The sequence below is a fragment of the Pseudomonas sp. ABFPK genome (genome assembly GCF_001586765.1).
In the GTDB taxonomy this organism is placed as follows: domain Bacteria; phylum Pseudomonadota; class Gammaproteobacteria; order Pseudomonadales; family Pseudomonadaceae; genus Aquipseudomonas; species Aquipseudomonas asiatica.
The window spans coordinates 1-57,215 of sequence record NZ_LQXW01000014.1; the positions used below are offsets into that span (position 1 = coordinate 1).

The 57,215-nt window shown below is 61.3% G+C and carries 52 protein-coding genes, 5 tRNA genes and 2 pseudogenes (1 of these 59 running past the window's edge); 16 read left to right on the top strand and 43 right to left on the bottom strand.

What is annotated here, in order from left to right; all coding sequences use genetic code 11:
- Positions 1-116 precede the first annotated feature (116 nt).
- Positions 117-470: pseudogene (locus WM94_RS11490) on the top strand (hypothetical protein); the annotation flags it as partial.
- The gene (locus tag WM94_RS11495; RefSeq protein ID WP_061305655.1) at positions 467-1,189 is read left to right on the top strand and encodes a TylF/MycF/NovP-related O-methyltransferase; all 723 of its coding nucleotides are present in this window, start codon (positions 467-469) and stop codon (positions 1,187-1,189) included. The pseudogene WM94_RS11490 and the gene WM94_RS11495, both read left to right, overlap by 4 nt.
- Before the next feature lie 57 nt (positions 1,190-1,246).
- Here WM94_RS11495 and WM94_RS11500 read toward each other — a convergent pair whose 3' ends face one another.
- From WM94_RS11500 to WM94_RS11610, 23 genes are all read right to left on the bottom strand, one after another.
- A complete protein-coding gene (locus WM94_RS11500; RefSeq protein ID WP_054573102.1) occupies positions 1,247-2,185 on the bottom strand; it encodes a ketoacyl-ACP synthase III in 939 nt (312 codons plus the stop codon).
- A gap of 264 nt (positions 2,186-2,449) precedes the next feature.
- A complete protein-coding gene (locus WM94_RS11505) occupies positions 2,450-5,380 on the bottom strand; it encodes a TIGR00180 family glycosyltransferase (protein WP_061551253.1) in 2,931 nt (976 codons plus the stop codon).
- 24 nt (positions 5,381-5,404) lie between these two features.
- The gene (locus WM94_RS11510) at positions 5,405-6,142 is read right to left on the bottom strand and encodes a cephalosporin hydroxylase family protein (RefSeq protein ID WP_054573100.1); all 738 of its coding nucleotides are present in this window, start codon (positions 6,140-6,142) and stop codon (positions 5,405-5,407) included.
- Positions 6,143-6,176: 34 nt separating this feature from the next.
- Entirely contained in the window at positions 6,177-7,055 is an 879-nt protein-coding gene (locus tag WM94_RS11515) for an NAD(P)-dependent oxidoreductase (protein WP_061551254.1), read from the bottom strand.
- Positions 7,052-8,278 (bottom strand): class I SAM-dependent methyltransferase, encoded by a 1,227-nt coding sequence (locus WM94_RS11520; protein WP_061551255.1) that lies wholly within the window; start codon positions 8,276-8,278, stop codon positions 7,052-7,054. Before WM94_RS11520 ends, WM94_RS11515 begins: the two co-directional genes overlap by 4 nt.
- A complete protein-coding gene (locus WM94_RS11525; protein ID WP_061551256.1) occupies positions 8,275-8,835 on the bottom strand; it encodes a dTDP-4-dehydrorhamnose 3,5-epimerase family protein in 561 nt (186 codons plus the stop codon). Before WM94_RS11525 ends, WM94_RS11520 begins: the two co-directional genes overlap by 4 nt.
- A complete protein-coding gene (gene rfbG, locus WM94_RS11530; RefSeq protein WP_061551257.1) occupies positions 8,832-9,914 on the bottom strand; it encodes a CDP-glucose 4,6-dehydratase in 1,083 nt (360 codons plus the stop codon). Before rfbG ends, WM94_RS11525 begins: the two co-directional genes overlap by 4 nt.
- A complete protein-coding gene (gene rfbF, locus WM94_RS11535) occupies positions 9,896-10,669 on the bottom strand; it encodes a glucose-1-phosphate cytidylyltransferase (protein WP_054573095.1) in 774 nt (257 codons plus the stop codon). The genes rfbG and rfbF overlap by 19 nt, the downstream gene beginning before the upstream one ends.
- Positions 10,670-10,948: 279 nt before the next feature.
- Positions 10,949-14,515: a glycosyltransferase gene (locus WM94_RS11540; protein WP_061551258.1), complete on the bottom strand. Its 3,567-nt coding sequence runs from the start codon at positions 14,513-14,515 to the stop codon at positions 10,949-10,951.
- A gap of 76 nt (positions 14,516-14,591) precedes the next feature.
- Positions 14,592-16,175, bottom strand: coding sequence for a flagellar hook-associated protein 3 (locus tag WM94_RS11545; RefSeq protein ID WP_061551259.1), 1,584 nt, complete (start codon positions 16,173-16,175; stop codon positions 14,592-14,594).
- Between the two features lie 13 nt (positions 16,176-16,188).
- Positions 16,189-18,222, bottom strand: a complete 2,034-nt coding sequence (gene flgK, locus WM94_RS11550) for a flagellar hook-associated protein FlgK (protein ID WP_015271235.1) — start codon at positions 18,220-18,222, stop codon at positions 16,189-16,191.
- A 12-nt stretch (positions 18,223-18,234) separates the two neighbouring features.
- Entirely contained in the window at positions 18,235-19,389 is a 1,155-nt protein-coding gene (gene flgJ / locus WM94_RS11555; protein ID WP_039612680.1) for a flagellar assembly peptidoglycan hydrolase FlgJ, read from the bottom strand.
- An 11-nt stretch (positions 19,390-19,400) separates the two neighbouring features.
- A complete protein-coding gene (locus tag WM94_RS11560; RefSeq protein WP_015271237.1) occupies positions 19,401-20,510 on the bottom strand; it encodes a flagellar basal body P-ring protein FlgI in 1,110 nt (369 codons plus the stop codon).
- Positions 20,511-20,522: 12 nt separating this feature from the next.
- A complete protein-coding gene (flgH, locus tag WM94_RS11565; RefSeq protein ID WP_015271238.1) occupies positions 20,523-21,218 on the bottom strand; it encodes a flagellar basal body L-ring protein FlgH in 696 nt (231 codons plus the stop codon).
- Positions 21,219-21,268: 50 nt separating this feature from the next.
- A complete protein-coding gene (flgG, locus tag WM94_RS11570; RefSeq protein WP_061551260.1) occupies positions 21,269-22,054 on the bottom strand; it encodes a flagellar basal-body rod protein FlgG in 786 nt (261 codons plus the stop codon).
- 47 nt (positions 22,055-22,101) lie between these two features.
- A complete protein-coding gene (locus WM94_RS11575; protein WP_015271240.1) occupies positions 22,102-22,842 on the bottom strand; it encodes a flagellar basal body rod protein FlgF in 741 nt (246 codons plus the stop codon).
- Between the two features lie 272 nt (positions 22,843-23,114).
- Positions 23,115-23,300, bottom strand: a complete 186-nt coding sequence (locus tag WM94_RS11580) for a hypothetical protein (protein ID WP_039612679.1) — start codon at positions 23,298-23,300, stop codon at positions 23,115-23,117.
- 72 nt (positions 23,301-23,372) lie between these two features.
- On the bottom strand, positions 23,373-24,728 hold the full coding sequence (flgE, locus tag WM94_RS11585) for a flagellar hook protein FlgE (RefSeq protein ID WP_061551261.1): 1,356 nt from the start codon (positions 24,726-24,728) through the stop codon (positions 23,373-23,375).
- A 31-nt stretch (positions 24,729-24,759) separates the two neighbouring features.
- Positions 24,760-25,464: a flagellar hook assembly protein FlgD gene (gene flgD / locus WM94_RS11590; RefSeq protein ID WP_003257261.1), complete on the bottom strand. Its 705-nt coding sequence runs from the start codon at positions 25,462-25,464 to the stop codon at positions 24,760-24,762.
- A 15-nt stretch (positions 25,465-25,479) separates the two neighbouring features.
- Positions 25,480-25,923, bottom strand: coding sequence for a flagellar basal body rod protein FlgC (gene flgC, locus WM94_RS11595; RefSeq protein ID WP_003257260.1), 444 nt, complete (start codon positions 25,921-25,923; stop codon positions 25,480-25,482).
- Between the two features lie 2 nt (positions 25,924-25,925).
- On the bottom strand, positions 25,926-26,336 hold the full coding sequence (flgB, locus tag WM94_RS11600) for a flagellar basal body rod protein FlgB (protein ID WP_061551262.1): 411 nt from the start codon (positions 26,334-26,336) through the stop codon (positions 25,926-25,928).
- 368 nt (positions 26,337-26,704) lie between these two features.
- Positions 26,705-27,532, bottom strand: coding sequence for a protein-glutamate O-methyltransferase CheR (gene cheR, locus WM94_RS11605; RefSeq protein ID WP_015271244.1), 828 nt, complete (start codon positions 27,530-27,532; stop codon positions 26,705-26,707).
- A gap of 52 nt (positions 27,533-27,584) precedes the next feature.
- Complete coding sequence (locus WM94_RS11610; protein WP_061551263.1) at positions 27,585-28,514, bottom strand: chemotaxis protein CheV; 930 nt, start codon at positions 28,512-28,514, stop codon at positions 27,585-27,587.
- Between the two features lie 77 nt (positions 28,515-28,591).
- On the opposite strand from WM94_RS11610, the gene flgA reads away from it, so the two are divergent.
- The 5 genes from flgA (at position 28,592) to WM94_RS11635 (ending at position 31,862) form a co-directional block, all read left to right on the top strand.
- Complete coding sequence (flgA, locus tag WM94_RS11615) at positions 28,592-29,344, top strand: flagellar basal body P-ring formation chaperone FlgA (protein WP_015271246.1); 753 nt, start codon at positions 28,592-28,594, stop codon at positions 29,342-29,344.
- A 164-nt stretch (positions 29,345-29,508) separates the two neighbouring features.
- On the top strand, positions 29,509-29,823 hold the full coding sequence (gene flgM / locus WM94_RS11620) for a flagellar biosynthesis anti-sigma factor FlgM (protein WP_025340104.1): 315 nt from the start codon (positions 29,509-29,511) through the stop codon (positions 29,821-29,823).
- 49 nt (positions 29,824-29,872) lie between these two features.
- Positions 29,873-30,340, top strand: coding sequence for a flagella synthesis protein FlgN (locus tag WM94_RS11625; RefSeq protein ID WP_061551264.1), 468 nt, complete (start codon positions 29,873-29,875; stop codon positions 30,338-30,340).
- Positions 30,341-30,420: 80 nt separating this feature from the next.
- Positions 30,421-31,164 carry a flagellar brake protein gene (locus WM94_RS11630; protein WP_003257255.1) on the top strand — a complete coding sequence of 248 codons (744 nt, stop codon included), beginning with the start codon at positions 30,421-30,423 and terminating at the stop codon, positions 31,162-31,164.
- A gap of 119 nt (positions 31,165-31,283) precedes the next feature.
- Entirely contained in the window at positions 31,284-31,862 is a 579-nt protein-coding gene (locus tag WM94_RS11635; protein ID WP_015271250.1) for a hypothetical protein, read from the top strand.
- Positions 31,863-31,918: 56 nt separating this feature from the next.
- Here WM94_RS11635 and WM94_RS11640 read toward each other — a convergent pair whose 3' ends face one another.
- Together WM94_RS11640 and bkdR are read right to left on the bottom strand one after the other, a co-directional pair.
- Positions 31,919-33,259, bottom strand: a complete 1,341-nt coding sequence (locus tag WM94_RS11640) for an MFS transporter (protein WP_061551265.1) — start codon at positions 33,257-33,259, stop codon at positions 31,919-31,921.
- Between the two features lie 272 nt (positions 33,260-33,531).
- Complete coding sequence (gene bkdR, locus WM94_RS11645; protein WP_012273540.1) at positions 33,532-34,017, bottom strand: Bkd operon transcriptional regulator BkdR; 486 nt, start codon at positions 34,015-34,017, stop codon at positions 33,532-33,534.
- A gap of 198 nt (positions 34,018-34,215) precedes the next feature.
- Here bkdR and WM94_RS11650 point away from each other — a divergent pair, with 198 nt between their 5' ends.
- From WM94_RS11650 to lpdA, 4 genes are read left to right on the top strand one after another with little or no spacing between them, the layout of a single operon-like run.
- Positions 34,216-35,448, top strand: coding sequence for a 3-methyl-2-oxobutanoate dehydrogenase (2-methylpropanoyl-transferring) subunit alpha (locus tag WM94_RS11650; protein ID WP_013973636.1), 1,233 nt, complete (start codon positions 34,216-34,218; stop codon positions 35,446-35,448).
- Between the two features lies 1 nt (position 35,449).
- Entirely contained in the window at positions 35,450-36,508 is a 1,059-nt protein-coding gene (locus WM94_RS11655; protein ID WP_015271253.1) for an alpha-ketoacid dehydrogenase subunit beta, read from the top strand.
- Positions 36,509-37,795, top strand: coding sequence for a dihydrolipoamide acetyltransferase family protein (locus WM94_RS11660; protein WP_061551266.1), 1,287 nt, complete (start codon positions 36,509-36,511; stop codon positions 37,793-37,795).
- 2 nt (positions 37,796-37,797) lie between these two features.
- Positions 37,798-39,177: a dihydrolipoyl dehydrogenase gene (lpdA, locus tag WM94_RS11665; protein WP_038410063.1), complete on the top strand. Its 1,380-nt coding sequence runs from the start codon at positions 37,798-37,800 to the stop codon at positions 39,175-39,177.
- 176 nt (positions 39,178-39,353) lie between these two features.
- On the opposite strand, the gene WM94_RS11670 is transcribed toward lpdA, so the two are convergent.
- Both WM94_RS11670 and WM94_RS11675 read right to left on the bottom strand, forming a co-directional pair.
- Complete coding sequence (locus WM94_RS11670; RefSeq protein WP_061551267.1) at positions 39,354-40,352, bottom strand: diguanylate cyclase; 999 nt, start codon at positions 40,350-40,352, stop codon at positions 39,354-39,356.
- Between the two features lie 93 nt (positions 40,353-40,445).
- Positions 40,446-41,324 (bottom strand): LysR family transcriptional regulator, encoded by an 879-nt coding sequence (locus WM94_RS11675; protein WP_061551268.1) that lies wholly within the window; start codon positions 41,322-41,324, stop codon positions 40,446-40,448.
- Positions 41,325-41,445: 121 nt separating this feature from the next.
- On the opposite strand from WM94_RS11675, the gene WM94_RS11680 reads away from it, so the two are divergent.
- Both WM94_RS11680 and WM94_RS11685 read left to right on the top strand, forming a co-directional pair.
- Positions 41,446-42,180 (top strand): AzlC family ABC transporter permease, encoded by a 735-nt coding sequence (locus WM94_RS11680; RefSeq protein ID WP_061551269.1) that lies wholly within the window; start codon positions 41,446-41,448, stop codon positions 42,178-42,180.
- Entirely contained in the window at positions 42,177-42,503 is a 327-nt protein-coding gene (locus tag WM94_RS11685; protein ID WP_003257245.1) for an AzlD domain-containing protein, read from the top strand. Before WM94_RS11680 ends, WM94_RS11685 begins: the two co-directional genes overlap by 4 nt.
- A 242-nt stretch (positions 42,504-42,745) precedes the next feature.
- Here WM94_RS11685 and WM94_RS30750 read toward each other — a convergent pair whose 3' ends face one another.
- Entirely contained in the window at positions 42,746-42,880 is a 135-nt protein-coding gene (locus tag WM94_RS30750; protein ID WP_311133369.1) for a hypothetical protein, read from the bottom strand.
- A 157-nt stretch (positions 42,881-43,037) separates the two neighbouring features.
- On the opposite strand from WM94_RS30750, the pseudogene WM94_RS30755 reads away from it, so the two are divergent.
- Positions 43,038-43,139: pseudogene (locus WM94_RS30755) on the top strand (serine recombinase); the annotation flags it as partial.
- A 19-nt stretch (positions 43,140-43,158) separates the two neighbouring features.
- Here the strand turns inward: WM94_RS30755 and WM94_RS11695 are convergent.
- From WM94_RS11695 to phnN, 3 genes are all read right to left on the bottom strand, one after another.
- A complete protein-coding gene (locus tag WM94_RS11695) occupies positions 43,159-43,944 on the bottom strand; it encodes a hypothetical protein (protein WP_061551271.1) in 786 nt (261 codons plus the stop codon).
- Between the two features lie 168 nt (positions 43,945-44,112).
- Positions 44,113-44,189: transfer RNA gene (locus WM94_RS11700), tRNA-Arg, on the bottom strand.
- A gap of 111 nt (positions 44,190-44,300) precedes the next feature.
- On the bottom strand, positions 44,301-44,894 hold the full coding sequence (gene phnN, locus WM94_RS11705) for a phosphonate metabolism protein/1,5-bisphosphokinase (PRPP-forming) PhnN (RefSeq protein ID WP_047595743.1): 594 nt from the start codon (positions 44,892-44,894) through the stop codon (positions 44,301-44,303).
- Between the two features lie 345 nt (positions 44,895-45,239).
- Here phnN and WM94_RS11710 point away from each other — a divergent pair, with 345 nt between their 5' ends.
- Positions 45,240-45,566 (top strand): Arc family DNA-binding protein, encoded by a 327-nt coding sequence (locus WM94_RS11710; protein ID WP_015271261.1) that lies wholly within the window; start codon positions 45,240-45,242, stop codon positions 45,564-45,566.
- A 97-nt stretch (positions 45,567-45,663) separates the two neighbouring features.
- Here the strand turns inward: WM94_RS11710 and mgtE are convergent, their stop codons facing one another.
- From mgtE to alaS, 8 genes are all read right to left on the bottom strand, one after another.
- A complete protein-coding gene (gene mgtE, locus WM94_RS11715) occupies positions 45,664-47,106 on the bottom strand; it encodes a magnesium transporter (protein WP_039612614.1) in 1,443 nt (480 codons plus the stop codon).
- Positions 47,107-47,563: 457 nt separating this feature from the next.
- Positions 47,564-47,640 (bottom strand) — tRNA-Arg (locus WM94_RS11720).
- A 72-nt stretch (positions 47,641-47,712) separates the two neighbouring features.
- Positions 47,713-47,789 (bottom strand) — tRNA-Arg (locus tag WM94_RS11725).
- 71 nt (positions 47,790-47,860) lie between these two features.
- Positions 47,861-47,937, bottom strand: a tRNA-Arg gene (locus WM94_RS11730).
- Between the two features lie 106 nt (positions 47,938-48,043).
- A tRNA-Ser gene (locus WM94_RS11735) sits at positions 48,044-48,134 on the bottom strand.
- A 72-nt stretch (positions 48,135-48,206) separates the two neighbouring features.
- A complete protein-coding gene (gene csrA / locus WM94_RS11740; protein WP_003254503.1) occupies positions 48,207-48,395 on the bottom strand; it encodes a carbon storage regulator CsrA in 189 nt (62 codons plus the stop codon).
- A gap of 165 nt (positions 48,396-48,560) precedes the next feature.
- Complete coding sequence (locus WM94_RS11745; protein WP_013973645.1) at positions 48,561-49,796, bottom strand: aspartate kinase; 1,236 nt, start codon at positions 49,794-49,796, stop codon at positions 48,561-48,563.
- A 245-nt stretch (positions 49,797-50,041) separates the two neighbouring features.
- Positions 50,042-52,666, bottom strand: a complete 2,625-nt coding sequence (alaS, locus tag WM94_RS11750; protein ID WP_061551272.1) for an alanine--tRNA ligase — start codon at positions 52,664-52,666, stop codon at positions 50,042-50,044.
- A gap of 265 nt (positions 52,667-52,931) precedes the next feature.
- On the opposite strand from alaS, the gene WM94_RS11755 reads away from it, so the two are divergent.
- Positions 52,932-54,209, top strand: a complete 1,278-nt coding sequence (locus tag WM94_RS11755; RefSeq protein ID WP_061551273.1) for a M91 family zinc metallopeptidase — start codon at positions 52,932-52,934, stop codon at positions 54,207-54,209.
- A gap of 21 nt (positions 54,210-54,230) precedes the next feature.
- Here the strand turns inward: WM94_RS11755 and astE are convergent, their stop codons facing one another.
- The 4 genes in view from astE to astD are tightly spaced (at most 23 nt apart) and all read right to left on the bottom strand, a layout consistent with a single transcriptional unit that may run on beyond the window.
- Positions 54,231-55,238, bottom strand: a complete 1,008-nt coding sequence (gene astE, locus WM94_RS11760) for a succinylglutamate desuccinylase (RefSeq protein ID WP_039612612.1) — start codon at positions 55,236-55,238, stop codon at positions 54,231-54,233.
- A 10-nt stretch (positions 55,239-55,248) separates the two neighbouring features.
- The gene (locus tag WM94_RS11765) at positions 55,249-55,539 is read right to left on the bottom strand and encodes a hypothetical protein (protein WP_061551274.1); all 291 of its coding nucleotides are present in this window, start codon (positions 55,537-55,539) and stop codon (positions 55,249-55,251) included.
- A 14-nt stretch (positions 55,540-55,553) separates the two neighbouring features.
- Entirely contained in the window at positions 55,554-56,903 is a 1,350-nt protein-coding gene (astB, locus tag WM94_RS11770; RefSeq protein ID WP_061551275.1) for an N-succinylarginine dihydrolase, read from the bottom strand.
- A gap of 23 nt (positions 56,904-56,926) precedes the next feature.
- Positions 56,927-57,215, bottom strand: partial view of a succinylglutamate-semialdehyde dehydrogenase gene (astD, locus tag WM94_RS11775; RefSeq protein ID WP_061551276.1) — the final stretch only. It continues 1,175 nt past the right edge of the window; the window shows 289 of its 1,464 coding nt (coding positions 1,176-1,464); its start codon lies beyond the right edge, outside the window; it ends in the stop codon at positions 56,927-56,929.

Below are 57,215 nucleotides of genomic sequence, written 5' to 3' on the forward strand. Positions count from 1 at the left end.
CCCGGTTGAGTGGCCGGATGACCGTGGAATCAGTGGTCGGATACGCGTGGAATGGGTGGCCGGATCACCGTGGAATCGGTGGTCAGATGCTTATGGAATGGGTGGCCAGATGACCGTGGAATCCGCAGCACTGGATCACCGAACAACGCTTCAAAGCCAAGGAAAACATCACGCAGGAAAACCGCGTGCACCCGGTTCCCTTGGAAGAAATTGATGACCGCTCAGAACTGCGCATTGCCAGCAACAGCGGCGAGATGCTGATATTCAGTGGCTCCCACTTGCATGGCACCGTGGCCAACACCACCGATCAAGTGCGTTTCAGTGTCGATTTCCGCCTGATTCACTTGCAAGATCTGATCAACAAGCGCGGCGCACCCAACGTAGACAATGGCTGCGTCGACGCCCACGCCGGTTTTAAAGACCTTTTCCACGCCAAAGATTTTTCCAGATTCCAGGGAGTCAACCCATGACAAAGCGCCGCCTGACTGCTGCGGAAGTTGAGTACAACGAAAAACGCGCCACCGTGCTGAGCAAGGTAGACGCGCAGTACGTTGCCGATGCACCGTTCGTGTTTGCCAACCGAATCACCGTGACAGCCGCGCTATCGCGCATGGAGCTGTTCAAGATGGTGCAGGACGTACCCGGCGCAATCGTCGAATGCGGCGTCTACAAGGGCAACTCATTGATGCTCTACATGCACCTGTCAATGATTCTGGAACCGTATGCAATCAATCGCTCGATCATTGGTTTCGATACTTTCCAAGGATTTGCCAGCATCGACAAAGAGAATGATCCGACGGACATCAACGAAACGATGTTCTCCGACACCGATGACTCGATTCTTCAGGAAATGATCGACACTAATGACCTGGTGCGCCCGGTCAATCGCATTCCGCGCTGCGAGATCATCAAAGGCGACATCCTCGAGACCGTACCTGCCTTCGTCAAGACCCGCCCCGACCTTGTGGTGGCGATGCTGATTCTTGACACCGACCTGTATTCTTCGACCAAAGTAGCCTTGGAAACCTTCCTGCCTTACATGCCAAAAGGTGCGATCGTTGTACTCGACGAAGTCGCCTACCGTAACTTCCCCGGCGAGACCGCCGCATTGCGCGACGTGCTGGATCTGAACAAAATCGAACTCAAGCGTCTCCCGTTCGATTCAACCGTGGGCTATTTCCGCGTCTGATACCGCAACAATCGTCCGATGCCTTGCAGTGGCATCGGACGATCCATCGGCACAATCTTACTCAGGCGCCCTTTCGAGGATCGCCGACCCCCAAGACAGCCCCACACCAAAGCCGCTGAGCGCCACGCGCCTGTGCTGCGAACCGAGCACGTGCTTTTCGAGCAGTAGTGGAATGCTTGACGACACCGTGTTGCCGGTTTCCACCATATCCTTGACGAACTTCTGCTTATATTCGCCCTCGACAAAGCGCGACGACACCGCGTCGACGATCGCGGCGCTCCCCTGATGCAAGCAGTACAGATCGATATCGTCAGCCTGCAACTTGCTGGCTTCGAGCAACTGCTGCAGGTGTGCAGGCACCTTGACCAAGGCGAAGTTGTAAACCTGGCGACCATTCATGAAGAACTTGCCGTCGGTGGTACGTAGGTGCTCGGCACCGGCACCATCGCTGCCGAACAACGACCTGCCCAACTGCCAGGCGGCACCCTCACCCATCCAAGTGGCCGTGGCGGCATCACCAAACAACATGGTGGTGTTGCGATCCTCCGGGTCGACGATCTTCGAATAGGGGTCGGCGGTGATCAACAAGCCGTTTCTCAGGCCTGCGGCCTCCATGAAGCCTTTCATCGCATAAAGGCCGTAGACATAACCCGAACAGCCCAGCGAGATGTCAAAAGCGGCAACCGCTGTCGACAGGCCGAGCTTGTGCTGGACGATCGCCGCCGTATGCGGCAAACCTTCGGCATCACCGTTCTGAGTGACCACGATCACCACATCGATGGATGCCGGGTCCAGGGATGGATTGACAGCGAACAGGTTTTTCGCGGCCTCTACGCAGAGGTCGGACGTTTCCTGGGCAGCATCCTTGCGTGGCAAAAAGGTCGAACCGATCTTGCCGAAGATAAAATCCTGGTCCTTGCCGAATTTCGCGCCCTGGGCGTAGTTGTCCACGCCGTCAGTCGGCACGTAACTGGCGATACTTTTAATGCCAATCATATGGCTTCCCAATTCAGTAACAGCGAAATACCCGCCACGGAACCAAACGGCAAAACGCCAGGCGATGCGGTGGTTTCCGATCCCTGACAATTTGTTCGGAGCGGCGCGGCGGTTCCCGGTTTCGACAATATACAGTGAAGATGCGCGTTCTGACTCTCAAGTCACGCTCTTTTTGTCGAATCGACAAACCGGTGCGGCTGCGCCCACAAAAAAGCCATAACCGCCGCGAGGCGGTCATGGCCTGGCGTAGTTCCGCAACAGATGTCAGGCGATCAACGCCTGCCAATCAACCCGGCCTTCCAGATCAAGGCTGAACAGCTTGCCGTCCAGACTATGGTTGGCGTTATAGCAAGTGTCCTGAGCCAATGCGTGCGCCCAGCGCTCACGCATGTGTGGGCAGGCCATCGCATCGTCGCCCACCAGAACATGCCGTACGGCCTGGGCCTGTGGTGTCCACACTATCAATAGGCCCGCCGCCACTGCTTGCAGGCACAGGTCGACGTGCGCGGCGCGCAGATTCGGTGACTGCTCTTCGAGCCCACCGACAGCGTGCAACAGTTCCGCACGTAGCATGATACAACCCGACACCGCCGAAACACCGTGTTCCACCTGAAGGCGCTGCATGTAACCAGGCGCATCCCTGGATTCGCCGACGAACGCGGCACGTACACCCGCCTGCCCTGCCAGCACAAGCCCAGCCTCGACCACCCGTCCCTCGGGGTTCAGCAACTTGCCACCCACCACACCCACTTCCGGACGCTGGGCGTGATTGAGCATACCTTCCAGCCAGTTGGCGTTAAGCACCTCGAGCTCGCTGTCCAGCAGCACCAGATACTCGCCCTGCGCCTGCTGAATGGCCAGATTGAGCATCGCAACCGGCGCCAGGGCGCGCTCGCTACGGACCACCCGCAACCGGCTCCCTCCTACCTGCAAGCTAGCCAGCCAATCGCACAGCTCGGGCGACTGGCTGGCATTGTCAGCAACGAGAATTTCATGCTGCTGATAGCGGGTGCGCTGCAACAGGCTGAGCAGGCATGCTTGCAACGCTGTGAAGTTGTCCTGGCAGTGCACGATGATCGAAACCATCGGCCGCGCCTCATGCCGATAGTCAACGGCCAACGTTCCCGGACGGACCGACCCGACCGACACCGCATACCCCCGCTGGGCCACATGCTGTACCAGCACGGCACGCTCTTGATCGTGCCGGCTATTGTCAGGCGCAGAGCAGAGCAACAGTGGCTCCGCCAGGTGGGCAAGGCCCGCCATACCTCCTTTGCCGATCAAGCGCAGTAACAGATCGAACTCCAGCGCCTGCGGGTAACGCGCGTCGAACCCACCTGCCTCCAACCACAGGTCGCGACGCACCAGCCAGTGCCGAGCCATCAGCCCAGGCACGCTCTGCAGCATATCCAAGTTGATGCCTGGACGCATGACATCGCTCAGCAAGCCGTTGGCCTGTTCCTGCAATTCGTCCATCGCCACGGCACGCACCCCTTCGACGCCTAGCAACTCGAGCCCAGCACGCATCAGGCCGCCGGCGGTGAACTGATCACCACTTTCGGCCAGCATGATCCAGTCAGTGCCCAGTTGCCTGGCCGCCTCGTTCATGCGCAGAACATGATCCTGCTCGGTAACCTTGATGAAATGCACAGTCTGCTGCGGCTTTGTCACCGACGGCAGCTCTCCAGTGGTCAATACAACCACCTTGAAGGCGCGCGAGTAGCCGTTCATGAGACTGTCGAAGGTAGCCTGGAGCTTGACGATGTCGGCTTCCAGATCGAGCAATAAAATGCCAAAGCTTGGACCGCCATGATGCTTGTCCAGACGCTTGGCAGCCTGGCGTACCAACTCGTCGCCTGGCTCACGAGCCTTGAGCCAATTAAGCAGCCGCCCCGAGGACATACTGCTTAACAACACCTCGTTGTCGAAGCCAGGAAGCGAGTCCAACCGGCACAACCAGTCACGTAATTGCTCCGCTTCGGCCTGGGCTTGGTCGTCCTGCTCCAGTTGCATCAACAGGCGCTCGACCACCGTCCGGTTGAACGGGTTGATGACAAGCGCCTCCCAGAGGCGAGTGCGCAGGGCAGTGGTATCATCACTGGCACGCGCCTGGAGCAAACGCCATTGCCTTTGCAGGATCGATTCCAGTTCGGTGAGCTGATGACGCCCGGCCGGCATGGCATGGATATGGAATTCGATCTCGGTCAGCAAGTCGAAGAACGCCTTGTTGTAGAACGGAAGTTCCACGAACTGCTGCTCGCCAAAGATTCGTTTAGGTTCGTACATCGGTCGCTGCCATTCGGAGCGAACAATCGGGCAAGCTTGTAGCGCACGCCCCGTCAGCAACCCGTCGGCCATGCTCTTGAAGCTTTCGAGGGCGATCTGCTTGACCGCAGCGGCGCCCCTGCTGCTCAACTCGGTAGGAATCGATGCAAGAAACTCTGCAAAGACTTCACGCCCCTGGCGTGACTTCTCGTCCTGCAAGGCAAGCACCGTGAGTACGTTGGTGCCATGCTCAGAACCGCCATAGTTGCCCTCTCGAACCGCAAAGGGAATCGGCAGAATTCGAGCCTTGGCATTGGCCAGCAGGTAGAAAGCGTGGCCGATTTCCTGCCATTCGAAGCTGGTGCCCAACGGCAGCAGCTCATACCACTGCTGCAACAGGTCAGTGCGGGTAACGGCGTAAAAAGGCGGGAGGAACTGGCCCATGAACTCCAGCAAGCGCTGCTCTGGATCTTGCGAACAGTAGTCTTCCTGCACCCGATTATCACGTTTGTAGTACTCGACCTGCGCGCCACCGGGCACATACATCATCCCGTAACCATGGCAAAGACCATAATCAGAGTGCTGCTCAAGGAACTCCACGGAGCGGGTTATGCTGTCATGCAGCAGGAAGTCGTCGACCGCAATGAAGAGCATGAACGGCGTGACGACCTGCTTGACCCCGAAAGCCAGCTTTTCCAGCAATGCAGTGTAAGAAAACTGCGGTAGATGGCGGTAATCGACATCTGGGTAATCGCGAGCAATTTCATCGTCAGCCTTCAGCGACGAATCCAGCACCAGGATGCTGGCCGGGTAGTTGCGGTAGTAGCACAAGGCCCGGCGCAAAAAATCTGGGCGGTTGTGGGTAAGCAACACCAATGTGAGGCGATCCTTGAGCGATGCGTCGCCCCGGTGCTGTACATGTGCTTGCATATCTGCTTCTGCCTGTTGGTTGGTTCAGCGCACTCGGCGCAGGTAGCCATCACGCGCCACGGTGATCAGCAGCTTGTCATGGATTTCGGCATCAATGACGAAGTCCTCGGTTTCCTTCAGGTAAGCCCACACAGCAGTGCGCGGGTTGTCGCCAACACCCCATGGCCGATCAGGGAAGGCATCGGCAGGCATGTCCTCGACCACCGTATCCATCACCACGCAGTAGCAGTCTTGCGACACCAACGGCGCGTAGGCGCGCAGTTCTGCCAGCACGTGGTCGTGGGTGTGGTTGGAATCGAGCACGACGATGACCTTCTTGCCCTCAGCCAGCATCCGCACCCGCTCGACAACGGCCGGGTCGATGCTGGAGCCTTCGATCATGCTGATACGCTTGAACATTGGGTGACTTTCGATGGCTTCGCGATTATGTGGACGGATATCGCGATCGATGCCAAGGACCTCACCATGCCCCACCAACTCCATCATCGACGCGTAATAGATGATCGAACCGCCATGAGCGATGCCACATTCGATGATCAAGTCAGGCTTGAGTTTCCAGATCAGCTCCTGCATGGCAACCATGTCCTGGGGCAGCTGGATGATCGGGCGGCCCATCCAGCTGAAGTGGTAGGTGTATTTGTGCTTGGCCGATTCGTTGTAGAAGACCTGGGCCAGTTCGCCCAGCGCCGCATCGTTGCCTTGGGCACGGATCTCGGCCTGGCATTCTTCGGCGAATACCTGTAGTGGCGTTTTGTCGCTCATTTGCAGCCTCTTGAAAAGTGTTGGCCCGACAGCGTCAGCGGTGCAAGGGCTCGATAGTGGATTGCAGCATGCGCTGCAAACGATCGGTCACCGCCCAGAACGCCATCGGCTCATGGGTTGGATAAGGGTAATAACCAAGATTCAGGCTCAGGCTGGCACCTCGCTCACGCAGACGCTGCTCGACCAGACTGCGCACTGCAACCGGCTGACCACTGGCGCAATTGACCACCCCTGAGAATTCGCGACAGTGCAACACACCAGCCAACTGGCGGGCAGCATCGGTAATCGGCTGAAAGTCGCGCAACTGCTCGCCACCGGACATGGCAAACGATGCCTCGCCGCTATCAATGGCTCGATCGAGCCCTGCCAGCAGGCTTTTGGGGTTCTGCCCCTGACCATACAGGTAGAACAGTCGCGCCCATTGCAGAGTGAATGGCCGATGCAACTGCAATGCCTGGAGGAACTGGTGCAGGCTGTGCTTGGCCAAGCCATAGGGGTTGGCCGGGCGCGCCGGACATTGTTCGTCCAGCGGGCCGCTCTGCATCCCGTACTCGAAGCAGGTGCCGGTGACCAGCACCTGTCGTACACCAGCCTCGACCGCGTGCTTGATGAAGCGGTAGTCGGCCATCAGGTTCTGCTCCAGATGGAACAGCGCCTGGTAGTTGGGCAGTCCCGGCCAGGCCAGGTGAGCAAGGGCATCGATACCATCGACCCAACTGGCCACCGCTGCGGCGTCGGCCAACTGCAGGTCACCGGCAACGAACTCCACTTGGTCGAACCACGCCATCCCCCGCGCGCGCTCGACGTCACGCGCCAAGGCGCGCACGCGACAACCGCGTGCCAGCAGTTCGGCCACCAGATGGCGGCCAACGAAACCTGTGGCGCCGGTTACCAGTACATGCAATGCGGTCATAGCACGGTCAACTCGGGGACGGCGATGACGAACTGCCCGCCCCACTCACGGATGCCGGCCTGCTGCTCGCTGATTTCGTGCAGCAGATTCCACGGCAGCACCAGCACATAGTCCGGCTGTTCCTCGGCCAGACGCTCAGGCGCCACTATCGGAATGCGGCTACCAGGCAGGAACTTGCCCTGCTTGTGCGGGCTGGCGTCGGCCACCCAGGCCAACAGGTCAGCCTTGACCCCGGCATAGTTGAGTAAGGTGTTGCCCTTGGCGGCAGCGCCGTAACCCACCACGCGCTTGCCAGCAGCCTTGGCGTCGAGCAGGAAACGCAGCAACTGCAGCTTGATACGCTCGGCGGCAGGCGCCAAGGTGGAGTAGAAGCCAGCGCTGCGCACGCCCACGTCGTTCTCCAGCGCCAGCAGGCCGGTGACGGCCGGCTCCACCGTACGGCGCTGGCCATCAGTGCGTTGCACGAACACCCGCAGTGAACCACCGTGAGTCGGCAGCTCCTGCACGTCGAATATTTCCAGGCCGTTGCGCTGGCAGAGGATCTGCACCGCCGTGAGCGACAAATAGGAATAGTGCTCGTGATAAAGCGTATCGAACTGGTGCTCGGCGATCAGCGACAGCAAATGCGGGAATTCGAACGTGGCCACGCCGGTCGGCTTAAGCAAGGTGGCGAAGCCACCGAGGAAGTCATTGATGTCCGGCACATGGGCGAGCACGTTGTTGGCCGCCATCAGGTCGGCACTCCAGCCTTCGGCCACCAGTTGCGTCGCCACGTCGCGACCGAAGAACACCTCGCGTATCTCCAGCCCTTCGGCACGCGCCGCATCGGCAGTGCTGCGGGTCGGCTCGACCCCCAGGCAGGGAATACCGCGCCGGGCAACGTACTGCAACAAGTAGCCATCGTTGGCAGCGATCTCCACCACACGGCTGTCGGCGCTCAGCGCGAAGCGCTCGGCCATGCCAGCCACATAGGCTTCGGCATGGCCCAGCCAGGAACTGGAATAGGAACTGAAGTAGGCATAGTCCGCATCGAACAGCTGCTCGGCGCGGGTATAATCCTCGGTCTGTACCAGCCAGCATTGCTCGCACACTGACACCTTCAGCGGTACCCACTGTTCAGCCCCGGCCAGTTGCTCGGCACGCAGGTAGGCGTTGGAAGGCGGCGCTGTGCCCAGATCGATCAACGGCAGGTGCAGGGCGCTGCCACAACCACGGCAATTCATACGGTCACTCCGGTAAAGCGGCTGTCCAGCCAAGGATGCATTTCATCCCGGGCCGAGAGGTTGATCACGGGCAACGGCCAGGCGATGGCCAAGCGCGGGTCCAGCACCGACAGCCCCCCCTCATGCTCCGGGGCATAGTCGGCGCTGTGCAGGTAAAGCAGCTCGGCATCGTCGCTCAGTGCCTGGAAACCGTGGGCGAAACCGGCCGGTACCAGCAAGCTGTTGCCCTCACCGGCCTTGAGGTGCTCGGCATGCCATTGCAGGAAAGTCGGCGAATCGGCACGCAGGTCAACCACCACGTCCCACACTTCACCCTGCAGGCAGGTGATGTACTTGCTCTCCGGCTGCGGCCCGACCTGATAATGTAAACCACGCACGCTACCGCGCCCGCGAGTCAGCGAGCGGTTGATCTGGCGGATGTGGAACGGCGCTCCGAAACGCTCCAGGCTACCTTCACAGTAAAGCCGCGAAAATGCACCACGGGCATCCTCATGGCGGCGATGATCGACGCGGGCTAGGCCCTGCAATGGCAAGGGGTGCAAGGTGTACTCGCTCACAACGACTCCTGATACAAGCTCAACTGGGTCAGACAGACTGCACGCATGTCCATACCCTTACGCCAGGCCAGGTGCCAGCCCAGGGTTCGCTCCAGGCATTCGTTGAGCGTCCAGCGTGGTCGCCAGCCAAGCAGCTGGCGGGCTCGAGAGCTGTCCAGGCGTAGCAGCCCGGCTTCGTGCAGGTCGCTCGTCTCGACCTTGACCCCTGGGGCCAGAGGCCACTGCCCAGCCAGCAACTGGACCACCTCACCGACACTGCGCATGTCGTCGTCACCCGGGCCGAAGTTCCATGCACCTGCATAGCGCTGGCCCTGCTCGTATAGACTGGCGGCCAGCAGCAGGTATCCGGCCAGCGGCTCCAGGGCATGCTGCCAAGGGCGCACCGCCTGGGGAAAACGCAGCGTCACCTGCTCGTCAGCAGACCACGCCTTGAGCACGTCGGGGATCAGCCGATCGGGCGAGAAGTCTCCTCCGCCCAGCACATTGCCGGCGCGTGCGGTTGCCAGGCTCAGGCCATGCTCGGCGTACCGCTCGGCCGGGAAGAATGACGCCGCGTAGGACTGTGCAAGAATTTCGCAGCAGGCCTTGCTGCTGCTGTACGGATCATGACCACCGAGCGCTTCGTTCTCGCGGTAGGACCAGACCCACTCCTGGTTGGCGTAGACCTTGTCGGTGGTGACCACCACGCAGGCGCGCACGCCGCCTACCTGCCGCACGGCCTCTAGCAGATTGAGGGTCCCCATGACATTGCTCGAATAGGTGCCCAACGGGTCGCGGTACCCTTCACGCACCAGCGGCTGGGCTGCCAGGTGCAAGACAATTTCCGGCTGCACTTCGGCGACCAGTTCCAGCAGAACGCCAAGATCACGCACATCACCACGGCGATCATCGATGCCCTCGCCAACCCGTGCCAGATCGAACAGGTTCGGCTCGGTCGATGGGTCGAGGGCGAAACCGGTGACCTGAGCGCCCAGGCTCTGCAGCCAGAGCACCAGCCAGCTGCCCTTGAAACCAGTGTGACCAGTGACCAGGACGCGCTTACCGGCCCAGAACGCGGGACTCAAGCCCACTGTTTCCATGGCGCCTCCCCGCTGCTCCACAACTGTTCGAGGTGGTTCTTGTCGCGCAAGGTATCCATGGGGTGCCAGAAGCCGTCGTGCTCGAACGACATCAGCTGGCCTTGCTGGGCCAGGGTGGCCAACGGTTCGGCCTCCCACGGCATCGCATCACCGACAATATAGGGGATGACCTTGGGAGAGAGCACGAAGAAGCCGCCATTGATCCAACCTCCATCACCGCGCGGTTTCTCGCTGAAACCTCGCACCCGGTCGCCCTCGCGCTCCAGTGCTCCGTATCGACCTGGTGGCTGTACCGCTGTGACAGTGGCGAGTTTGCCGTGACCGAGATGGAAGTCAACCAACGCACCGATGTTCAGATCAGAGACGCCATCACCATAGGTGAAGCAAAAGGACTCCTCGTCTTCCAGGTATCTGGCAACACGACGCAAGCGGCCACCGGTCATGGTATCGTCACCAGTATCCACCAACGTCACACGCCATGGCTCGCTGTAGTTCTGATGCACATCCATACGGTTGGCACGCATGTCGAATGTGACGTCGGAGGTATGCAGGAAGTAGTTGGCGAAGAAGTCCTTGATCGCGTACCCCTTGTAGCCGAGGCAGATCACGAAGTCGTGGATGCCGTGCGCCGAATACTGCTTCATGATGTGCCAAAGAATTGGCTTGCCACCGATCTCGATCATCGGTTTGGGCTTGAGGTGTGACTCTTCGCTGATACGCGTGCCGAGCCCACCCGCCAGAATGACTGCCTTCATCGATTTCCTCATGTGCTTCGCGCCCCAGGTCCGCCCGGGTGAAGGATTTATGGCGATATCGATGGGTATTTGCAGGAAATGCGCCAACCCGCTTAAAGGGCCAACAGTTTTTTAATCCGATGTGGTAGACAACGCAGGCCTTTCCGGCAGCGGCGCCGGCCATGAAAGATGACTGCCCGCAACGACACACTGACGTTTAACAGAGCAGCAAACCGAAAGGGCCATAAGGCAGCCTTATCACAATACACAGAGCGCTATCACGGTGACCAGAAAGCCGTATCAATCCGCCAACCAGCCCCACTCCCAATGGCGCAGGTTGTCATCGCGCAAAACGAAATCACGCATCACCGCCTCGCGCAACTCATCCCCCATGCGATAACTGGAGGCCGGGTCTGCGAGATGCGAGCGAATCGCTTCGACCCATTCCTTGGTGCTGTTGCCATACACCCGCGTGCAAGGCAAATAACCGCGGTATGCCTCGGTATCGGTACAGATAACCGGGTAACCACAGGCGCCGTATTCCAGCAAGCGCAGGTTGCTCTTGCAGTCGTTGAAGATATGGAACTCCAGCGGGGCCAGGGCCAGATCCAGATTCAGGCTGGCAAGCTTGGCCGGATAGTTGGCCAAGGCTACCGGCGGATGAAACTCATGCACGTACGGGCGAAGCTCATCTGGGCACATGCCGAAGAACACCCAATGAACCTCATCCGCCAAAAGCCGAACTGTTTCAGCAATGATTTCCAGGTCTCCCGAATGACTGGTGCCGCCACCCCAACCCACACGTGGTTTCGAGGCCGTTGCCCTCTCGCACTTGAAAGCGCCCCAGACCTCCGGGTCGAGCATGTTCGGGACTACGCGGAAATCACTGTGCATCGAGCCCAGCGCATCTGCCAGCGCCTGGGTGGTAACGACGACACGATCACACAACCCGATTGCGCGGCGCAGGTGCTGCTCGATATCTGCCGGCTTGTTACGGGCATGCTTGTTCTTCTTCGGCGCCTTGAGCACATAGTCGTCGATCTCGTAGATACGCCGCGCACTGGAAAACCTGGCCAGCCGTTCAAGGTCGCTGACCGAGTTTTCGTTATGCCGCAACTGCACCACGATGATATCGGGATTCATGCGGGCGAGTTGGACGGTATCCGGGGACTCGTACGAAACCCGTCCGACAATACGCCCGCCAGCCTCCAGCCGGGCGAACGGTTCGGTGACCCTATACGCGCCAACTGCCGAGGCGTTCACAGGTAAAGCGAGCACCGAAGGCAGCGTCCGCGCGCAGAACGGGTCCCAACTGCCTTGCTGGCTGGCATCCAGGTCGAAATTGACACGCCCCAGCCCCAGGTTAGGATTATATGCGGGATCGCGCACGACCAACGAACGCCAACGCTCGAAAAAGACCGACTGCTGCTCGAACGTCGCGTTTGCGTGAGGCTCGCCAGAGGCTGCTCCAATCGCATACAAACACGCATAGGGCGTCCAGACGACCAGATAACCCAGGCTTCTCGCGCGCAGGCACAGATCGACTTCACCCAACCCCGCGGAAAACTGGGTGAGATCCAGACCATCTAATGCGTCAAAAACTGACTTGCGCACAATCAGACAGTCACCTGCCACCGCACTCCAGTTCTGAGTGACCTGCAGACGTTGCAAATAGCCTCGACTTTGTCCTTCTTCACCCGCACATACCAGCCCTACGCCACCACTGCCGCCTAGAACCAGGCCTGCGTGAACGACCCTGTCATGCACATCCACCAATTTGGCGCCCACGATTGCCACCTCTGGACGCTGAGCATGGTTGAGCAACTCACCTAGCCATTGGCCCTCGCGAACTTGCAGCCCCGATGAAAGCATCAGCAGGTAATCGCCGCGCGCTGTCTTAGCGGCTTCGTTGATCATCCGCCCGACATCGGCAGCCCCACTCAAACGCAATACCCGAAGTATCGCGCCGCCCACCTCGGCCATTGCATGAAGCCAGTTGCCTGCAGCGGGCTCGATATCATCAGCCGCGACCAGTATCAATTCATAGCGCGAATACGTGGTCTGCTCCAGCACCGACATGACGCAGCGCTGAACTATCTGAAACGGCTGGTTACAGGGCAGCACAAGCGTGACGAGTGGCTGCTCGGTGTGCAGATAGTCGACTCGGTTAAGTACAGGCACTTCATCGTGGCGTATCTGGTGAGCGACACCCAGACGATTCAAGTGCTCGTGAAGCACGGGCTCGCTCTGGGCAATTACCGAATCTTGCGACAGCCACTGCGCGAATCCGAGGGTCGAATGCACCTGAATCTCGGCAATATGCTCAACTGCCTGAGGGCCTTTGGCCTCCACCAACCGCCAGAGCAGATCATGCGCCGCCAGGTCTGCAAAACGTGAATCTAGGCCGCCCAGCGTAGCGAACGCTGCTCGATCGAAAGCTAGAGTACGCCCGACGTACGGATAGCTACGCATCAGGTCGATGTTGAAAGCAGGTTTGAAAATCGGCTCGCAGAGCGCGCCATCCACCCAATTATCTTCATCGCTGTAGATACAGCCCAACCCCGGCATGACGGCGATGCGCTCCGCCAGCAACAGCAACGCGGCGTCGACAAGCCTGTCACCCGCATGCAACAGGTAGACCCAATCGCTTTCAGGCAAAGCGGCTACGACTCGATTGATCTGGCCGACCCAGTCCCCCTCCAGCGCATGCTGGGCAACCCCCGACCACACACAGCCTTTGACATCAGATAACACAACGCAATCCTGGGCTGCGTAGCACTGCGCCTGAACGCTGTACACAGTCTGACTGAGCTCATCCAGGCTACCGGCCAGATCCAGTATCACTACGGCAACTCGGGGTTTGCGGGGCCAGGACTCGAAGGTACGGGGCAGCCGCTTGAGCTGTGCAGCACTCAGTTGACGCTCATCCACCCAGGCCTGATAAAGCTCGGCGTAACTTTCACTGTCACTACCGATACGGCAACGCATGGTCTGCTGCCAGTTGCCCAACAGCAACACCAGATTCATCTCGCGCCATTGACCCGGCATGAGCGAGGTGTCCGACAGTGCCCGATAACGTACCCACCCTTGCGCCGGGGCTTGCTCGCCACCACGCTGCTCCAGCATCTGACGCAGCCAGCCCCATTCGCGCACGAGCGATGCCCTCACCGCTGACTGTTTGCTCAAGCGCTGGGCATGCAGGCGTTCAATCACCAGGACATCGCCGACCAGCATCAACTGCCCGGTGCGCATCAAACAGCAGAAGAGCACCATATCCAGCAATGCCACGAACCCCTGATCATCCTGCGTCAATGCGCACAAGAAGCTCAAGACCTGCTCACGCCGCATCATCGCTGAGGAGAAGTTGCCGAGGAAATTAGCCGGGCTATCGTTCAGGATCGACAATATGTCGTTGCCATTGAACAGGCTGTCGGTGTCAACAAACCGGGCATTGGCCAAGCGCATCGGCAGCACATAGCTGTTCTCGTCGACGAACATGCGCTGAGCGAGAACCAGGCTGACCTCGCTATCATCTGCCAGACACTTTGCCTGGCGCGCCACGCATAGCGGCATCAGCCGGTCATCGTCACACAACACCTTGACCAGCTCGCCAGATGCCATCTGCACAGCTTGGACCAGATTGCCGACAAACCCAAGACGGCGCTCGTTACGAACATAACGCACCGTCCTACCGCTCTGCTCTTCAACGCAACGCACGATCGTTTCGATCTCATCCCCTTCACTGTCATCACAGACCAGGACCTCGAGGTTCTCGTAGGATTGCCCCACCGCGCTCTGCAACGCCACGGCGAAAAAGCGCGCGCTGTAGGCAGGAATGACGATGCTGACGAGGGGTTGTTCGTTCACGTTGGAGCCTTGAAAAAAGGGGCTGCGTCAGAGCGGGCACACTGACACAGCGAAGTTGAAACAGGAGGGGAAAGAATCAGATGTAATTGACCAGCGAAAGCCCGGCGACTTTCGCATACGCTTGCAGCGAAGCTTGCAGCATGTTGGTCTGCATCTGCAGGCGCAGCATCACTTCTGCCGGGTCGCTTTCACGGATCGAGCTCTGAGTCTTGGTGTTCTCGGTACTCAGCGCCTCGTTGGTCTCCGACTGAACGTCCAGCGCCTGTCCACGGCCACCGATGGCGCTGACGGACGACGAAACCTGATTGATAGCGCTGGTAATGTTACCCACGGCCGAATCCAGCGAAGCCAGGAAGTTCTGTCGAGCAACCGGATCATTATCCATCGGCGTGGCCAATGCGGTACGCAGCTTGCTGATGGTGTCCAGCGGGTTCTGGGTCTGGTGGGTATCGACCTTGACCGCAAACGAATCGCCCGCACTTGGCGCGCCCGACAATTCGAAACTGACGCCAGCCGCTGTCGCGGTAGTGCCACTCGCCCCGCCGAGCGCCCCAGACGCTATAGGGCGGCTATTGGCAGTAACCGGAGTTGCATACAGCTCGAAGGTGCTGCTGCCGGTGAACTTGAGCACCGCGCCACCGCCCGGGAAAGCGGCCTTGTAGGCAGCCTGATCGGTGATGGTCGCGCCCGTCACCTGCTCGGAGGAGGTATTGCCAGGGCTGCGGGTGCCGGAAACCTCATCGGCCTTGGAACTCAGGTTGAACGTATGCCCTGCGATAGCGGCATCTTCATTACCCTTGTCGCCGTCCTTGAAGGTGATGTCCAGGCGCAGATCGACACCGCGGAAGCTGATGCTGGTGTTGTCGCCATTGGGGTCGAACTTGCCGCCCTGGCTGGCCTCGAGCGTGACGTCATTGCCGTCGACATCGGTGATCTTGTATTCGGTGCTGCTGAGGAATTCGATGGTGTACGGCTCGCCACTGCGGAAGCGATCGTTGTACAGGCTGTTGCCGGATACCTGGCCGTTGGACAGGCTGACACGGCCATCGTCGGTGGCCGGCGCGGTCAGGCTGGTCTGGCTACGGCTGGTGTTGAGCGCCTGCTCGAAGGCGTCGTAGCCGGTTTCATTGGCCGCCAGGCTGAGCATGTCACCCACCTGCAGGTTGAGCTTGCCCTGGTCGCCCTGGTAGCTGTAGGTGCCATCGGCATTGCGTGCGTAAGGCGGGGTATCGCCCTTGGAGCCGGAGAAGATGTACTTGCCGTTCTCGTCCTTGCTGTTCATCAACGAGAACAGCTGGTCTTCCAGCGACGCCAGTTCGTCGGCGTTGGCCTTGCGGTCGGCATCGGTGAACGTACCGTTGCCAGAGCTCACCGCCAGCTCGTTGACCCGCTGCAGGATGGTGCCGATGGAGTTCAGGGTGCTTTCGGCAGTGCCCAGGGCGTTACGTACGTTGACGATGTTGCCGCTGTACTGCTTCAGCATGTTCTGCTGTTGTTCCAGTTGCAGCAGACGCGCCGCCCCCACCGGGTCATCCTTGGCCGAACGCACGCGAATGCCATCGCTTGCCTCCTGCTGGCTCTTCACCGTCTTGGCAAAGTTGCTCTGGTAGTTGGCCTGGTTGGTGTTGTAGAACTGCGAAGTAGAGATGCGTACGCTCACGATCTACGGCTCCTTAAAGACTGTTGATCAGGGTGGCGAAGGTTTCCTGGGCCGCCTTGATGATCTGCGACGACGCGGTGTAGTACTGCTGGAACTTGACCAGGTTGCCGGTCTCTTCATCGATCGACACACCCGAAAGGCCGTTACGGCTTTCCACTGCCGAGGCATGCAGGGCAGTGGTGGCATCGCTGTCCATCTGCGCCTGGCCGGCCTTGCCGCCAACATTGGACACCAGCTTGGCGTAGGCATCGGTGAAGCTGATGCCCTTGCCGTTGGCGCCAACCTCGACCGTGGACTTGGTCTGCAGGTCGATCACCGACAAGGCGTTGCGGTTGTCTGCCGAACCTGCGCCGCTCAGCGCCACGGTATAGCTGTCGCCGTTCTTCGGCGCGCCGGAAACGCTCATCTCGAAGGTGAAATTGCCACCCAGCGAATTGCCGCTGCCATCGACCATCGGCACCGACAGCTGCAGCTTGTTCTCCTGCCCCGGCACGATGGTGCCACTGCCGATTTCGGTGCCCTTGGCGTCGTACATCTTGTAGGCCTGGGGCGAACTGGTGTCATCGCCGAACACCAGCTTGACCGGGGTCGAATACTTCAGGCCAGTCTGCAATTGCGAACGCTGGGCGGCATCGTAGATGTCCATCTCCGAGGTCAGCGTCGGCTGGGTGATGACGCCGGTACCTTTGTTGCCCGATCCACTGGTGGCGGTCAGCGGCGAAGCCAAGGCCAGGCGCTTCGGGTCGGTCAGGACAGTGTCGATGCCTGCGGCGGCATTGCGGGTCGGGGTGATCTTGAAGCTGTCGCCAGCACTCAGGCCACCACCATTGAGCGACAGGGTGAACCCGTCGATCACCGGAGGCGGCGTGTCGGTTAGGTCGAAACTGCCCATGTCGGTGCCTTCCGGCAACTTGCGGACGCTGTAGCCAGTGGCGCTGGTGAAGGTCACCTGGTAATCGCTGGTGCTGAGCTTGCCGGTGTCCTTGATGGTCACATCGAGGTTGCCGGAACCGGCGCTGTTGCCGGTCTTGGCGACACTGCGCTGGCTGATGGCAGCGGCGCTGTTGATATCGCCGAACAGGGTGGCACCGAAGTCACCGTTCTTGTCGATGCCCTGGGCCAGCTGGCTGTTGATCGCATCGGCTACTACCAGGGCCACGCGACCGAGCTCGTTGAGCGCCGGGTCGAGGGTATCCTTGCGGTAGCGGATCAGGCCGCCAAGTTCACCACCGGTAGTGGTGCTGGTGATGTCCATCTTGGTCGAGCCGCGATTGAGGATCAGGCTCATGCGGGTCGGGTCGGTGGCGCTCGGCTGCACGCCGATGGTCTGGGTGGTGTTGCCCAGCACCAGGGCCTGGCCGTTCTTCAGGTAGATGTCGTAGTTGCCGTTCTTCTGTTCTACAACGTCGGCACCGATCAGCGCCGACAACTCGCGCACCGCACCGTCGCGCTGGTCGAGCAGGTCGTTGGGCTGGCCATTGACGGCCGTCATCTTGGAGATCTGGCCATTGAGGTCGGCAATCGACTGGGTCAGGGCGTTGACCTTGTCAGCGATCGACGCCATGTTGGCATTGATGTCGCTGTTCTGCTGGTTGAGCTGCGCCGACAGGGTATTGAAGCGCTTGGCCAGGGACTGCGCGCTGGTCAGCAGCAGTTGGCGCGAGGCGTCCTCGCTCGGCTTGGCCGCAGCGTCCTGCATGGCGCTGAAGAAGCTTTTCAGTGCAGCAGTGATACCGGTGTCGCTACTCGACAGGGCGGTATCCAGCGGCGTGATCTGGTTCAGGTACGAGGTGGCATCGCTGCTCAGCGAGGTGGTGCTGCGCAGCTGGTTCTCGAGGAACGCGTTATAGACCCGGCGCACATCCGCCAGGGTAGTACCGCTGCCGATGAACACCTGGCCGACTTGCTGCCCGCCCTTGGTCTTCTGCACGTTCTGCTGGCGCGAGTAGCTTTCGACATCGGCGTTGGCGATGTTGTTACCGAGGGTGTACATCCCCGATTGCGCGGCGCCAAGCCCCGACATACCAATGTTGATCAGACTCGCCATGGTTCCATGCCCTTAAAGTTTCGTTGCGGTACCGAGCATTGCGTAGTGCTCGTACGACTTCATCTGTCTTGCGATCTGCGAGATCTTGCTGGCGTAATTCGGGTCGGTGGCGTACCCGGCCTTTTGCAACTCTTGCACGAACTGTTCTGGTTTATCGGCGGCCTTCACTGCATCTTGATAGCGCGAATTGTTCTGCAGCAGGCTCACCAGGTCGTGGAAGCTGTCCTGGTAGGAATCGTAGGAGCGGAACGCCGCCGTCTCCTTGACGAACTGGCCATCGCGGAACTCGCTGGTGATCGCCCGCGCCTCGCCGCCTTCCCAGTTGCCGGTTGCCTTGATGCCGAACAGGTTGTGGCTGCTGCTGCCATCGGTGTTGCGCATGACCGACTTGCCCCAGCCGGTTTCCAGGGCGGCCTGTGCCACCAGGTAGCGTGGGTCGATACCGATGCGCTTGGCCGCCTGCTCGGCCATCGGCAGCATGGTGGCGACGAACTCGTCGCTGTCGGCAAAGGCCTTTTTCGGTGCCAGCGGCGGCTGAGCCACGGCGCGTCCGAGGATGCGCAGGCCGTTGTCCGGCACGGCAAAGGCCTTGGCCACCTGCTGGCCGTCACGGGCCGGCACGGCTGCGGTATTGGTGCTGGCCGCCGACGGCACGATGCCGGCCATCAGGCGGTCGGTGAGCTTGCTCGGCAGCGCCAGGCGTCGCGAATTGAGCGCGGCGACGTCGTTGCGGGTGGCGGTCGACTGGGCGGCATGCACGGGCTCGGCCACCTTGTTGCCCCACAGCGTCGGGGCATTGCCCTCGATGCGCGGAAACGGGCTGGTGTTGGCCGGCGTGCCCTTGTTCTTCGACAGCTGGCGCACCAGTACGTCCTGCAGCCCGATACCGCCGCCTTCGCGGGACATGCTCACGGCCAGCTGCTGGTCGTACATGTCGCGGTACTGCTTCACCGTTTCGGTGTTCATCGGGTTGTCGTCGGCCAGCACGTCGCTGGCCTTGCGCGAGGCCTTGAGCATTTCGCTGATGAACAGCGACTCGAACTCCTGGGCCACCTTGCGCACGTTGGCGTCGCTGTCGCGATCGCCATGCTTGAGCGAGCTCAGGCGGTTGAGGTCGGTGTAGGCGCCGCTGTCGGCGCTGCCGGAAACCAGGCTTTTGCTGTTCATCCGCGCCGTCCTCAGATCACGATCAGGTCGGCCTGCAAGGCGCCGGCCTGTTTCAGGGCTTCGAGGATGGCCATCAGGTCGCTGGGCGCTGCGCCCACCTGGTTCACCGCACGGACGATTTCATCCAGCGTGGTGCCCGGGCCGAACTTGAACATCGGCTTGGCTTCCTGCTCGGCGTTGACCCGCGAGCGCGGCACCACGGCGGTCTGGCCATTGGAGAACGGCCCCGGCTGGCTGACGATCGGGTCTTCGGTAATGGTCACGGTCAGGCTGCCGTGGGTCACCGCGGCCGGCGACACCTTGACGTTCTGGCCGATGACGATGGTGCCGGTGCGCGAGTTGATGATGACCTTGGCGACCGCCTGGCCCGGGTCGATCTCGAGGTTCTCGAGGATCGACAGGTAGTCCACGCGCTGGCTCGGGTCCATCGGCGCAGTGACCCGTACCGAACCGCCGTCCACGGCCTGGGCCACGCCCGGGCCGAGCAGGTCGTTGACCTTGTCGACGATACGCTTGGCAGTGGTGAAGTCGGGGCGGTTGAGGTTCAGGGTCAGGCTGTTGCCCTGGTTGAAGCCGCTCGGCACTGCACGCTCGACGGTAGCACCGCCAGGGATACGACCGGCTGACGGAACGTTGACGGTGATCTTCGAACCGTCACGGCCCTCGGCATCGAAGCCGCCCACCACCAGGTTACCCTGGGCCACGGCATAGACGTTGCCATCGATACCCTTGAGCGGGGTCATCAGCAGGCTGCCGCCGCGCAGGCTCTTGGAGTTACCGATCGAGGACACGGTAATGTCCACCACCTGGCCTGGCTTGGCGAACGCCGGCAGGTCGGCATGCACCGACACTGCCGCAACGTTTTTCAGCTGCACGTTGCCGGAGCCGGCCGGCACCTTGATGCCGAACTGCGACAGCATGTTGTTGAAGGTCTGCAGGGTGAACGGCGTCTGGGTGGTCTGGTCACCCGTGCCATTGAGCCCCACCACCAGGCCGTAACCGATCAGCTGGTTGGAGCGCACGCCAGAAATGCTGGCGATGTCCTTCAGGCGCTCGGCCTGGGCGCCGAAGGCACAGGACAGGAGCAGGGTTGCGGCAATCAGCTGCCTCACGTTGAACATGGTCATCCGTACTCAGAAAGGCCAAAGCGGGCTGATGAAGAAGCGGTCCAGCCATCCGGGCTGGCTGGCATCGGCGAACGAGCCGGTACCGGAATAGGTGATGCGCGCGTCGGCCACGCGAGTGGACGGCACGGTGTTGTCGGTGGCGATGTCGTCGGCGCGGATCATGCCGGCAATGCGCACCAGCTCTTCGCCGGTGTTCAGGGTCAGCCACTTCTCGCCACGCACGGCGATGATGCCGTTGGGCAGCACTTCGGCTACGGTCACGGTGATGGAACCGGTCAGGGTGTTGCCCTGAGTGGCCTTGCTGTCGCCCTTGGTGGCGCGCTCGCCGCTGTAGCCGGCCTCCAGCGACAGGTCACCACTGCCGAACGGGTTGTTGGTGTTCGGCGTAGTGCCGAACAACGATGTCAGGCCGATGTTGGCGTTGCTGTTTTTCTGGATCTGCGAACCGGCGTTCTTGCTGGCCGATGTGCGCTCGTTGAGGGTGATGGTGATGATGTCACCCACCCGGAACGCCTTGCGGTCGCTGTACAGGTTCTGCTCGAAGCCGGCCTGGTAGATCGAACCGTTGTTGGCCGCTGCCGGCAGCGGGGTGCGCGGCAGTACCGGCGCGTAGTACGGGTCGTTGGGCTTGGGCGTCGGCGCGACGCAACCTGCCAGCAACACCGCCCCCCCCAGGGCAAAAACGGACAACAGACGATTCATGACGCTTACCTCACGGGTGCAACGGAGTGACGGGGTTAGAGCTGCCTGCTTCAGAGCTGTTGAGTAACGAACGACAGCATCTGGTCAGCATTGGAAATGACCTTGGAGTTCATCTCGTAGGCACGCTGGGTGGTGATCATGTTCACCAGCTCTTCCACGGTGCTGACGTTGGAGTTTTCCAGGGTCTGCTGCAGGGTGGTGCCGAAACCGTTCAGGCCCGGGGTGCCGACTTGTGGCGCGCCACTGGCGGCGGTTTCGAGGAACAGGTTGTCGCCAATCGCCTGCAGGCCGGCCGGGTTGATGAAGTCGGCGGTCTGGATGTTGCCGATCACCTGCGCAGCCGGGTTGCCGGCGGTGGTGATCGACACGGTGCCGTCCTGGCCGACGGTGAAGGTCTGCGCGTCGTTCGGCACGACGATGGCAGGTTCCAGGGCGAAACCGTTGGCGGTGACGATCTGGCCGTCGGAGTTCAGGTGGAAGGTACCGTCACGGGTATACGAAACGGTGCCGTCCGGCTGCAATACCTGGAAGAAACCGCGGCCGTTGACCGCCATGTCCAGCGGGTTTTCCGTGGTTTGCAGGCTGCCGGTCTGGAAGTTCTTCTGGGTGCCGACAATGCGCACACCAGTACCGACCTGCAGGCCGGAAGGCAGCTCGCTGTCCTGGGTGGACTGCGCGCCCGGCTGGCGTTTGATCTGGTACAGCAAGTCCTGGAACTCGGCGCGATCACGCTTGAAGCCGGTGGTCGAGACGTTGGCCAGGTTGTTGGATATGACCGTCAGGTTGGTGTCCTGGGCGGACAGGCCGGTTTTAGCGACCCAAAGAGCCGGAAGCATGTAAGTTCTCCTCGTGCGCCTGTTTTACGGCACTCGTTCAAAAGTGATTAGCCGATTTGCAAAACACGCGCCATGGCTTCGTCGCCTTCCTTGGCCGCGTTCATCATCTTCACGTGCAGTTCGAATTGACGGGACAGCGCCAGCACCGAGGTCATTTCTTCCACGGCGTTGACATTGCTGCCTTCCAGGAAGCCCGACACCACCCGCACGTTGACGTCGGCGTCTGCCGGCTGGCCGTCGCGGGTATGGATCAGGCCATCCAGGCCCTTGGTCAGGCCTTTGGTATCGGGGTTGACCAGCTTGATGCGGTCGACTTCGGCCATCACGCGCGGGTCTTCCCCCATGGAGCGGATGCTGATGGTGCCGTCGGCGCCGACTTCGACCTTCTGCTCTGGCGGAATCGCAATCGGGCCGCCGTTGCCGATCACCGGCATGCCGTTGCCGGCACGCAGCACACCGAGGGCATCGATGTTCAGGCTACCGGTGCGTACGTAGGCTTCACTGCCATCGGGTGCCTGCACGGCGATAAAGCCCTTGCCGGTCACCGTCACATCCAGATCGCGGCCGGTTTCAACCATCGGACCTTCGCTGAAGTCGGTGGCCGGGCGCTCGGTCATGGCAAAGGCGCGCGACGGAAAGCTGTCACCGAACACCGGCATCGAGCGGGCCTGCTCCAGATCTCGCTGGAAACCGTTGGTGGAAATGTTCGCCAGGTTGTTGGCGTGCGCCTTCTGGGCCAGCGCATTCTGGCTCGCGCCGGTCATGGCCACGTAAAGCATCTTGTCCACAGTCATTCTCCATTGCACTGGCGGTCGTTTGCCGCTCGCCGTTGCTATGCGAGCTAGAAAGCAAGTTCCGAACCAACTTTGCGAAATCATGAAAAAGCCCGTGGATACGGGCTTTCGAGGGCCAGTCGGTGTGTTGGACGCCGGTTATCCGGCGCTTGGTTGCCGATGGCGGCAAACCTGTACCGGCCTCTTCGCGGGTGAACCCGCTCCCACAAGTACAGCGCGGCACCTGTGGAGCGGTTTTACCCGCGAAAAGGCCAGTACAGGTTTATTCAAGGCTCGCGGCAACCACCATTGCTGTAGGGCCCGGCGAATTTCTTCCAGCCATCCCCCGGCGGCCATTGCGAGCAGACCAGGCGCCCATCCACCTGGCTTTCCCAGCGCCACCAGGGCGCGGTACCGGCCTGGGCCTGGTACAGGCAGAACGCAGCGACCAACGTGACAACCAGCCTTTTCATGACCCCTCCGGCAAAGACGACGAACCCCTTCATGACAAAGGGGTTCGCCCACATGCACTCAGCCAGCAAGCATCAAGCCATCTGGATGACGGTCTGCATGATGGTGCTTTCAGTGGAGATAGTCTTGGCGTTCGCCTGGTAGTTGCTCTGCGCCTTGATCAGCTCTACCAGCTCCTGCGTCAGGTTCACGTTCGAGCCTTCCAGCGCGTTGGACTCGACGCTGCCCAGGGTACCTGTCTTCGGCGCATCGATGCCCGGGATGCCGGAGGTGTAGGTTTCGGTCCAGCGGGTACCACCAATCTGCTGCAGGCCCTGCTCGTTGGCGAAGCTGGCCAGGGCCACCTGGCCGATGGCGCGGGATTGCTGGTTGCTGAAGCTGGCGAACAGCACACCCGTCGAGTCGATGCTCAGGCTCGACAGGATACCGGTCGCGTAGCCGTCCTGGGACTGCGACATCCGCGCGGTCTCGGTGTTGTAGGAGGTAGTGCTGTTCATCGCCAGGCGCATACCATCGGCATTGCCCACCGCGCCATTGGAGATCCAGTTACCCGCAGAATCTTCCACCGCCGGCACCCAGCCGGTCATGGTGAAGGTGCTGTTGGTTACGGTGAACGACGAGCCCGCCGGGTGGCCGGTATTGTCCGCAGTCATGCTCTTGACCGAGCCATCGCTGTTGAAGCTGATGGTGCCAGTCAGCGGCACAGTGGAGGATGGGGAAAACGGGTTGCGCCCATCGACCAGGGTGTACATGGTCCACTCATTGGTGCCAGTCTTGCGATAGAACTGCTCCATGGTGTGCTCGTTACCCTGGCTGTCGTACACCTTGGTCGGGAAAGACTTGGTGTAAGTCGTCTGATCGGAAGGATCGAACGGCAGGTTCGGCACCATCACGCCAGTGCCATCGTCCACTTCCAGCGGGATGTCGGCGGCCGAGGAATTCAGGTTGATGCCCTGGTCGATCAGCGATGTTGCCTTTGGCTGCAGCGCCGATGTATCGATCTGCAGATCGGTCAGCACGCCCTTCTGGATCTTGCCAGTCGAGTCGGCGGCGTAGCCCTGCAGGCGCAGGCCGTCCGAGGTAACCACGAAGTTGTCCTTGCTGGCCTGGAAAGCACCCGCACGGGTGTACACGCGCGAGCCGTTATCGGACAGCACGAAGAAGCCCTGCCCCTGGATCCCCATATCCAGCACGTTGCCGGTGGTGTTGACGTCCCCCTGGGTGAACTGCTGGGAAACCGCTGCCAGGCGCACGCCGTTACCCACCTGGTTCTTGCCAACACCCAGGCGGTTGGAACCTGCATAGACATCGGCGAACTCGGCACGCGACGACTTGAAGCCATTGGTGTTGACGTTGGCGATGTTGTTGCCGGTGACATCCAGTTGCTTGTTTGCTGCGTACAGACCGCTAAGGCCGATATTGAAAGACATGAATTCGCTCCTTTTGCCGCTCTAGCGGGCCTTAGATACCGATGGTTTGCACGTCGGAGAGGGACACTTTGCCAACACCGGCGAGGTTGAGCACCATTTCGCCGGCGGCACTGAAACTGACGCTGGTCACCTTGGCTGGCAACAGCGTGTTCATCTGCACCGACTTGCCATCCACCGTGGTGGTAGCAGTGAAGGTGTAAGTACCAGGGTCGACTTTCTCGCCACTGCTGTTGGTACCGTCCCAGATGAAATCGGCGTAACCGGCTTTCTGCTCGCCCAGCTCGATGGTCTTGACGGTATTGCCGTCCTTGTCCTTGATGGTGATCTTTGCTTCGCCGATGGCTTGCGGCACGACGAACTGCGCATTGAAGCTTTCTGCGGTGTCGACCACGGCCTTGTCGTTCTGCACTACCACCGAACGCCCGACCAGCGAGGACGCCTGCAGGGCCTGGGACGAGGCCATGGCGCTGGTGATGGAGTTGACCGATTCGTTCAGCGAGGTAATGCCTTCCAGGCTGCTGAACTGCGCCAACTGGGCAACGAACTCACCGTTGTCCTGTGGGTCCAGCGGGTTCTGGTGCTGCATCTGGGTGACCAGCAATTGCAGGAACGCGTCCTTGCCGAGCGAGTCGTTGCCGGTCTTGGATGCGGTGTCCGTGGTCTTCTTGGTGCTGGTGCCTACACCCGACGCCGCGAGCACGTCGTTGAGGTTCACACCGTTGGTATCGATTGCCATGCTCTGGTTTCCTTATCACTGACCGAGGGTCAGGACCTTCTGCATCATGGCCTTGGCCGTATTCATCAGCTCGGCGTTGGTCTGGAACGCGCGGCTGGCGGAGATCATGTCAGCCATCTCTTCAACCACGTTGACGTTCGGGTAGTAGACGTAGCCGTCCTTGTTCGCCGCCGGGTGGTTGGGCTCGTAACGGGCCTCCAGATTGCTCTGGTCCTCGACGATGCCTTTTACCTGCACGCCCTGCCCTGCTTCGCCCTGATCTTCGAACAGCGACTGGCTGCCGCCGGCCTGTGCGTCCTGGAAGGTGGTGGCGAACACCGGGTGGCGGGCGCGATAGGTCTGATCGATGCTCGAAGACACGGTCTCGGCGTTGGCGATGTTGGAAGCAACGGTGTTCAGGCGCGTGTTCTGCGCACTCATGCCGCTACCGGCAATGTTGAAGACACTGGAAAGGGACATGATCATTCTCCCCGCAGGGCCGAAACCAGCCCTTTGAATTTACTGTTGAGCAAGGTGAAGCTGGCCTGGAAGCCGACGGCGTTTTCGGTGTAGTTCGATTGCTCGATCTGCGCGTCCACGGTGTTCTGGTCGATCGACGGCTGCGTTGGCGTGCGGTACTTGAGGGTATCGTCGGCCATGGCCAGGCCCTCGGCCTCGATATGGCGGCTGTTGGTACGGTCGAGACTGAAACGGCCGCCACTCTGCTGCCTGTCGCTTTCGGCAGCGAGCACCGAGGCGAAGTCCATGTCGCGCGCCTTGTAGTTGGGCGTGTCGGCGTTGGCGATGTTGTTGGCCAGCACTTCGGCGCGCTGGGCGCGGAAGCCCAGGGCCTTTTCGTGAATACCAAGCGCCTTGTCGAAGCTGATGCTCATGTCGGGGAAACCTTCGGAGGTTGACCGGAATATCGTTGGGCAAGGTATAGCAAGGGCTGTGCCAACCAACAGAAAGCCCGGAAATACGGGCTTGCAGGGCAAGGTGCTGTCAGAGTGATGCCAGAAAAGCGGCAAAGGCCTTCCGCCTTCGGGCGCGAAAGCGGCAATTGCCGGGCGGCAAAAGCGGCAAAACAAAAAATTGACGTCAGCATTTCTCCTGCGCCGGCCTCTTCGCGGGTAAACCCGCTCCCACCGGGTTCTGCACAGCTTTCAAGGTCGGCGCGGTACCTGTGGGAGCGGGTTTACCCGCGAAGAGGCCGGCACAGGCAAACAAAAAGGCCGGCAACTTTCGCTGCCGGCCCTCTTGGTTACTTCGCCTGGTAAATGATCCCCGGGCTGCACTGCACCATCTGGTAATGGTCCGGCAGCCCGTTCAGCGCCTCGGAAGCCCCGAGGAACAGATACCCACCCGGCTTCAAGGTACTGTGGATACGCAACAGAATGTCCTTCTTCACCTGCGCCGAAAAATAGATCAGCACGTTACGGCAGAACACCACATCGAACTTGCCCAGGCTGGCATAGCTGTCGAGCAGGTTGAACGAGCGGAACTCGACGCGGCTGCGAATCGCCGGCTTGACCGCCCAGCGCCCCGGCCCCTTGGTGTCGAAGTAGCGCTGCAGGCGCTCCTGGGACAAGCCACGGGCAATCGCCAGGCTGTCGTACTCGCCGGTCTTGCAGTTGGTCAGCATGGTGCCGGACAAGTCAGTGGCAACGATCTGCGCGCCCATCTTCAACTGGCCGAGGTTGCTACGCTCGAACTCGTCGATGGCCATCGAGATGGAATACGGTTCCTGCCCCGACGAACAGGCCGCCGACCACATGCGCAGGCGCTGGCCGGGGTTGTTGCGGATGAACTCGGGGATGACCTTGTTCTTCAGCACCTCGAACGGGTAGGTATCGCGAAACCACAGGGTCTCGTTGGTGGTCATGGCATCGACCACCTGCTCGCGCAAACCGCCGCGCGGCTGGGCCTGGATGCGCTGCACCAGCTCGCCCAGGCTCTTGATGCCCTGTTGCTCCATCAGCTTGTTGAGACGGCTGGAGACCAGGTACTGCTTATTCTCGCCCAGCAGGATGCCACAGGCTTTCTCCAGGAAGACCCGGAACTGTTCGAAATCCAAATTACCCGTAGACACTACTGCCGCCTCTTTTAAATCACTGGTGCCGGGGGGCCTGCCCCCGGCTGCTTCAATGCGTTGCCTTGATCCGGTCGACCACCCGCTGGGCCAGGTCGTCCGGCTTGAACTTGGCCAGGAAGTCATCGGCACCGACCTTCTTGACCATCGCCTGGTTGAACACCCCGGAAAGCGAAGTATGCAGGCAGATGTGCAATTTTTGCATGCGCGGATCGCTGCGGATCTCCGCCGTTAGCGTATAGCCGTCCATTTCCGGCATTTCAATGTCCGAGATCATCATCAGGAACTCTTCTTCCGGCTTCTTGCCCTCATCCACCAGCTGGCGCAGGTAGTTCAGGGCCTGACGGCCGTCATTGAGCGCCACCACCTCGACCCCCACCGTCTGCAGGCAGCGGCTGACCTGCTTGCGCGCCACCGACGAATCGTCGACGGTGAGCACCCGCAGCAGCACGGCCTTGTCCTGCACCTCGGCATCGATCACCCCGGCCGACACCGACTCGGACGACGACGCCACTTCGGCCAGCACCTTCTCCACATCGATGATCTCGACCATGCGGTTGTCCACCCGGGTGACCGCGGTCAGGTAGTGGTCGCGGCCGGTGCCCTTGGGTGGCGGATGGATCTCTTCCCAGTTCATGTTGACGATGCGCTCCACCGAATGCACCAGGAAGCCTTGGGTCTTGGTGTTGTACTCGGTGATGATCACGAAACTGTTGCGCGTGTCTTCCTGCAGCGGCCGCAACCCGGTGGCCATCGACAGGTCGAGGATCGGGATGGTCGCCCCGCGAATATTGGCAACACCGCGCACCACCGGGTGCGCCTTGGGCAGCAGGGTCAGCGCAGGGCATTGCAGCACTTCCCTGACCTTGAATACGTTGATGCCGTAAAGCTGCTCGCCATTGAGGCGGAACAGCAGCAATTCCAGGCGATTCTGCCCCACCAGCTGCGTGCGCTGGTTGACCGAATCCATAACACCTGCCATGCCAGACTCCTTTATGTTTCAGCCTTTCGTTGCAACTCAGTTAGCGAGTCGGCACGGGCTTTGCTTTTTTGAGCGCCATGTACACGAAAACGACATTTTTCCGACGATTGACGCGCCTGCTGACTGGCTCGCTGGCCATGCTGTGCCTTCTGGTGCCCGGCGTTCGCACGGTAGCGGACGCGTTTACCTTGCCTGAACAGCTTATCGGTGTCACTCAAGGGTTTCTTGAATTCAGCGTCGAAGATTATCTGGCCACCACCCAGACCGCCGGCCGTTACGAGATCCAGGTCAACCCGCTGGACCCGCGCCTGCGCATGCCGCTGTGCAGCCAGCAGCTGGACGCCTCGCTGGAAAGCCCGGCTCAGCCGCTGGGCCGCGTCACGGTGAAGGTACGCTGCGAAGGCTCAGCGCCCTGGACCGTGTTCGTGCCGGCCACCGTGCGGCTGTTCCGCGACGTGGTGGTGGTGACCCGGCCGCTCAAGCGCGACAACGTGGTGGGCGAAGGCGATGTGGCCCTGCGCGAGCGGGATGTCGGCACCCTGGGCCAAGGCTTCCTGACCGAACTGGAACAGGCGGTAGGCATGAAGATGCTGCGCCCCACGGTGATCGACCAGGTACTCACCCCGCAACACCTGGAACAGGCCGAGGTGGTGCGCAAGGGTGACCACGTGGTGATCATCGCCCGCAGTGGCAGCCTGAGTGTACGCATGCCCGGGGAAGCCCTGAGCAAGGGTGGCCTGAGCGAACAGATCCGGGTGCGCAACCTCAATTCCAAACGGGTGATCAAGGCCAGGGTGACCGGCCCTGGGCAGGTCGAGGTAAGTATGTAGCCAGCCCACTGATTTGCGCTGGCGGTGAGGAACCGCTTTTCCTAAACTGTGTCAGAAAACGGGTTCGCGAGCTTGCTGACAGGCGGCTATGCATTTGTGCCTAAAGTTTCTTTCGGGTTGGCCGAAAACAAGGCAAGCGTCCAAATACCCAGAGGTTTCTGATCATGGTCATCGACTTCAGTCGTTTGAATAACTCTCCGTCCGTCACGGGCGGCGTGCGCGGCAACACCGCGAACGGCAGCGCCGAAAAACCGGCAGCCAGCCAGGAAGCGGCAACCGCCACCAGCGCCAGCGGAGAAGCGGTACACCTCAGCCAAGAGGCCCAGCAGTTGCAGAAGATCAGCGACAAGCTGCGCGACGAGCCGGTGGTCAACAGTGCCCGTGTGGCCCAGTTGAAACAGGCGATCGCCGACGGCAGCTACCAGGTCGATGCCGGCCGGGTCGCCAGCAAACTGCTCGATTTCGAAGCCCAGCGCTGACCGTTCGGCGCGCTGACTTCACGGACGCTAGAAAAGCCAAGAGTTAGCCATGCACGACACCACCTTGCTGCAACTGATCGAAGATGACATTGCCCCGATGCAGGAACTGCTGGACCTTCTGCAAAAGGAAGCGGTCGCCCTGCATGGCCGCGACATGGCGCCACTGGAGAATATCCTGGCCCGCAAGCAGTCTTTGATCGTGCTGCTGGAGCAGCAAGGTCTGCGGCGCAACAACCTGCTTTCCAGCCTTGGCCTGAGCCCTGATCGCGCCGGAGTGGAGGCCGTGGCGGCACAATCGCCGAACGGTGAACTGCTGCTGCAGCAACTCGATGTGATCAGCCAGTTGATGCAAGCCTGCCAGCAGCTCAACGAGACCAATGGCCGGATCATCCAGGTGCAGCAACACGTCACCAACAACCAGATCCGGATCCTCATGGGCGGCGATTCTCCGTCGCTCTACGACAGCCGCGGCAGCACCTCGCCGCTGGCCAAGCCACGGGCGCTCAGCCAAGTGTGATTTTTTCTATCAAGGCACGGAACATACTGGCAAAATGCCGTTAATTGCGTGTGTCGCTTTTGCCTGGAGAACGATAAGCCGTGTTCAATGAATCCGATGCCCCGCAGCCGCCAAAGGTGCTGAACACCCCTTTGGAGATTGCGGCCAACTTGCGGCAGCTGCAGGAAAGCCACGACCCCCTGATCATCACCTTCCACGACCGCAGCCAGCGCTTCCAGAGCTACGTGGTGCACGTGGACCGTGAAAGCAATACCCTGGCGCTGGACGAAATGATCCCGCGCGACGGTGAGAAGTTCATCGAGAACGGCGAACACTTCCGCGTCGAAGGCTTCCACGATGGTGTGCGCATCGCCTGGGACTGCAACCACGAGTTGAAGATCAGCGAAGTCGACGGTCACCGCTGCTACCGCGGCGCCATGCCCCTGGAAATGACCTACCACCAGCGCCGCAATGCCTTCCGCGCCGCGCTGAAACTGTCGCAGCTGGTCGATATCATCCTCGATGGCACCCACCTCAAGGGCAACGGCGCCCTGCGTGGCAAGCTGCTGGACATCTCCGCCACCGGCTGCAAACTGCGCTTCGAAGGCAATGTCGAGGATCGCCTGCAACTGGGCCAGGTGTACGAGCGTTTCAAGGCGGGGAACCCGCTGGGCCTGGTCGACACCATGGTCGAGCTGCGCCACCTGCATTACGAAGAGCGGATCAACACCACCTTTGCCGGCGTGCGCTTCCATAACCTTACCGGGCAGGCGCAGCGCAAGGTCGAGAGCTTTGTCTACCAGCTGCAGCGTGAGGCACGGCGCTTCGACAAAGACGATTATTGAGTGCAGGCCCACTGTGCGGGTGTAGCGCACAGCACCTGGGCGTGGTGCGCTTCCAGGTTACCTATGGCTCCGCGGCTGCTTAGTGTACTTGTACCCAAGCGACCGCCGAGGAGCCCACAATGATCCAAGCCAATTTCACCGCCGAACTCCACTGCCAGCATGGCCAGGTGGGAGTGGTCGACACCCCGCTGTACGTTCACCCCCTATTCTCCCTCGATCAGGATGGCTGGCTATGCACAGAGCACCAGCGCGGGGACAGCCCGAGCTTCAAGCCCATCACTTTCGCGTTCCGTTTCCTGAAGCACCAGGGCGAGCGAACGCACTATGCGATCAACGGCGCCGAGACCTGGGAATATTTTGGTTCGAGCCTGGAGCGCAACCGCAATGGCTGGGTAGGCTTTTATGCGACGCATATCGTTGGCCGGATCATCGGCAACGCCAATCTCGCAGAGGCTTTCTATGAGGCCATAGAGGGCAAAGGGCAATGGAAGATCGAAACGCTCAGCCCCTGGGACGGCCGCCTGGAAACAGCCGAAGAAGTGCCCTTCTACCTGCGTGACCTGAACGGTTACCGGGTGGCGCTGGCCAGGTCCACCTATACCCGGGACAAGGTCAAGCGCCATTACTGGTTCCTCAATGCCAGTACCAAAGAGGGCGAGATACTGGTCTTCAACCTGAAGAACATAAAGCCAGCCTGACTCGCCAGGGGCACCGGACATGACCGGCACCCTTCGAGGGGCAGGCCAACAGGCCGTCAGACCGCAGAGTTGATCTCGGCCTGGGGCTTGCCCTGCTCCTCATTCTGGCGGGGCTCGTCTTCGGTATCCTCCGCCGCCACCGGTGCCTGCATCACCTCCTGTACCGTCTGCTCATCCACCCGTGGGTCCAGCGCCGCCGACAGTGGCGAACCGGCAGCCGGCATCGCAACGTGGCCCAAAGGCGCATCCTGCACCTGGTGCAGCCCGGTGACCGCCTTCGGCCGAATGCGCCACACCAGCACCAGGGCAAAGAACACGAAGAAGGCATACAGCATCTGCGGGCCCAGCACCTTCATCAGCACGCCTGCCGCCAGCGGCCCGATACACGCGCCCACACCGTAGGTCACCAGCAGCATCGCGGTCAGCGACACCCGCCGCTCGCTTTCCACATGGTCGTTGGAAAACGCCACCGCCAGCGGGTACAGGCAGAACTGCAGCAACGAAATCACGAAGCCTATGGCGAACAGCAACTCCAGCGGAACGCTGGGCAGCATCGCCAGTGGCGCCGAGGCCAGCGCAAGCCCCACGGCCACGCTGCGGATCAGCACCGCCCGATCGTAGCGGTCAGACAACCAGCCCAGCGGCCACTGCACCAGCAGGCCGGCAAAAATGCAGCTACCCATGAACAGACCGACCTGCTCGGTAGTCATGCCCTGACTGGAGGCATACAAAGGCGCCAGACCATAGAACGAGCCGACGATAAGCCCCGAACCCAGCACCGTGCTGAGCGACTGCGGCACCCGCTTGATGAAGAACTTCGGCTCCATCGGTGCCGGGCGCAACGGTGCGGGGTGAATGCGCCGGGTCATGGCCACCGGCACCAGGCACAGGGTGAAACACATGGCCACCAGCATCAGCAGCTCCAGGCCAAGCTGTGGGTGCACCACCAGGATCAGCTGGCCGAGCACCAGGCCCAGGTAAGAGGCGATCATGTAGCCGCTGAACACCGCGCCGCGGTGCTTCACATCGGCCTGCTCGTTCAGCCAGCTCTCGATGACCATGTACTGGCACATCATCCCCAGGCCTACGATCATCCGCAGCCCGACCCAGGCCGGCAACCAGCTGGTCAAACCATGGCCGAGCACCGCCGCACCGACGATGCCAGCGCAAGTGGCATAGGCGCGAATGTGCCCTACCCGGCCAATCAACCGGTGGCCGACCTTGCCGCCTACCGCCAGGCCAAAGTAGTTGGCCGCCATCAAGGCACCCACCCACAGGCTGTCGACATGATCGGCTGCCAGGCGCAGGGCCAGGTAGGTACTGAGCAGGCCCGAGCCGATCAACATCATCAGCGCGGCGAAATACAACGACTGAAACGGCTTCCATATATTTCGCATAGGTCCCTTGCGGCTCCCGGGTCAGGTGGCGATGGGTTGCAGCCAAGCATAAAAGCAAAATTGCTGCGGCGCAGTCCCCTGCCTGACAATTCGTGAATCAAGGGCGCGTCCAGTGTCGGTCATGTCGTGTTCATGCACGTGCACCGGACTGCACTCAAGCGTTTCGCTCTCACGGTTTTTGAATGCAAGCGCAATACCGGGAGAAATACTCAACTTCTATTTGAGTAATATCCGGCTGGCCTGATAACCGGCTTCCCCCGTCAAAGCCGCCCTCATTCCCTCAAGGTCATGCCATTGGCCGGCAGCGGTAAGGCCGTCTTGTAACGCACCTGCTTCAAGGCAAAACTGGAACGGATATTGGCCACCCCCGGCAACCGCGTCAGGTAATCCAGAAACCGTTCCAGCGCCTGGATGCTGGGCAGCAGTACCCGCAACAGGTAGTCCGGATCGCCCGTCATCAGGTAGCACTCCATCACTTCGGGCCGCTCGGCAATTTCTTCCTCGAAACGGTGCAACGACTGCTCGACCTGTTTTTCCAGGCTCACATGGATGAACACGTTCACGTCCAGCCCCAACGCCTCGGGCGACAGCAAGGTCACCTGCTGGCGGATCACCCCCAGCTCCTCCATGGCCCGAACCCGGTTGAAGCAGGGCGTGGGAGACAGGTTCACCGAGCGGGCCAGTTCGGCGTTGGTGATGCGGGCATTTTCCTGCAGGCTGTTGAGAATGCCGATATCGGTACGATCGAGTTTGCGCATGAGACAAAATCACCGGTTTTTTGTGTTTATGCGGAATGTTTATCTGCCCTGCTCGGCAAAGGCAACCAACTTGAGAGAAAAATTCTCCTGCCGGACCACTAAGATGTAGGGGACGCTGACCTACCAGTCACAAGCCGGTACTCAGCGGCGGCCGCTTCAGAGCTCACAAAAACAAATACCCGAGCGAGCGTAAAAAGCATGAACGAGTACGCCCCCCTGCGTTTGCATGTGCCCGAGCCTACCGGCCGGCCAGGCTGCCAGACCGATTTCTCCTACCTGCGCCTGAACGATGCAGGTCAAGCCCGTAAACCCCCAGTCGATGTCGACGCTGCCGACACCGCCGACCTGTCCTACAGCCTTATCCGCGTGCTCGACGAGCAAGGCGATGCACAAGGCCCGTGGGCCGAAGACATCGACCCGCAGGTTCTCCGCCAGGGCATGCGCGCCATGCTCAAGACGCGGATTTTCGACAGCCGCATGGTGGTCGCCCAGCGCCAGAAGAAGATGTCTTTCTACATGCAGAGCCTGGGTGAAGAAGCCATCGGCAGCGGCCAGGCCCTGGCGCTGAACCGCACCGACATGTGCTTCCCCACCTACCGCCAGCAAAGCATCCTGATGGCCCGCGACGTGTCGCTGGTCGAGATGATCTGCCAGTTGCTGTCCAACGAGCGCGACCCGCTCAAGGGCCGCCAACTGCCGATCATGTATTCGGTGCGCGAGGCCGGTTTCTTCACCATCAGCGGCAACCTGGCGACCCAGTTCGTGCAGGCGGTCGGCTGGGCCATGGCCTCGGCGATCAAGGGCGATACCAAAATCGCCTCGGCGTGGATCGGCGACGGCGCAACCGCCGAGTCGGACTTCCACACCGCCCTCACCTTTGCCCACGTGTACCGCGCCCCGGTGATCCTCAACGTGGTCAACAACCAGTGGGCGATCTCCACCTTCCAGGCCATCGCCGGTGGCGAGTCGACCACCTTCGCCGGCCGTGGCGTGGGTTGCGGCATTGCCTCGCTGCGGGTCGATGGCAACGACTTCGTCGCCGTGTACGCAGCCTCGCGCTGGGCCGCCGAACGCGCCCGCCGTGGCCTGGGCCCGAGCCTGATCGAGTGGGTCACCTACCGTGCAGGCCCGCACTCGACCTCGGACGACCCGTCCAAGTACCGCCCGGCCGATGACTGGAGCCACTTCCCGCTTGGCGACCCGATCGCCCGCCTGAAGCAGCACCTGATCAAGATCGGCCACTGGTCCGAGGAAGAACACCAGGCCACCACTGCCGAGCTGGAAGCCGCGGTGATCGCCGCGCAGAAGGAAGCCGAGCAGTACGGCACGCTGGCCAACGGTCACATCCCGAGTGCTGCCTCGATGTTCGAGGACGTGTACAAGGAAATGCCCGACCACCTGCGCCGTCAACGCCAGGAACTGGGGGTTTGAGATGAACGACCACAACAACAGCATCAACCCGGAAACCGCCATGGCCACCACTACCATGACCATGATCCAGGCCCTGCGCTCGGCCATGGATGTCATGCTCGAGCGCGACGACAATGTGGTGATCTACGGCCAGGACGTCGGTTACTTCGGCGGCGTGTTCCGCTGCACCGAAGGCCTGCAGAACAAGTACGGCAAGTCCCGTGTGTTCGACGCGCCGATCTCCGAGAGCGGCATCGTCGGCACCGCCGTGGGCATGGGTGCCTATGGCCTGCGCCCGGTGGTGGAAATCCAGTTCGCCGACTACTTCTACCCGGCCTCCGACCAGATCGTTTCCGAGATGGCGCGCCTGCGTTACCGCTCGGCCGGCGAGTTCATCGCCCCGTTGACCCTGCGCATGCCCTGCGGTGGCGGGATCTATGGCGGCCAGACCCACAGCCAGAGCCCGGAAGCGATGTTCACCCAGGTGTGCGGCCTGCGCACTGTCATGCCGTCCAACCCGTATGATGCCAAGGGCCTGCTGATCGCCTCGATCGAATGCGATGACCCGGTGATCTTCCTGGAACCCAAGCGCCTGTACAACGGCCCGTTCGACGGCCACCACGACCGCCCTGTCACCCCATGGTCGAAGCACCCGCAAAGCGCCGTACCCGATGGCTACTACAGCGTGCCGCTGGACAAGGCGGCCATTACCCGCCCCGGCAATGACGTGACCGTGCTGACCTACGGCACCACGGTGTACGTGGCCCAAGTGGCCGCCGAAGAAACCGGCGTCGACGCCGAGGTGATCGACCTACGCAGCCTTTGGCCGCTGGACCTGGAGACCATCGTCGAGTCGGTTAAAAAGACCGGCCGCTGCGTGGTGGTACACGAAGCTACCCGCACCTGCGGCTTCGGCGCCGAACTGGTTTCGCTGGTACAGGAACATTGCTTCCACCACCTGGAGGCGCCGATCGAGCGCGTCACCGGCTGGGACACCCCCTACCCCCACGCACAGGAATGGGCTTACTTCCCAGGGCCTTCGCGGGTAGGTGCGGCATTGAAAAAGGTCATGGAGGTCTGAATGGGCACGCACGTCATCAAGATGCCGGACATTGGCGAAGGCATCGCGCAGGTCGAGTTGGTCGAGTGGTTCGTCAAGGTCGGCGACATGATCGCCGAAGACCAGGTGGTGGCCGACGTCATGACCGACAAGGCCACCGTGGAAATCCCTTCGCCGGTCAGCGGCAAGGTGCTGGCCCTGGGTGGGCAGCCCGGTGAAGTGATGGCGGTCGGCAGCGAGCTGATCCGCATCGAAGTGGAAGGCAGCGGCAACCATGTGGATGTGCCCACCAAGGATGTGCCCAAGCGCGAACAGGTCGAGGCCCCCGCTGCCCCGGTAGCCGCCAAGCCCGAGCCGCAGAAGGAAGCAAGACCGGCCGCGTGCCAGGCGCCCGTCAACCACGAGGCAGCCCCGATCGTGCCTCGCCAGCCAGGCGACAAGCCGCTGGCCTCGCCGGCGGTGCGCAAGCGCGCCCTGGATGCCGGTATCGAACTGCGTTACGTGCATGGCAGCGGCCCGGCCGGGCGTATCCTGCACGAAGATCTCGACGCCTTCATGAGCAAGCCGCACAGCGCTGGCGGGCAAGCGCCGAGCGGCTATGCCAAGCGCACCGACAGCGAGCAGGTACCGGTGATCGGCCTGCGCCGCAAGATCGCCCAGCGCATGCAGGACGCCAAGCGCCGGGTCGCGCACTTCAGTTATGTGGAAGAAATCGACGTCACCGCCCTGGAAGCTCTGCGCCAGCAACTCAACAGCAAGCACGGCGACAGCCGCGGCAAGCTGACCCTGCTGCCGTTCCTGGTTCGCGCTCTGGTCGTGGCACTGCGCGATTTCCCGCAGATCAACGCCACCTATGATGACGAAGCCCAGGTCATCACCCGCCATGGCGCGGTGCATGTGGGCATCGCCACCCAGGGTGACAACGGCCTGATGGTGCCGGTGCTGCGCCATGCCGAAGCTGGCAGCCTGTGGAGCAATGCCGGCGAGATCTCGCGCCTGGCCAACGCTGCTCGCAACAACAAGGCCAGCCGCGATGAGCTGTCCGGTTCGACCATCACCCTGACCAGCCTGGGCGCACTGGGCGGCATCGTCAGCACGCCGGTGGTCAACACCCCGGAAGTGGCGATCGTCGGCGTCAACCGCATGGTCGAGCGGCCTGTGGTGATCGACGGCCAGATCGTCGTGCGCAAGATGATGAACCTGTCCAGCTCGTTCGACCACCGCGTGGTCGATGGCATGGACGCCGCGCTGTTCATCCAGGCCGTGCGCGGCCTGCTCGAACAACCCGCCTGCCTGTTCGTGGAGTGAGCATGCAACAGACTATCCAGACTACCCTGTTGATCATCGGCGGCGGCCCTGGCGGCTACGTGGCTGCCATCCGTGCCGGGCAACTGGGCATCCCCACCGTGCTGGTGGAAGGCCAGGCACTGGGCGGTACCTGCCTGAACATCGGCTGCATCCCGTCCAAGGCGCTGATCCACGTGGCCGAGCAGTTCCACCAGACCTCGCGCTTTGCCGGCCCGTCGGAGCTGGGCATCAGCGTCGCCTCGCCGCGCCTGGACATCGGCCAGAGCGTGGCCTGGAAGGACGGCATTGTCGACCGCCTGACCACCGGCGTCGCCGCGCTGCTGAAAAAGCACGGGGTCAAGGTGATCCATGGCTGGGCGAAGGTGCTCGACGGCAAGCAGGTCGAGGTCGATGGCCAGCGTATCCAGTGCGAGCACCTGTTGCTGGCCACAGGCTCCAGCAGCGTCGAACTGCCAATGCTGCCGCTGGGTGGGCCGATCATTTCCTCGACCGAAGCCCTGGCGCCGAAAACCCTGCCGCAGCACCTGGTAGTGGTGGGCGGCGGCTACATCGGCCTCGAGCTGGGCATCGCCTACCGCAAGCTGGGCGCCCGGGTCAGCGTGGTGGAGGCGCGCGAGCGCATCCTGCCAACCTACGACAGCGAGCTGACCGCCCCGGTGGCCGAATCGCTGAAGAAGCTGGGCATCACCCTGCACCTGGGCCATAGCGTCGAAGGTTACGAAGGCGGCTGCCTGCTGGCCCGTGATGGCCAGGGCGGCCAATTGCGCCTGGAAGCCGACCAGGTGCTGGTGGCCGTGGGCCGCCGGCCACGCACGCAAGGTTTCAACCTTGAGTGCCTGGACCTGAAGATGAACGGCGCCGCCGTCGCCATCGACGAGCGCTGCCAGACCAGCATGCGCAACGTCTGGGCCATCGGCGACGTGGCCGGCGAACCGATGCTGGCGCACCGGGCCATGGCCCAGGGCGAGATGGTCGCCGAGATCATCGCCGGCAAGGCGCGCCGTTTCGAACCCAGCGCGATCGCCGCGGTGTGTTTCACCGACCCGGAAGTGGTGGTGGTCGGCAAGACCCCGGAGCAAGCCAGCCAGCAAGGGCTGGACTGCATCGTCGCGCAGTTCCCGTTCGCCGCCAATGGCCGGGCCATGAGTCTGGAATCGAAAAGCGGTTTCGTGCGGGTGGTGGCGCGCCGTGACAACCACCTGATCCTGGGTTGGCAGGCGGTTGGCGTGGCGGTTTCCGAGTTGTCGACGGCGTTTGCCCAGTCGCTGGAAATGGGCGCGTGCCTGGAGGATGTGGCCGGCACCATCCATGCCCACCCGACACTGGGTGAGGCGGTACAGGAAGCGGCGCTGCGCGCGCTGGGCCACGCCCTGCATATCTGACACTGAAGCGGCCGAGGCCGATTTGGCCCGCAGCGCCCCAGGCGTTGCGGGTCTTTTTTCATGGGCGAGTCAGTGCCGGCCTCTTCGCGGGTAAACCCCCCACAGGGACATCACTGCCCGTGAGAGCAGTGGCGCACCTGTGGGAGCGGGTTTACCCGCGAAGAGGCCGGCACAGGCTACTCGGCTATGGCGTTCTTGCCGTTCCCCTTGGCCCGGTACAGCGCCTTGTCGGCACGCGCCAGCAGTGCATGCTGGTCCTCCCCTTCCTCCCATTGCACCACACCGTAGCTCATGGTCAGCCGGCAATCGCCCACCGGCTCTATCTGCGCCATCGCCTGGCGCAAGCGTGCAGCCACCTCCAGCGCCTCGCCCAGCGAGGCCTGCGGCAATACGATGACGAACTCGTCCCCACCCCAGCGCGCCAGCAGGTCCTGCTCCCGCAGGCAGGCACGCAGGACGTCGACCACCCGCAACAGCGCCGCATCGCCATGGGCATGGCCATAGCGGTCATTGATCGGCTTGAAGTCATCCAGGTCCATGGCTATCAGCGACAACGGCTGGCGAAAACGCTGGGCACGCTCGCACTCCAGTTGTAGCGCCTTCTCCAGACGATAGCGATTGGCAATGCGGGTCAACGCATCACGCTCGGCCAGCTCGCGGTTTTCGTCCAACTGCCGCTGCAACTGCTGGTTCACCCAGGACAGCTCGCGAGTGCGTTCGGCCACCTGGCTTTCCAGCGACTGGTTCCTCTGCTGCAGTTGCGCCACAAGGCGCTTGTTGGCGTCAATGTTGCGGTGGGCACCAAGCATGCGCGCCACCGAGCCGTCCTCGTTATGGGCGATGATGTAACCGCTGTCTTCTATCCACAGATAGCTGCCATCCTGGCAACGGCAGCGGTATTCGACCAGATAGTGCTCGTTACGCTGGTTGATGTACGCCTCGAAATGCGCCATCACCCGTGGGTAGTCCTCCGGGTGGATCACGCTTTCCCAGGTGAGCACCGAGTTGGCCATGGAGTGGCTGGGGTAGCCAAGCATGGCGTACCAGCCCGGGTTGCGATAGACGTAGCCGGTATTGGCATTCCAGTCCCAGATACCATCGCTGATAAGATCGAACAACGTACGCAACTGCTGCGCACTGAAGCCGGCAGGTACCGGCCGGGTTTCCTGACTCATTGACGCTCTCCCTGACGGCTGGCGCACCCGAACAGAATAGCCCCGACGCCCTGTTTTTGCGGCGCTGTGAGAGCAGGCATGGATCGAGGACGCTCAAGCCAGATGCAACAGCGCCTCCTCCACCGCGGCAACCACCTGGTTGCCCTTGGCACCCGGCAGCCGCCATGCGGCGATGGTCACACCCAGTGGCACAGCGCGGTCGATGGGGGCGACCAGTTCACCGCTGTCCAGGTAACGCTGCACCAGGCTTCTGCGCCCTATCAGCACCCCTGCAGCCAGCAAGGCTTGCTGCAGGGCGATCGAGTACAGGGAAAAACCCGGCCCACGGGCAACGAACTTGTGCCCAGGCATCACCGCCCCCGTCCACACCGCCCAGTCGTTCCAGCCGACGTCGGCGATGCAACGGGCGTCGGCAAGATCCTCGGGCTTGGTGATGCTGGTGGCCAGGGCCGGCACGCACACGGGCAGGATTTCTTCCGTGGCTATCCTGCGTTGCCAACGCTCGGGCTTTTCGGTGTAGAACAGGCACAGGTCGAACGGGCTGCGCTTCAGGTTGGGCGGCTCATCCACCGCAGTCACCGATATCTCGATGGGTGCCAGCAAGCGGGTCAGTTCCGGCAGGCGTGGCCCGATCCACAACTGCGCCAGAGCAGGCGATGTGACGATATGCACCCGCTGCGGTGCCGCCAGGCGGCGCAATGCGCGCGCAGCGGCTTCCACGGCGTCGAATGCCTCGGTGAACTGGCCTTTCACGCTTTCGCCCAAGGGCGTCAGCCGTACGCCTTTGGCATGGCGCTCGAACAAGGCCGCGCCGTATTCGTTCTCCAGGGTCTTGACCAGGGCGGCGATGGCCCCCGGTGTCACCTTCAGTTCGAGTGCGGCACGGGCGAAACCGCCCAGGCGGGCTGACGCTTCGAAGGCACGCAAGGCATTGAGCTGCAGCGAGTGCCGGGTAGGGGTGTCGAGGTACACGGTTTCAGGCCTATTTTTTTTAGGCCTACTATTTCAGAAATCTGACGTTGTGGCCAACTGTCGCGCGCATTAACGTGGACGTGCCGCCCTTGTACCGCCTGCACACTTTCAAGGATTTCAAATGCCGTATCCAAGCGCGCCCCAAGCGTTCAGGCAAGGTGCCCGCAGCGCCCTGCCATTGACCTCCGGCATCGTGCCCTTCGGCCTGATCACCGGGGTCACGGCGATCGGCATGGGCCTGTCGCCAACCGATGCCATCGGCATGACCTTGCTGTTCTACTCCGGTTCGGCGCAGATGGTGGTGATGCAGTTGATGCAAAGCGCCGCCCTGCCGGTGACCATGGTAGTCACCGCGCTGGTGATCAACCTGCGCTTCCTGATGTACAGCGCCAGCCTGGCCCCGCACCTGGGCCAGTTGCCCCGCCGCCGCAAGTGGCCGATGGCGTACATGCTGTCAGACCAGTCCTTCGCCCTGTGCATGCTGAGGATGGGCACGGGTGGACTGGGGCAGTATGCCTACCCCTACTATGCCGGTACGGCAATCACCATGTTCTTCGGCTGGAACCTCTCGGTGCTGGCGGGCATGTACCTGGGCGCGAGCATTCCTGAAGACTGGTCGCTCGGCTTTGCCATCCCCCTGTCGTTCCTGGCCCTGTTGATACCTGGCATTCGCAATGCAGCCACGCTTGGCGCAGCGCTGACCGGCGGTGTGCTCGCCGTACTGGCCGTCGACCTGCCCTACAACCTCGGCCTGCTGGCTGGCGCGCTGGGCGGCATCATCGCCGGACTTGCCATCGAGAACTGGCAAAAACAGCAAACTGCGGCAGAAGCCAATACCGAGCAGGAAGCATCATGAGCGAAACGACCCAGTGGATGACCTTCATTCTTATCGGCCTGGGCACCTTCGCCATCCGCCTGTCGTTCATCGAGTTGCACACGGCATTGCGCATCCCTCCACTGTTTCGCCGCGCCCTGGCGTATGTGCCAGCCAGCGTGTTGGCCGCATTGGTACTGCCGGCCGTGGTATTCCCGGACCGGCAGGCGGGGTTCGACTGGATGAACCCACAGATACCAGCGGCGATACTTGCCGCGCTGGTGGCGTGGCGTACGCGCAGCACGATGCTGACGCTAATTGTAGGCATGGGAGTGCTGTGGGCCTTGAAGCATCTGGGGATGTAGGAATACGCAGCTTCAAGGCGGAACGTGGCGGGGTACTTCGTGGTGCGTCAGCGCTTGGCCGGTAAACTGATATTCCTGCTCTACACGGCCCCTGTAGGAGCGGCCTTGTGTCGCGAAAGGGCCGCAAGGCGGCCCCAGGATTTTGGCTTCACAGCTGATATGGCCGGGGCTGCTGCGCAGCCCTTTCGCGACACAAGGCCGCTCTTACACGGCCAGCGTCAGCTCGGCGACTGCTTGCAGTATCAGACTGCGCTGGCCTTGGCCAGGTCCAGCGAACGTGTCTCCGGCGCCATCAGCCAGGTGCAGAGCAGCCCGACCATCGAAATGCCAAACGCCACGATCATGGTGTTGGCAATGCCGAGCGACTCCAGCGACATGGGCACCAGGTAGGTGCCGATGGCGGCACCGATACGCGACAGGGAAGTTGCCAGGCCAGCCGAACCCCGGGCTACAGGCCGGCAACAAACCGGCCACGAGCGCAGGGCAATCAGTGCGGCGGCTGATGTGACCCAGAACTGGCCGAGGGGAAACAGCCCAGTGGACGAGGAAGTACACAAGCGGGTGAGGGAGTTGCTGAACGCCGGCCTAGGCATCCGAGCAACGGCCAGACACGCTGACTGCTCAACCACCACAGTCTGCGTATACGGGGTAACCTCTAATTTTCACCAGCCGGTACTTCGGCTTTTTTCTTGTCACGAAGAAAATATACCGCCACCCCCCCGAGAATTAGTAGAGCCGAAATCCAGACAAAAAGAGTGCCTGACTTGGCGACAATGAAAAAAGTAGGTTCTTCTAATGTGGCAAACACCTTCCTGCCGACAGCCGACGCAAGCAGCGCAGCAGTAACGCCGGCCAAGGCAGCGGTAAACCAACTCAATTTTGAGTTTTCGCCAACTAGCTTTATGAGTTCGCCGTGATTGCTCACAAGCTCACTAAGCGACGCTAAAACACCCAGTTTTTCCTCAACCTCCGGACGTTTTTCCTCCGGAACCAGAGAAACTACCTCTTCAATAATGGCCTTAGCATCTGAAGTCATTGTTTCCCACGTCAGAGGCGTCATTTCCATTTTTACTTGCCGGATTAGCGCGTCAATTTTCACCGAGTACTCGGACTTCTGCGGTATGTCGAGATGCCTACTTCTCTGCAATCTCAAGGCCACATCCTGGAGCAACGTGATCGCTGTGCAGTTCGGGCGCAGCACAACCGAATGAAAGCGCTCAGATGCGTCTATCAGATTGTTAATAACACTCCGCGAAATTTCTTGCTTGTTGATAATGTAGCTTTCGACTACATCGATGAGCTCCGCATTTGCATGCTTTTTTCGCTCGGCAGATGCAGACGCGGAATCCTTTTTTTGCAATCGATAGAAAATGTAGGCAACGAAAAAACCGATAACGATGGAGAATATCGATAGCCAGTTATTGCTCAGGAATTCCTGCATTTTCCACCTTCAGATCCATTGTTCCCCCGCACCGAAGTGGCTATCAGGGTGATCCTAGTAAAGCATTCGATAGGGGTAGCATCGGTAGAAAAAACACTGATTACACCCATCCTGCACCCAGGGTGCATAATGAAAAAATCCTGAAATCGCCACGAGCCTTGAGAAATATGGCGTCCCAGGGCAGGTTCGAACTGCCAACCTTCCCCTTAGGAGGGGGATGCTCTATCCAATTGAGCTACTGAGACGCAAGTGCCGGCAGCGAACGCTGCATAGCGGGACGGCCAGCATGTTAACCAGCATGCTGGCGTTTGTCATGCCTCAAGCGGGCTTTTTCGCGTAATCCTTTTCTGCCAATGCTACACCTGCGGCAGCACACCTTCATCATGCAGCAGCGTGAACAATGCCGCGACTGCGGTTTCCAGGGTGGTGGAGTTGTCCAGCACATGCAGCGACGGATCAGCCAACGCTTGCAAGCGTGCATTACGTGCCAGGCGCTGCTCGATTTCTTCTGCGCTTTCCCGGCCGCGGGCCAACAGGCGCTCGCGCAGCACTCCGTGCCTGACCTCCACCAGCACTGCCAACAGGTTCGGGTAGCGCCGGCGCGCCTCGGCGAGATAAGCCCGCGAACCATTCACCAGCACCGACCTGCCCGCCGACAGCCACTGATCCACCTGCAGTGGAATGCCGTAATCCAGGCCATTGGCGCGCCAATGCATGGCGAACGCGCCCTGTGCGCGCATTGCTTCGAACTGTTCGGCCGTTACGCCATGGGCGGCTTCGCCCTTGGCTTCAGCCGAACGGGTAATGACGCGACGAGCGATTTCCACCCCGGCGGCTGAAAGCCGCTCACGGGAAGCGTCAATCAGGGAATCTTTCCCGGAACCCGACGGTCCTACCAGATATATCAACCGGCCTGTGCCTGATTGGCGGTCGCTTGCGTCATGTTGCATAGCCACTATGCTCTATGGAGGAAAACCCGCACATTCTAGGGACTTTCCCGGGCTTTTGGTGCGTTTTACCCGTTTTTGACGGCAAAAGTCTGACGATTGGGCAAGCCGGTACATGTAAAACTTTTCAAACCAGTACTCATTTCTGATAATTGGTACTGGCAAAAAGCCTTTATCCGGCTCACTATTTGTCACAGAATTGACGCCAAGGAAACGGCGACCATGAGGCAAGATGAGCATCCATTTTTCACAGACGGTTGAACATTTCGTCGTCGCCACGGTCGTACTACCACCCCGTGCGGCCAATTTGAGAACCGCTTCCCCTGAACCAAAATCCGGTCAATTTATATGCGCCCAATGAAACAGGCTATTTATTCGAGCCGCACCGCTGACAAGTTCGTCGTCCGCCTGCCCGACGGGATGCGTGAGCGCATTGCCGAGGTAGCGCGCAACCATCACCGCAGCATGAACTCCGAAATCATCGCGCGCCTGGAACAGAGCCTTATCCAGGAAGGTGCGCTGGGTGACGATTTGAGCATGCGCCTGGACAGCCCCGAACTGTCCCTGCATGAACGCGAGTTGCTGCAACGCTTCCGCCAACTGTCGCACCGCCAGCAGAACGCGCTGGTGGCCCTCATCGCTCACGATGTGGAAATGGCTGCCGACGCCTCCTGAGGTTTGCAACCGAACACAAAAAAGCCAGCGTAAGCTGGCTTTTTTGTGAATGGTGATCCTGCAAGAGACGCGATCCGTTTGTTTGTAGGAGCGTGGGCTACAGCAGGAACAGCGTGGCCAGCCCGAGGAAGATGAAGAACCCACCACTGTCGGTCACCGCGGTAATCATCACGCTGGAGCCCATCGCCGGGTCGCGCCCCAGGCGTGTCAGGGTCATCGGGATCAACACCCCCATCAAGGCCGCCAACAGCAGGTTCAAGGTCATCGCCGCAGTCATCACCAGGCCCAACGACCAGCTGCCATACAGCCAGAACGCCACCGCACCGATCACCCCGCCCCAGATCAGGCCGTTGAGCAGCGATACCGCCAGCTCCTTGCGCATCAGGCGGCTGGTGTTGCCCGGCGACACCTGGTCCAGCGCCATGGCACGCACGATCATGGTGATGGTCTGGTTACCGGAGTTGCCGCCAATGCCTGCCACGATCGGCATCAGTGCGGCCAGGGCCACCAGTTTCTCGATCGAACCTTCGAACAGGCCGATCACTCGCGAGGCAACGAAAGCGGTAATCAGGTTGATGGCCAACCAGGCCCAGCGGTTGCGCAGCGAACGCCAGACCGAGGCGAAGATGTCTTCTTCCTCGCGCAAACCGGCCATGTTCAGCACTTCGCTTTCGCTTTCCTCACGAATCAGGTCGACCATTTCGTCGATGGTCAAGCGGCCGATCAGGCGTTCGTTCTTGTCCACAACTGGCGCAGATACCAGGTCATAACGCTCGAAGGCCTGCGCCGCATCATAGGCATCCTCCTCGGGGTGGAAGGAGACCGGATCGGTCGCCATGACCTCCGCCACCTTCTTCTCCGGGTCGTTGACCAGCAGGCGCTTGATCGGCAATACGCCCTTGAGAATGCCGTCATAGTCGACCACGAAGAGTTTGTCGGTGTGGTTCGGCAGCTCTTTCAGGCGGCGAAGGTAGCGCAACACCACTTCCAGGCTGACGTCTTCGCGGATGGTGACCATCTCGAAGTCCATCAGCGCACCAACCTGCTCCTCGTCGTAGCTAAGCGCCGAACGCACGCGCTCGCGTTGCTGGGCATCGAGGGTTTCCATCAGCTCGTGAACAACGTCACGCGGCAGCTCTGGAGCCAGGTCCGCCAGCTCGTCGGCGTCCATTTCCTTGGCGGCGGCGAGCAGCTCGTGATCGTCCATGTCGGCGATCAGCGATTGCCGCACGGCGTCGGACACTTCCAGCAGGATGTCGCCATCGCGATCCGAGCGCACCAGCTGCCAGACCGTCAGGCGGTCTTCCAGGGGCAAGGCTTCGAGGATGTAGGCGATGTCGGCGGGGTGCAGGTCGTCGAGTTTGCGCTGCAGCTCGACGAGGTTCTGGCGGTGGACCAGGTTTTCCACCAGGTCGTGGTGGGCGCCTTCCTGACGATGGGTCAGGTCTTCTACCACGCGCTGGCGCTGCAGCAGTTCGACCACCTGGGCCAGGCGGTCCTGCAGGCTTTCCTGCGCTTTTTTTACTTCTACTTCAGTCATAGGCGAACTCCACTCCCAGCAGCGGAGCACGCCGGGAGAATCAATCGGTCAGATCTTTCTGTATGAATCTTGTTAGCGAGTAACTACTGGGTAAGTCCATGGTGGTTTTCCACAAGCCCCGGCGGGGCTGACGGGCGCAATCATACACTGCTAAAGCTGTCAGATCGCTTAAAATTTTTGGCCAGAACAATCGTTTGCGTGATAAAGCTGGGACAACGCTCGAAGCTATCAGTGCGACGGTTGTCATGGGTGGGAAAGCACATTCATTTCAGAAGTGTGGCGCCTGGTCGATTTTGGGGCCGCTGCGCGCCCCATCGCGACACAAGGCCGCTCCCACAGAAGAGCGCGGCACCTGCACCACAGTCATTACAGAAGAGCTTAGATCGACATCAGCAACAATTCATTGGCGCAGAAAAACAAAAAGCCCGCTCAATTGAGCGGGCTTCTTGATTTGGTGTGGCGGACTCAGGAGGATTCGAACCTCCGACCGCTCGGTTCGTAGCCGAGTACTCTATCCAGCTGAGCTATGAGTCCGTGGTGGTATTTTTAGACCAGATTACCACTGGTTGGTTGAAGTGCCTTTGCAAGCAGAGCCACTTCAAAAAGTGGCGGACTCAGCAGGATTCGAACCTGCGACCGCTCGGTTCGTAGCCGAGTACTCTATCCAGCTGAGCTATGAGTCCGCGATGGTAGTTTTAGACCAGATTACCACTGGTTGATTGAAGCAGCCTTGCAAGCAAAGCCACTTCAAAAGTGGCGGACTCAGGAGGATTCGAACCTCCGACCGCTCGGTTCGTAGCCGAGTACTCTATCCAGCTGAGCTATGAGTCCGTGTCTTGCCGCGCATTATAGGTCGCTGAAACATTTTTGCAAGAACTTTTTCGTTTAAAATCAACTACTTAGCGTTCTTACCGTTTACAGCGCCCTAAGCGAATAATGGCGGTGAAGGGGGGATTCGAACCCCCGATACCCTTATGAGGTATACTCCCTTAGCAGGGGAGCGCCTTCGGCCACTCGGCCACCTCACCGCAACACGAGGCGAATATTAAACAGGCTCTTCCTCGTTTGCAACCCTTTTTTTGAAAAAAACTTCAAAAAAATTAAAGGCTTGGCTCCTCGTCCTTCTCTTTCTTGATCCGCAGGTAGATTTCCTCGCGGTGCACAGCCACTTCTTTCGGGGCGCTGACGCCAATACGCACCTGGTTGCCTTTTACGCCGAGCACCGTCACGGTGATCTCGCCGTCTCCAATGATCAGGCTCTCGGCGCACCGACGAGTCAGAATCAACATAGCTTTCTCCTTACGCAAAACATTCAGGGGTAACAGTCTTGGGTGTCGCGGCCTGGTCGTGGACGACGACCTGGGCCTGGTTGATCGCCACACAGGGCTGGACGGGCCTGCATGGCGAGCAGAAACGCGAAGGGCGCGGCAAGCCGCGCCCTTCCAGGCAGCGTATTACTCGCTCTGTCGTGCCGGGGCGTCGAGCTCGAACGCGGTGTGCAGCGCGCGTACGGCCAGCTCCAGGTACTTCTCTTCGATCACGACCGAAACCTTGATCTCGGAGGTGGAGATCATCTGGATGTTGATGCTCTCCTTGGCCAGGGCTTCGAACATGCGGCTGGCAACACCGGCGTGCGAACGCATGCCGACGCCGACGATCGAGACCTTAGCGATCTTGGTGTCGCCGATCACTTCACGGGCACCGATTTCGCGGGCAGTGTTTTCCAGCACGCTCTGCGCCTTCTCGTACTCGTTGCGGTGCACGGTGAAGGTGAAGTCGGTGGTGTTATCGTGGGCAACGTTCTGCACGATCATGTCGACCTCGATGTTCGAGGCACTGATCGGGCCGAGGATCTTGAAGGCCACGCCCGGGGTGTCCGGCACGCCGCGAATGGTCAGCTTGGCTTCATCACGGTTGAAGGCGATACCGGAAATGATCGGCTGTTCCATGGATTCCTCTTCATCAATGGTAATGAGGGTACCCGGACCCTCCTTGAAGCTGTGCAGCACGCGCAGCGGAACGTTGTACTTGCCGGCGAATTCCACCGAACGGATCTGCAGCACCTTGGAACCGAGGCTGGCCATTTCCAGCATCTCTTCGAAGGTGATCTTCTCCAGGCGCTGGGCCTGCGGCACAACACGCGGGTCGGTGGTGTAGACGCCATCGACGTCGGTGTAGATCTGGCACTCGTCAGCCTTCAGCGCAGCCGCCAGGGCCACACCCGTGGTGTCGGAGCCGCCACGGCCAAGCGTGGTGATGCTGCCGTGCTCGTCTACGCCCTGGAAGCCTGCTACCACGACCACGCGGCCTTCCTTGAGGTCGGCACGAATCTTCTGGTCGTCGATCTGCAGGATGCGCGCCTTGTTGTGTGCGCTGTCGGTGAGAATGCGCACCTGGTTGCCGGTGTAGGACACCGCTGGCACACCGCGCTTGATCAAGGCCATGGTCAGCAAGGCAATGGTGACCTGCTCACCGGTCGACACGATCACGTCCAGTTCACGCGGAACCGGCTGATCGGTGATCTGCTTGGCCAGGTCGATCAGGCGATTGGTTTCACCGCTCATTGCCGACAGCACAACCACCAGGTCGTCGCCCGCTTCACGGTGTTTCTTGACCTTATCGGCTACCTGCTCGATCCGCTCGATGGAACCGACAGAGGTGCCGCCAAATTTCTGTACGATCAACGCCATTTCAATGGTGCCTCAGCCCATATAGGGCCCCAAAAAACAATCCAACATGAAGAGGCCGGATGGGAGTGGCCTGTGTGGCTAATTCTTGCACCCAAATTCGGCACCAGGATTCGCCTCGCTGCGTTGCCACTCCTCGCCGTAGCCCGGCTACGACTCGTCGCGGCGCCTTGCGCGGCAAACCCTGGCACTCGAATTTGAGCGCAAGAATTAGCCGTACAGGCCACTAGACCGCCGGCCCCCTCATCTCAAAGTCCCTGCTCTGCGAATGGCACGGCCAGCGCCAGGGCCTGGTCCAGTGCGGCGACGTCGACGCCGCCACCCTGAGCCATGTCCGGACGACCACCGCCCTTGCCACCCACCGCCGCAGCGGCTTGTTTCATCAGATCGCCAGCCTTGAGTTGGCTGGAGAGGTCCTTGGTCACGCCGGCCACCAGCACAACCTTGCCCTCATGCTCGCTGCCCAGCAGGATCACTGCGTGGCCGAGCTTGTTCTTCAGCTGATCGACCAGCGCCAGCAGTGCCTTGCCGTCCTGTCCATCCAGGCGGGCGGCGAGCACCTTGGCGCCCTTGACCTCAACGGCCGCGTTGGAGAGATCATCCCCGGCGGCGCTGGCGGCCTTGGCCTGCAGCTGTTCCAGCTGCTTCTCCAGCTGGCGGTTGCGCTCGAGCACAGCCGACAGCTTGTCGATCAGGTTGTCGCGGTTACCCTTCACCAGCTGCGCGGCTTCCTTGACCTGCTCTTCGGCAGCGTTCAGGTAGGCCAGCGCAGCAGCGCCGGTGACCGCTTCGATACGGCGCACGCCAGAGGCCACGCCGCCTTCGCTGATGATCTTGAACAGGCTGATGTCACCGGTGCGCTTGGCGTGGATACCGCCGCACAGCTCCACCGAGAAATCGCCGCCCATGCTCAGCACACGCACGGTGTCGCCGTACTTCTCGCCGAACAGCGCCATGGCACCCTTGGCCTTGGCGGTTTCGATGTCGGTCAGTTCGGTTTCCACCGCAGTGTTCTTGCGCACTTCACGGTTGACGATGTCTTCCAGGGCCTTGATCTGCTCCGGTTTCACCGCCTCGAAGTGGCTGAAGTCAAAACGCAGGCGCTGGCTGTCGACCAGCGAGCCTTTCTGCTGTACGTGTTCGCCCAATACCTGGCGCAGCGCTTCGTGCAGCAGGTGGGTGGCGGAGTGGTTCAGCGAGGTGGCGTGCTGCACGTCGGCATCGACCTTGGCCTCGACCGGGGAGCCGATCACCAGCGCACCGCTGGCAACCACGCCGTGGTGCAGGAAGGCACCACCGGTCTTGGTGGTGTCGCGCACGTCGAAGCGCGCAGCGCCAGCCTGCAGGTAGCCGGTGTCGCCCACCTGGCCACCGGATTCGGCGTAGAACGGCGTGCGGTCGAGCACGACCACGCCCTGCTCGCCTTCACCCAGCTGGTCGACGGCCTGGCCGTCCTTGTACAGGGCGATGATCTTGCCCTGGCCTTCGGTGGCCTCGTAGCCGAGGAACTCGGTGGCGCTGTCGACCTTGACCAGGCTGTTGTAGTCCATGCCGAAGGCGCTGGCGGAACGGGCACGTTCACGCTGGGCGTTCATCTCGCGCTCGAAACCGGCTTCGTCGATGGTCAGCTCGCGCTCACGGGCGATGTCGGCGGTCAGGTCCATCGGGAAGCCGTAGGTGTCGTACAGCTTGAACACCACGTCGCCCGGCACCACATCACCCTCGAGCTGGGCCAGGTCCTGCTCAAGGATGCGCAGGCCCTGCTCCAGGGTCTTGGCGAACTGTTCTTCTTCAGCCTTGAGCACGCGCTCGATGTGCGCCTGCTGGCTGTTCAGTTCCGGGAAGGCCTCGCCCATTTCAGCGACCAGCGCGGCAACGATCTGGTAGAAGAAGCTGCCTTTGGCGCCCAGCTTGTTACCGTGGCGGCAGGCGCGGCGAATGATGCGGCGCAGCACGTAGCCACGGCCTTCGTTGGACGGCAGCACGCCGTCGGCGATCAGGAAGCCGCACGAACGGATGTGGTCGGCGACCACTTTCAGCGAGGCCTGGCCCTCATTGCTGCAACCGATGGCCTTGGCCGCGGCCGACAGCAGGTTCTGGAACAGGTCGATCTCGTAGTTCGAGTGCACGTGCTGCAGCACGGCGCTGACGCGCTCCAGGCCCATGCCGGTGTCCACAGACGGCGCTGGCAGCGGGTGCAGCACGCCGTCGGCGGTGCGGTTGAACTGCATGAAGACGTTGTTCCAGATCTCGATGTAGCGATCGCCGTCTTCTTCCGGCGAGCCGGGTGGGCCGCCCCAGATGTCCGGGCCGTGGTCGTAGAAGATCTCGGTGCACGGGCCGCATGGGCCGGTGTCGCCCATGGTCCAGAAGTTGTCGGAAGCGTACGGGGCGCCCTTGTTGTCGCCGATGCGCACCATGCGCTCGGCCGGCACGCCGACTTCCTTGGTCCAGATATCGTAGGCTTCGTCGTCAGTGGCGTAGACGGTGACCCAGAGCTTTTCCTTGGGCAGGTTCAGCCATTTTTCCGAAGTCAGGAAGGTCCAGGCGAAAGTGATCGCGTCGCGCTTGAAGTAGTCACCGAAGCTGAAGTTGCCCAGCATTTCGAAGAAGGTGTGGTGACGCGCGGTGTAACCGACGTTTTCCAGGTCGTTGTGCTTGCCGCCGGCGCGCACGCACTTCTGGCTACTGACGGCACGCGTGTAGGCACGCTTCTCCGCACCGAGGAAGCAGTCCTTGAACTGGTTCATGCCGGCATTGGTGAACAGCAGGGTCGGGTCGTTGTTCGGGATCAGCGAACTGGAGGCGACTCGGGTATGTCCCTGCTCTTCGAAGAAGCGAAGGAAGGCTTCACGGATTTCTGCGCTTTTCATAGGTTCTTCCACGGAAACGGCGGCCGTTTGGGCTAATACGTCGAATCGACGAAACGACGGCAAAGGGCGCCATTATAGCCAGCCTGAACGGGAGATACAGTGTGTTTGTACACCAGAACAGCATTCGGCGGATGAAAAGCCGTTCATTAGCACGGCCAGGGCGGAAAAGCAGACCTGCAGGCCTGCCCATGCGGTACATAAGCAACACCTGACCCGCGCAGCGGAACGGGATCCTGCTGGCCCACCTTCGCTGCCGGAGCACTCCATGCCTGAGCTGAACCTGTCCAAACTCCACTCGGATCCACACCCACTGCCTCACGAGGCTACCCTGGCCAATCCGAACCCGATCTACTACATAGATGCTCGCGAACCTGGTTACGCCCAGACCGCCTTTCCCAATGAAGACAACCCCCAGCAGCAGACCGAGGTCAAGTACATCCAGGCTGACCCCAACGTGCGAATCACCCTGGAACACACTTACCCGTTGGGGCGACGCTATCGCCGCAACACCCAGAACAGCGAGCTGCTGGCCTTCAACGTGGCCCCGCGTGCGCTGCGCTCGGATGAGCCAAAAAAGCGGGTCCGTATCGCCCCTCGCGAATGCCTGCTGGAAGTGACCATCAACGATGCGGTATTCATGGTCCCCGCGCATACCGCCCAAGCCATTGCCATTCGCCTCACCGATGGCAATCACCACGTGGTCATCGCCCCGGAGGTGAAGAAGACAGTGCTGATCGACATGATAGGGAGCGGCAACAGGATCGAGACCGGCGCAGGTATCGTCCACATCGACGCCCATACCGGCACGCACCAGGTTGTGGTCGGTAGCGGCCCGGTACTCATCGACAAGGGCGACGCGGTTGTCAACGTCACGGGGCACCGCCTGCTTGGCCGCGAGTCATCCAGGGTCGAGCTCTACCGCAATGCCGAAAACGATGCACGACTGGCCCGACCCGTGATGGCCGAACATCAGGCCCTGGGCAATATCGGCGTGCGAGTGACGGGTAGCGACCAATTCAGCCAAGCGGCAGAGGATGCGCTGGAACTGCTGCGCAAACTACCCTGTGGCCAGGCGCTACTGGCGGCCCTGGATAAAAAGGCCGGGCAGTCCGGAGCCCCGATCAGCGTGATCGAAGCAGCCAGACACCAATTCACGACCTATACACCCAGCGACCACGAAGAAGATGAAGACGAAGGCCACTTCATCATCGACGAAAACCAGAGTAGCTGGGGTTACAGCGGCGGCACACTGGCATACAACCCAGGCTGGTCGACCGCTGCGCAACTGCCACTGCTCGACCTGTACCGCTGCCTGTGCCAAGGCTGGAACTCGATGTCAGGCACCGTCTTTCCAGGCCAGACCGAGGTTCAAGGCAAAAACGGCGCTTATCCGGTGGACAACCTGCTGCTACAGAGCATCGGCTTACCCACCGATTGCAGGTTCACATTCGGCGGCAGCACCGCCCTGAACACCAACCCACCCGCCTTCACTGAAAACGGGCTACGCCAGGCGCTGCAACTGGAGCTGCGCACACAGCCGTGAACCCAGGCTATCGGGGCCAGCTCAGCCTAATCGCTGGCCGGAGTCGGGAACGATCAGAATCCCCGCCCTGAGGCCATTCTTGACCTTGGGGTTGGGGAAGATGATGCGCGCGCCCTCCTCCTCGACCACCCAACGCGTCTCGGCCAGGTCCTCGGCCAGCAAGTAGCCCTTGCTCAGCTCGGAGAAGTTCTCGATGTCTGCAGGCAGGTGCAGGTGGAAGCTGTCGCTGTGCTTGATGATCTCGCGGGAAACGCTGAACAGCTGCAGGCCATCCAGCGAACCTTCGCCTTCGGGCTCGGTGTTTTCGATGATGCGGATCAGCCGCTCCTCCAGCTTGTCGAGGTTGACCTCCTCGTTCTGGCCGAACGGGCGGGCCTTGCCCAACTCCAGGGTGAAGGCTTCGGCCTCCAACTGCTCGTAGGTGAAGGCGCTGAAAGTGATGGAAGACTTGCTCTGCAACAACACCGCCTCCATGCCCGCCGCCGCCAGGCGTGCCAGCTCGCGACGGGAATGCTTGCGCCCCTCTTTATAAGGGTACAAGGCGAACTGCTCGATCTTCGAGCCGCGGATGGCGGTATGCAAGTCGTAGTGCAGGCGGCTGCGCCCCGCCTTGCTGAAGAACACCCGGGCGAACTGTTCCAGCTCGGCGGCACGCAATGCCTCGAAGCCACTGGACAGCTCGTGGCGGCCGTTGAACAGGCGGTTGATGTCCTGCTCGATGAAGCGCTCGCCCTTGCGGATCGCTGCGGGGTTGCCAAACAGGAAAAGCACCCGGGCCTTGGGTTTGATCTTGCCGTTGGCCACGCCATGCAACAGCCGCTCGAGCAACTCGATCGGCGCCGTTTCGTTGCCGTGGATGCCGGCGGACAGCAGCAGGTCCAGCCCGCAATCCTCGTTTTCGGCCGGGCGCACTTCAAGCGCGCCCTCCCCCAGCCAGCGCAAACGCGCGCCCTTGGGTGTCACTTGGGTCTTCTCGGCCGGTTCGTGATCGGTGAGGGTCAGCTCAAGCAATTTGCCAAGGGCGAGCATAGGTACTTCCTTAGTGGTGGTGGTCGCAATCGGGGCCATGGACGTGATCGTCGTCTTCGCCGACCTCCGCCGGTTCCATTTCCAGCTGCAGGCTGACCAGGTTGGTGGCCATCGGGCGCAGCAGCAGGTTGGCGTACTCGGTGTCGTCTTCCTCGACATCCACGCCGATCAGCAGCTGGCCACGACCATCCTGCTGAATCCACACTTCCTTGCCTTGCCAGACCACGGCAAAGCGGGTGCAGGAAGTTTCCAGCTGGGTGCCGTCTTCATCTTCCAGGATAAGGCGCAGGGCGTCGGTCATTGCAAAGTCTCTCTTCAAGGTTGGCGTTGGAACGGATACACCGAGCCCAACTTCAGGATCTGGGTCAATTCGTCCAGTGCCGTACGGCATTCCACCAGCAATTGCGGGTCGGCCAGGTCCGCCTCGCCAAGGCGATCGCGGTAATGCTTGTCGACCCACTGCAACAGGGTGTCGTACAGCGAGGCGGTCATGATAACGCCTTGGTTGACCGCTGCCAGTTCCGTTTCCTTCAACGCCACGCGCAAACGCAGGCAAGCCGGCCCACCGCCGTTCTGCATGCTCTGCTTGAGGTCGAACACTTTCACCTCCCGCACCGGGCCGCCCTGGCTGGTCAACTGGCCCAGATAGGCCCAGACCCGCTCGTTGTTGCGGCACTCTTCCGGCACCACCAGCAGCATGGAGCCGTCGTCGCGGCTGAGCAGCTGGCTGTTGAACAGGTAGGAACGCACCGCGTCCTCCACCGTCACCGCTGCCCGCGGCACGCAGATGGCCTGGAAGTTGCCACCCTTGCTGGCCAGTTTAGCTCGCAGTTGGCCAAGTACCGCGTCCGTCTCGAGGAAGGCGTCCTCGTGGTAGAACAGCACCTCGCCGTTGCCCACGGCAATCACATCGTTGTGGAACACGCCCTGGTCGATTACCGACGGGTTCTGTTGAGCGTAGACCACGCCGTCATCGCTCAGGCCATGCAGCCGGGCCACGGCCTGGGAGGCTTCCAGGGTCTGCCGGGCCGGGTACTTCTGCGGCGCCGGGTAGCGGCTGTCGAAGGCGCTGCGGCCGTAGACGAAGAACTCCACGCCGGCCTCGCCATAGGTACGGCAGAAGCGCGTGTGGTTGGCCGCCCCCTCGTCACCGAACTGTGCCACGGCAGGCAGTGCCGCGTGGTGGGCAAAGTGCTTGTCGTTGCTGAACATGGCCCCCAGTACGCGGCTGGTGGTCGGGTGCTCGATGCTGCGGTGGTACTTGCAGTTGAGGTTGGCAGCAGTGAAATGCACGCGGCCATCGGCAGTGTCGGCACTGGGGCTGACCGTGGCGGCGTTGGCCACCCACATGCTCGAAGCCGAGCAACTGGCCACCAGCAATGGCATGGCCTCCTTGGCGGCACGCTGGATCACTTCGGCATCGCTGCCGCTGAAGCCCAGGCGGCGCAGTGCAGCCACGTCCGGGCGCTCCTGCGGCGCCAGCACGCCCTGCTTGAAGCCCATGTCGGCCAGCGCTTTCATCTTCGCCAGGCCCTGGCGCGCGGCTTCGCGCGGGTTGGAACCCTGCTGGCTGTTGCTCTGCGAAGCCACGTTGCCGTAGGACAGGCCGCCATAGTTGTGGGTAGGCCCCACCAGGCCATCAAAATTCACTTCGTAGGATTTCATCGGCTAGGCTCCGTGACCTGTTGTTATAGGGTGACGCCCGGCGTCAAGGTTGCCGGCAAGGCAAGGCTGGCGGTCTCCAGCGAAGCCACGGGGTAAGCGCAGTAGTCCGCTGCGTAATAGGCGCTGGCGCGGTGGTTGCCACTGGCACCCACGCCGCCGAACGGCGCACTGCTGGCGGCACCGGTCAGTTGCTTGTTCCAGTTGACGATGCCGGCGCGGCTGCGCAGCCAGAAGTACTGGTAACGGGCGTGGGAGTCGGACAGCAAGCCGGCGGCCAGGCCGTACTGGGTGTTGTTGGCCTCATCGATGGCG

Bases quoted from the DNA above. Each gene is read 5' to 3' on its own strand.
- WM94_RS11495 (WP_061305655.1), top strand. From the start codon at position 467: ATGACAAAGCGCCGCCTGACTGCTGCGGAAGTTGAGTACAACGAAAAA.
- WM94_RS11500 (WP_054573102.1), bottom strand. From the start codon at position 2,185: ATGATTGGCATTAAAAGTATCGCCAGTTACGTGCCGACTGACGGCGTG.
- WM94_RS11505 (WP_061551253.1), bottom strand. From the start codon at position 5,380: ATGCAAGCACATGTACAGCACCGGGGCGACGCATCGCTCAAGGATCGC.
- WM94_RS11510 (WP_054573100.1), bottom strand. From the start codon at position 6,142: ATGAGCGACAAAACGCCACTACAGGTATTCGCCGAAGAATGCCAGGCC.
- WM94_RS11515 (WP_061551254.1), bottom strand. From the start codon at position 7,055: ATGACCGCATTGCATGTACTGGTAACCGGCGCCACAGGTTTCGTTGGC.
- WM94_RS11520 (WP_061551255.1), bottom strand. From the start codon at position 8,278: ATGAATTGCCGTGGTTGTGGCAGCGCCCTGCACCTGCCGTTGATCGAT.
- rfbG (WP_061551257.1), bottom strand. From the start codon at position 9,914: ATGGAAACAGTGGGCTTGAGTCCCGCGTTCTGGGCCGGTAAGCGCGTC.
- rfbF (WP_054573095.1), bottom strand. From the start codon at position 10,669: ATGAAGGCAGTCATTCTGGCGGGTGGGCTCGGCACGCGTATCAGCGAA.
- flgK (WP_015271235.1), bottom strand. From the start codon at position 18,222: ATGGCGAGTCTGATCAACATTGGTATGTCGGGGCTTGGCGCCGCGCAA.
- flgJ (WP_039612680.1), bottom strand. From the start codon at position 19,389: ATGAACAGCAAAAGCCTGGTTTCCGGCAGCGCCGACAGCGGCGCCTAC.
- WM94_RS11560 (WP_015271237.1), bottom strand. From the start codon at position 20,510: ATGTTCAACGTGAGGCAGCTGATTGCCGCAACCCTGCTCCTGTCCTGT.
- flgH (WP_015271238.1), bottom strand. From the start codon at position 21,218: ATGAATCGTCTGTTGTCCGTTTTTGCCCTGGGGGGGGCGGTGTTGCTG.
- flgG (WP_061551260.1), bottom strand. From the start codon at position 22,054: ATGCTTCCGGCTCTTTGGGTCGCTAAAACCGGCCTGTCCGCCCAGGAC.
- WM94_RS11580 (WP_039612679.1), bottom strand. From the start codon at position 23,300: ATGAAAAGGCTGGTTGTCACGTTGGTCGCTGCGTTCTGCCTGTACCAG.
- flgE (WP_061551261.1), bottom strand. From the start codon at position 24,728: ATGTCTTTCAATATCGGCCTTAGCGGTCTGTACGCAGCAAACAAGCAA.
- flgD (WP_003257261.1), bottom strand. From the start codon at position 25,464: ATGGCAATCGATACCAACGGTGTGAACCTCAACGACGTGCTCGCGGCG.
- flgC (WP_003257260.1), bottom strand. From the start codon at position 25,923: ATGTCCCTTTCCAGTGTCTTCAACATTGCCGGTAGCGGCATGAGTGCG.
- flgB (WP_061551262.1), bottom strand. From the start codon at position 26,336: ATGAGCATCAGCTTCGACAAGGCGCTTGGTATTCACGAAAAGGCCCTG.
- WM94_RS11610 (WP_061551263.1), bottom strand. From the start codon at position 28,514: ATGGCAGGTGTTATGGATTCGGTCAACCAGCGCACGCAGCTGGTGGGG.
- flgA (WP_015271246.1), top strand. From the start codon at position 28,592: ATGTACACGAAAACGACATTTTTCCGACGATTGACGCGCCTGCTGACT.
- flgM (WP_025340104.1), top strand. From the start codon at position 29,509: ATGGTCATCGACTTCAGTCGTTTGAATAACTCTCCGTCCGTCACGGGC.
- WM94_RS11625 (WP_061551264.1), top strand. From the start codon at position 29,873: ATGCACGACACCACCTTGCTGCAACTGATCGAAGATGACATTGCCCCG.
- WM94_RS11635 (WP_015271250.1), top strand. From the start codon at position 31,284: ATGATCCAAGCCAATTTCACCGCCGAACTCCACTGCCAGCATGGCCAG.
- WM94_RS11640 (WP_061551265.1), bottom strand. From the start codon at position 33,259: ATGCGAAATATATGGAAGCCGTTTCAGTCGTTGTATTTCGCCGCGCTG.
- bkdR (WP_012273540.1), bottom strand. From the start codon at position 34,017: ATGCGCAAACTCGATCGTACCGATATCGGCATTCTCAACAGCCTGCAG.
- WM94_RS11650 (WP_013973636.1), top strand. From the start codon at position 34,216: ATGAACGAGTACGCCCCCCTGCGTTTGCATGTGCCCGAGCCTACCGGC.
- WM94_RS11655 (WP_015271253.1), top strand. From the start codon at position 35,450: ATGAACGACCACAACAACAGCATCAACCCGGAAACCGCCATGGCCACC.
- WM94_RS11660 (WP_061551266.1), top strand. From the start codon at position 36,509: ATGGGCACGCACGTCATCAAGATGCCGGACATTGGCGAAGGCATCGCG.
- lpdA (WP_038410063.1), top strand. From the start codon at position 37,798: ATGCAACAGACTATCCAGACTACCCTGTTGATCATCGGCGGCGGCCCT.
- WM94_RS11670 (WP_061551267.1), bottom strand. From the start codon at position 40,352: ATGAGTCAGGAAACCCGGCCGGTACCTGCCGGCTTCAGTGCGCAGCAG.
- WM94_RS11680 (WP_061551269.1), top strand. From the start codon at position 41,446: ATGCCGTATCCAAGCGCGCCCCAAGCGTTCAGGCAAGGTGCCCGCAGC.
- WM94_RS11685 (WP_003257245.1), top strand. From the start codon at position 42,177: ATGAGCGAAACGACCCAGTGGATGACCTTCATTCTTATCGGCCTGGGC.
- WM94_RS30750 (WP_311133369.1), bottom strand. From the start codon at position 42,880: ATGTCGCTGGAGTCGCTCGGCATTGCCAACACCATGATCGTGGCGTTT.
- WM94_RS11695 (WP_061551271.1), bottom strand. From the start codon at position 43,944: ATGCAGGAATTCCTGAGCAATAACTGGCTATCGATATTCTCCATCGTT.
- phnN (WP_047595743.1), bottom strand. From the start codon at position 44,894: ATGCAACATGACGCAAGCGACCGCCAATCAGGCACAGGCCGGTTGATA.
- WM94_RS11710 (WP_015271261.1), top strand. From the start codon at position 45,240: ATGCGCCCAATGAAACAGGCTATTTATTCGAGCCGCACCGCTGACAAG.
- mgtE (WP_039612614.1), bottom strand. From the start codon at position 47,106: ATGACTGAAGTAGAAGTAAAAAAAGCGCAGGAAAGCCTGCAGGACCGC.
- csrA (WP_003254503.1), bottom strand. From the start codon at position 48,395: ATGTTGATTCTGACTCGTCGGTGCGCCGAGAGCCTGATCATTGGAGAC.
- WM94_RS11745 (WP_013973645.1), bottom strand. From the start codon at position 49,796: ATGGCGTTGATCGTACAGAAATTTGGCGGCACCTCTGTCGGTTCCATC.
- alaS (WP_061551272.1), bottom strand. From the start codon at position 52,666: ATGAAAAGCGCAGAAATCCGTGAAGCCTTCCTTCGCTTCTTCGAAGAG.
- WM94_RS11755 (WP_061551273.1), top strand. From the start codon at position 52,932: ATGCCTGAGCTGAACCTGTCCAAACTCCACTCGGATCCACACCCACTG.
- astE (WP_039612612.1), bottom strand. From the start codon at position 55,238: ATGCTCGCCCTTGGCAAATTGCTTGAGCTGACCCTCACCGATCACGAA.
- WM94_RS11765 (WP_061551274.1), bottom strand. From the start codon at position 55,539: ATGACCGACGCCCTGCGCCTTATCCTGGAAGATGAAGACGGCACCCAG.
- astB (WP_061551275.1), bottom strand. From the start codon at position 56,903: ATGAAATCCTACGAAGTGAATTTTGATGGCCTGGTGGGGCCTACCCAC.